The organism is Paraburkholderia rhynchosiae, from assembly GCF_002879865.1.
Taxonomy (GTDB): Bacteria; Pseudomonadota; Gammaproteobacteria; order Burkholderiales; family Burkholderiaceae; genus Paraburkholderia; species Paraburkholderia rhynchosiae.
The window spans coordinates 57359-114613 of sequence record NZ_PNXY01000002.1 but is presented as its reverse complement, the minus strand read 5'-3'; the positions used below and the strand labels follow the sequence as shown (position 1 = coordinate 114613).

General features: G+C 62.8%; 51 protein-coding genes, 1 tRNA gene and 1 riboswitch (1 of these 53 running past the window's edge). Of the genes, 23 read left to right on the top strand and 29 right to left on the bottom strand.

All coding sequences use genetic code 11. The features are described from left to right. Positions 1-87: 87 nt before the first annotated feature. Complete coding sequence (locus C0Z16_RS02865; protein ID WP_102630727.1) at positions 88-2385, bottom strand: putative bifunctional diguanylate cyclase/phosphodiesterase; 2298 nt, start codon at positions 2383-2385, stop codon at positions 88-90. Between the two features lie 251 nt (positions 2386-2636). Between C0Z16_RS02865 and C0Z16_RS02860 the strand changes: the two genes are divergently transcribed. Further along, positions 2637-3239: a lysozyme inhibitor LprI family protein gene (locus C0Z16_RS02860; protein WP_102630726.1), complete on the top strand. Its 603-nt coding sequence runs from the start codon at positions 2637-2639 to the stop codon at positions 3237-3239. Between the two features lie 15 nt (positions 3240-3254). On the opposite strand, the gene C0Z16_RS02855 is transcribed toward C0Z16_RS02860, so the two are convergent. Together C0Z16_RS02855 and C0Z16_RS02850 are read right to left on the bottom strand one after the other, a co-directional pair. Continuing rightward, positions 3255-3809, bottom strand: a complete 555-nt coding sequence (locus C0Z16_RS02855) for a nucleoside deaminase (RefSeq protein ID WP_102630725.1) — start codon at positions 3807-3809, stop codon at positions 3255-3257. A gap of 62 nt (positions 3810-3871) precedes the next feature. Continuing rightward, positions 3872-5014 carry a BMP family ABC transporter substrate-binding protein gene (locus C0Z16_RS02850; protein WP_102630724.1) on the bottom strand — a complete coding sequence of 381 codons (1143 nt, stop codon included), beginning with the start codon at positions 5012-5014 and terminating at the stop codon, positions 3872-3874. A 265-nt stretch (positions 5015-5279) separates the two neighbouring features. On the opposite strand from C0Z16_RS02850, the gene C0Z16_RS02845 reads away from it, so the two are divergent. After that, entirely contained in the window at positions 5280-6029 is a 750-nt protein-coding gene (locus C0Z16_RS02845) for an SDR family oxidoreductase (RefSeq protein WP_102630723.1), read from the top strand. Positions 6030-6241: 212 nt separating this feature from the next. On the opposite strand, the gene C0Z16_RS02840 is transcribed toward C0Z16_RS02845, so the two are convergent. Both C0Z16_RS02840 and C0Z16_RS02835 read right to left on the bottom strand, forming a co-directional pair. Then, positions 6242-6559 carry a winged helix-turn-helix domain-containing protein gene (locus tag C0Z16_RS02840; RefSeq protein WP_102630722.1) on the bottom strand — a complete coding sequence of 106 codons (318 nt, stop codon included), beginning with the start codon at positions 6557-6559 and terminating at the stop codon, positions 6242-6244. Positions 6560-6598: 39 nt separating this feature from the next. Then, on the bottom strand, positions 6599-8032 hold the full coding sequence (locus C0Z16_RS02835; RefSeq protein WP_102630721.1) for an aminotransferase-like domain-containing protein: 1434 nt from the start codon (positions 8030-8032) through the stop codon (positions 6599-6601). Positions 8033-8199: 167 nt separating this feature from the next. On the opposite strand from C0Z16_RS02835, the gene C0Z16_RS02830 reads away from it, so the two are divergent. Next, complete coding sequence (locus C0Z16_RS02830; RefSeq protein ID WP_102630720.1) at positions 8200-10548, top strand: FdhF/YdeP family oxidoreductase; 2349 nt, start codon at positions 8200-8202, stop codon at positions 10546-10548. Between the two features lie 36 nt (positions 10549-10584). Here the strand turns inward: C0Z16_RS02830 and C0Z16_RS02825 are convergent, their stop codons facing one another. From C0Z16_RS02825 to C0Z16_RS02800, 6 genes are all read right to left on the bottom strand, one after another. Then, complete coding sequence (locus C0Z16_RS02825) at positions 10585-11088, bottom strand: YgjP-like metallopeptidase domain-containing protein (protein WP_102630986.1); 504 nt, start codon at positions 11086-11088, stop codon at positions 10585-10587. Positions 11089-11170: 82 nt separating this feature from the next. After that, positions 11171-12469 carry an L-fuconate dehydratase gene (locus tag C0Z16_RS02820; RefSeq protein WP_102630985.1) on the bottom strand — a complete coding sequence of 433 codons (1299 nt, stop codon included), beginning with the start codon at positions 12467-12469 and terminating at the stop codon, positions 11171-11173. Positions 12470-12527: 58 nt separating this feature from the next. Next, on the bottom strand, positions 12528-13469 hold the full coding sequence (locus tag C0Z16_RS02815) for an ABC transporter substrate-binding protein (protein WP_102630719.1): 942 nt from the start codon (positions 13467-13469) through the stop codon (positions 12528-12530). A gap of 102 nt (positions 13470-13571) precedes the next feature. Beyond that, on the bottom strand, positions 13572-14597 hold the full coding sequence (locus C0Z16_RS02810) for an ABC transporter permease (protein ID WP_102630718.1): 1026 nt from the start codon (positions 14595-14597) through the stop codon (positions 13572-13574). 15 nt (positions 14598-14612) lie between these two features. Next, positions 14613-16124 (bottom strand): sugar ABC transporter ATP-binding protein, encoded by a 1512-nt coding sequence (locus C0Z16_RS02805; RefSeq protein ID WP_102630717.1) that lies wholly within the window; start codon positions 16122-16124, stop codon positions 14613-14615. Positions 16125-16386: 262 nt separating this feature from the next. Beyond that, positions 16387-16471: transfer RNA gene (locus C0Z16_RS02800), tRNA-Leu, on the bottom strand. 231 nt (positions 16472-16702) lie between these two features. On the opposite strand from C0Z16_RS02800, the gene C0Z16_RS02790 reads away from it, so the two are divergent. From C0Z16_RS02790 to C0Z16_RS02765, 6 genes are read left to right on the top strand one after another with little or no spacing between them, the layout of a single operon-like run. After that, positions 16703-17770: a substrate-binding domain-containing protein gene (locus C0Z16_RS02790; protein WP_102630715.1), complete on the top strand. Its 1068-nt coding sequence runs from the start codon at positions 16703-16705 to the stop codon at positions 17768-17770. Between the two features lie 47 nt (positions 17771-17817). Continuing rightward, positions 17818-18897 carry an ABC transporter substrate-binding protein gene (locus C0Z16_RS02785; RefSeq protein ID WP_102630714.1) on the top strand — a complete coding sequence of 360 codons (1080 nt, stop codon included), beginning with the start codon at positions 17818-17820 and terminating at the stop codon, positions 18895-18897. Continuing rightward, positions 18894-19718 carry an ABC transporter permease gene (locus C0Z16_RS02780; protein WP_102630713.1) on the top strand — a complete coding sequence of 275 codons (825 nt, stop codon included), beginning with the start codon at positions 18894-18896 and terminating at the stop codon, positions 19716-19718. The genes C0Z16_RS02785 and C0Z16_RS02780 overlap by 4 nt, the downstream gene beginning before the upstream one ends. Positions 19719-19768: 50 nt before the next feature. Further along, positions 19769-20674, top strand: a complete 906-nt coding sequence (locus C0Z16_RS02775; protein ID WP_102630984.1) for an ABC transporter permease — start codon at positions 19769-19771, stop codon at positions 20672-20674. Further along, positions 20671-21768: an ABC transporter ATP-binding protein gene (locus C0Z16_RS02770; protein ID WP_102630712.1), complete on the top strand. Its 1098-nt coding sequence runs from the start codon at positions 20671-20673 to the stop codon at positions 21766-21768. The genes C0Z16_RS02775 and C0Z16_RS02770 overlap by 4 nt, the downstream gene beginning before the upstream one ends. A 48-nt stretch (positions 21769-21816) precedes the next feature. Beyond that, positions 21817-22644, top strand: coding sequence for a phosphodiesterase (locus C0Z16_RS02765; protein WP_102630711.1), 828 nt, complete (start codon positions 21817-21819; stop codon positions 22642-22644). Between the two features lie 21 nt (positions 22645-22665). Here C0Z16_RS02765 and C0Z16_RS02760 read toward each other — a convergent pair whose 3' ends face one another. Beyond that, positions 22666-23163, bottom strand: a complete 498-nt coding sequence (locus C0Z16_RS02760; RefSeq protein ID WP_102630710.1) for a DUF2569 domain-containing protein — start codon at positions 23161-23163, stop codon at positions 22666-22668. 186 nt (positions 23164-23349) lie between these two features. Here C0Z16_RS02760 and C0Z16_RS02755 point away from each other — a divergent pair, with 186 nt between their 5' ends. Next, positions 23350-24549, top strand: a complete 1200-nt coding sequence (locus C0Z16_RS02755) for an MFS transporter (protein WP_102630709.1) — start codon at positions 23350-23352, stop codon at positions 24547-24549. 36 nt (positions 24550-24585) lie between these two features. On the opposite strand, the gene C0Z16_RS02750 is transcribed toward C0Z16_RS02755, so the two are convergent. The 5 genes from C0Z16_RS02750 to C0Z16_RS02730 all read right to left on the bottom strand — a co-directional run bounded on the left by C0Z16_RS02750 (position 24586) and on the right by C0Z16_RS02730 (position 26899). Next, a complete protein-coding gene (locus C0Z16_RS02750) occupies positions 24586-25014 on the bottom strand; it encodes a response regulator (RefSeq protein ID WP_102630708.1) in 429 nt (142 codons plus the stop codon). A 20-nt stretch (positions 25015-25034) separates the two neighbouring features. Beyond that, complete coding sequence (locus C0Z16_RS02745; RefSeq protein WP_102630707.1) at positions 25035-25667, bottom strand: response regulator; 633 nt, start codon at positions 25665-25667, stop codon at positions 25035-25037. Between the two features lie 124 nt (positions 25668-25791). Next, positions 25792-26364, bottom strand: coding sequence for a ferritin-like domain-containing protein (locus C0Z16_RS02740; RefSeq protein WP_102630706.1), 573 nt, complete (start codon positions 26362-26364; stop codon positions 25792-25794). 82 nt (positions 26365-26446) lie between these two features. Beyond that, a complete protein-coding gene (locus C0Z16_RS02735; protein WP_102630705.1) occupies positions 26447-26608 on the bottom strand; it encodes a DUF1328 domain-containing protein in 162 nt (53 codons plus the stop codon). A 114-nt stretch (positions 26609-26722) separates the two neighbouring features. Then, the gene (locus C0Z16_RS02730; RefSeq protein WP_012433645.1) at positions 26723-26899 is read right to left on the bottom strand and encodes a DUF1328 domain-containing protein; all 177 of its coding nucleotides are present in this window, start codon (positions 26897-26899) and stop codon (positions 26723-26725) included. Between the two features lie 238 nt (positions 26900-27137). Between C0Z16_RS02730 and C0Z16_RS02725 the strand changes: the two genes are divergently transcribed. Together C0Z16_RS02725 and C0Z16_RS02720 are read left to right on the top strand one after the other, a co-directional pair. After that, positions 27138-28679, top strand: coding sequence for a sensor histidine kinase (locus C0Z16_RS02725; RefSeq protein ID WP_102630704.1), 1542 nt, complete (start codon positions 27138-27140; stop codon positions 28677-28679). Between the two features lie 219 nt (positions 28680-28898). Further along, positions 28899-29033 (top strand): entericidin A/B family lipoprotein, encoded by a 135-nt coding sequence (locus C0Z16_RS02720; RefSeq protein WP_091792786.1) that lies wholly within the window; start codon positions 28899-28901, stop codon positions 29031-29033. A 205-nt stretch (positions 29034-29238) separates the two neighbouring features. Here the strand turns inward: C0Z16_RS02720 and C0Z16_RS02715 are convergent, their stop codons facing one another. Beyond that, positions 29239-30033 (bottom strand): DUF4397 domain-containing protein, encoded by a 795-nt coding sequence (locus C0Z16_RS02715; protein WP_102630703.1) that lies wholly within the window; start codon positions 30031-30033, stop codon positions 29239-29241. Between the two features lie 361 nt (positions 30034-30394). On the opposite strand from C0Z16_RS02715, the gene C0Z16_RS02710 reads away from it, so the two are divergent. Then, on the top strand, positions 30395-32443 hold the full coding sequence (locus C0Z16_RS02710) for an NADPH-dependent 2,4-dienoyl-CoA reductase (RefSeq protein ID WP_102630702.1): 2049 nt from the start codon (positions 30395-30397) through the stop codon (positions 32441-32443). A 62-nt stretch (positions 32444-32505) separates the two neighbouring features. Here the strand turns inward: C0Z16_RS02710 and C0Z16_RS02705 are convergent, their stop codons facing one another. The 5 genes from C0Z16_RS02705 to C0Z16_RS02685 form a co-directional block, all read right to left on the bottom strand. After that, a complete protein-coding gene (locus tag C0Z16_RS02705) occupies positions 32506-33435 on the bottom strand; it encodes an EamA family transporter (protein WP_102630701.1) in 930 nt (309 codons plus the stop codon). 417 nt (positions 33436-33852) lie between these two features. Continuing rightward, positions 33853-34098 (bottom strand): pentapeptide MXKDX repeat protein, encoded by a 246-nt coding sequence (locus C0Z16_RS02700; protein ID WP_102630700.1) that lies wholly within the window; start codon positions 34096-34098, stop codon positions 33853-33855. Between the two features lie 113 nt (positions 34099-34211). Beyond that, on the bottom strand, positions 34212-35003 hold the full coding sequence (locus C0Z16_RS02695) for a molybdopterin-dependent oxidoreductase (protein WP_102630699.1): 792 nt from the start codon (positions 35001-35003) through the stop codon (positions 34212-34214). 32 nt (positions 35004-35035) lie between these two features. Next, positions 35036-35674, bottom strand: coding sequence for a cytochrome b/b6 domain-containing protein (locus tag C0Z16_RS02690; RefSeq protein WP_102630698.1), 639 nt, complete (start codon positions 35672-35674; stop codon positions 35036-35038). Between the two features lie 29 nt (positions 35675-35703). Then, positions 35704-36561, bottom strand: coding sequence for a DUF1223 domain-containing protein (locus tag C0Z16_RS02685; RefSeq protein ID WP_244201140.1), 858 nt, complete (start codon positions 36559-36561; stop codon positions 35704-35706). Between the two features lie 520 nt (positions 36562-37081). On the opposite strand from C0Z16_RS02685, the gene C0Z16_RS02680 reads away from it, so the two are divergent. From C0Z16_RS02680 to C0Z16_RS02655, 6 genes are all read left to right on the top strand, one after another. Next, positions 37082-37501, top strand: coding sequence for a GreA/GreB family elongation factor (locus C0Z16_RS02680; protein WP_175130667.1), 420 nt, complete (start codon positions 37082-37084; stop codon positions 37499-37501). 209 nt (positions 37502-37710) lie between these two features. Next, positions 37711-37829, top strand: a riboswitch (TPP riboswitch). 160 nt (positions 37830-37989) lie between these two features. Then, positions 37990-39921, top strand: a complete 1932-nt coding sequence (gene thiC / locus C0Z16_RS02675) for a phosphomethylpyrimidine synthase ThiC (RefSeq protein WP_102630696.1) — start codon at positions 37990-37992, stop codon at positions 39919-39921. A gap of 264 nt (positions 39922-40185) precedes the next feature. Beyond that, positions 40186-40398: a glycine zipper 2TM domain-containing protein gene (locus tag C0Z16_RS02670; protein WP_102630695.1), complete on the top strand. Its 213-nt coding sequence runs from the start codon at positions 40186-40188 to the stop codon at positions 40396-40398. Positions 40399-40633: 235 nt separating this feature from the next. Then, positions 40634-41068 carry a hypothetical protein gene (locus C0Z16_RS02665; protein ID WP_102630694.1) on the top strand — a complete coding sequence of 145 codons (435 nt, stop codon included), beginning with the start codon at positions 40634-40636 and terminating at the stop codon, positions 41066-41068. 237 nt (positions 41069-41305) lie between these two features. Then, on the top strand, positions 41306-42904 hold the full coding sequence (locus C0Z16_RS02660; protein ID WP_102630693.1) for an L-lactate permease: 1599 nt from the start codon (positions 41306-41308) through the stop codon (positions 42902-42904). A 349-nt stretch (positions 42905-43253) separates the two neighbouring features. Beyond that, entirely contained in the window at positions 43254-44180 is a 927-nt protein-coding gene (locus C0Z16_RS02655; RefSeq protein ID WP_102630692.1) for a DMT family transporter, read from the top strand. Between the two features lie 642 nt (positions 44181-44822). Here C0Z16_RS02655 and bamC read toward each other — a convergent pair. Further along, positions 44823-46052 carry an outer membrane protein assembly factor BamC gene (gene bamC, locus C0Z16_RS02650; protein WP_102630691.1) on the bottom strand — a complete coding sequence of 410 codons (1230 nt, stop codon included), beginning with the start codon at positions 46050-46052 and terminating at the stop codon, positions 44823-44825. Between the two features lie 345 nt (positions 46053-46397). Here bamC and C0Z16_RS02645 point away from each other — a divergent pair, with 345 nt between their 5' ends. From C0Z16_RS02645 to C0Z16_RS02635, 3 genes are all read left to right on the top strand, one after another. Beyond that, a complete protein-coding gene (locus C0Z16_RS02645; protein ID WP_102630690.1) occupies positions 46398-46859 on the top strand; it encodes a DUF2844 domain-containing protein in 462 nt (153 codons plus the stop codon). 229 nt (positions 46860-47088) lie between these two features. Beyond that, a complete protein-coding gene (locus C0Z16_RS02640) occupies positions 47089-48354 on the top strand; it encodes a DUF3443 domain-containing protein (protein ID WP_102630689.1) in 1266 nt (421 codons plus the stop codon). A 142-nt stretch (positions 48355-48496) separates the two neighbouring features. Further along, positions 48497-50386 (top strand): glycosyl transferase family 1, encoded by a 1890-nt coding sequence (locus tag C0Z16_RS02635; RefSeq protein WP_102630688.1) that lies wholly within the window; start codon positions 48497-48499, stop codon positions 50384-50386. A gap of 94 nt (positions 50387-50480) precedes the next feature. Here C0Z16_RS02635 and C0Z16_RS02630 read toward each other — a convergent pair whose 3' ends face one another. Further along, entirely contained in the window at positions 50481-51131 is a 651-nt protein-coding gene (locus C0Z16_RS02630; RefSeq protein ID WP_102630687.1) for a hypothetical protein, read from the bottom strand. A gap of 493 nt (positions 51132-51624) precedes the next feature. Here C0Z16_RS02630 and leuA point away from each other — a divergent pair, with 493 nt between their 5' ends. Beyond that, complete coding sequence (leuA, locus tag C0Z16_RS02625; RefSeq protein WP_102630982.1) at positions 51625-53343, top strand: 2-isopropylmalate synthase; 1719 nt, start codon at positions 51625-51627, stop codon at positions 53341-53343. A 126-nt stretch (positions 53344-53469) separates the two neighbouring features. Here the strand turns inward: leuA and C0Z16_RS02620 are convergent, their stop codons facing one another. From C0Z16_RS02620 to hydA, 4 genes are all read right to left on the bottom strand, one after another. Beyond that, the gene (locus tag C0Z16_RS02620) at positions 53470-54237 is read right to left on the bottom strand and encodes an amino acid ABC transporter ATP-binding protein (protein WP_102630686.1); all 768 of its coding nucleotides are present in this window, start codon (positions 54235-54237) and stop codon (positions 53470-53472) included. Next, a complete protein-coding gene (locus tag C0Z16_RS02615) occupies positions 54237-54914 on the bottom strand; it encodes an amino acid ABC transporter permease (RefSeq protein WP_102630685.1) in 678 nt (225 codons plus the stop codon). Before C0Z16_RS02615 ends, C0Z16_RS02620 begins: the two co-directional genes overlap by 1 nt. A 21-nt stretch (positions 54915-54935) precedes the next feature. After that, the gene (locus C0Z16_RS02610) at positions 54936-55718 is read right to left on the bottom strand and encodes an amino acid ABC transporter substrate-binding protein (protein WP_102630684.1); all 783 of its coding nucleotides are present in this window, start codon (positions 55716-55718) and stop codon (positions 54936-54938) included. Positions 55719-56069: 351 nt separating this feature from the next. Further along, positions 56070-57255, bottom strand: partial view of a dihydropyrimidinase gene (gene hydA, locus C0Z16_RS02605; protein ID WP_102630683.1) — the 3' portion only. The gene runs 266 nt beyond the window's last position; the window shows 1186 of its 1452 coding nt (coding positions 267-1452); its start codon lies beyond the right edge, outside the window; the stop codon is at positions 56070-56072.

Sequence of the window (57255 nt, the reverse complement as noted above, 5' to 3'; positions counted from 1 at the left end):
TTGTGCCCCGCTGCCAGTGGGCGGCGAATTGCTGCGGATTTCTGGCGGCATCGCGGCCTCGCGGCACGCAGCAATGCGCGGCGCAGATCAGGTCGCCGCATACGCGTGCGCGAGCGCACGGGCATATGCGCTTGCCCCGACTGGCCGGCTGTACAGGTAGCCCTGCTGCTTGTCGCAATCGATCGAGCGGAGAAACGCCGCCTGCTCGGGCGTCTCCACGCCTTCCGCGGTGACGTTCATGCCGAGGGAATGGGCCATTGCCACCACGGCCTGCGTGATTGCGATCGAATCGCGATGATCCGGTAGACCCGCCACAAAAGACCGGTCGATCTTCAGGTTATGCAGCGGAAAGCGCTTCAGATACGACAGCGACGAATAGCCGGTGCCGAAGTCATCGACGGAAATGCGCACGCCCGTCGCGCTCAGCGCGAGCAACATGGGCAGCACGGTGTCGCTATCGCTCATCAACAGACGCTCGGTAATTTCGAGTTCGAGCGCCGCCGGCTCGAGCCCGGACTGTTCGAGACAGCGCTTGATCCGCTCGACCAGACCGTCGTTGAATTGGCGCGGCGACAGGTTCACCGCCACGATCAGATCTGGCGCGAGCGTGCGCCGCCATTGCGCGGCCTGCTCGCAGGCACGCGCGAGCACCCAGTCGCCCATTTCGACGATCAGGCCCGCGTCTTCCGCGACCGGAATGAACTCGGCCGGCGACACATTGCCGAGTTCGCTGTTGTACCAGCGCAGCAGCGCCTCTGCGCCGATGGTCCGCCCAGCGTGACTATCCACAATCGGCTGATATACGAGACTCAGTTCCTCCGCGGCCAGCGCGCGACGCAGCGACTGCTCGATCACGAAGCGCCGCTGCAACTGCTGATTGAGCTCGGCGGTGAAGAACTGGAAGTTGTTGCGGCCGCGCTGCTTCGCGTGATACATCGCGGAGTCGGCGTTGCGCATCAGCGTCGGCGCGTCCTGGCCGTCTTCGGGAAAGCGGCTGATGCCGATCGACGCGCCCAGGTAATACTCGTTATCCGCCACGGCGAACGGCACCGCGATCTCATCGAGAATATGGCGCGCCAACTCGATCAGCTGCTCGTTGTTCTCGCAGGCGCTGACCACGATCACGAACTCGTCGCCGCCTACTCGCGCGAGCGTGTCGTCCGGCCCGACAGATCCCGCGAGCCGTTCGGCGACGCTGCGCAGCAATGCGTCGCCGGCCTCGTGACCGGCCGTGTCGTTGACCTTCTTGAATCCATCGAGATCGACGAACAGCAGCGCGACGCTCGCGAGGTCGCCAGTGCCGTTCGGACCACCCGGCGCGAAAAGGCTGTTCATCCGCTCGGTCAGATAGGCGCGGTTGTAGAGCCCGGTGAGCGAATCGCGAGTGGCCAGGAATTTGAGCTGGCGCTGCGCCTCGCGCACGGGCCCGATGTCGGTGAACGAAATCAGCACCGCATCAGGCCTGGTTTCGCCCGGTTTGATGATCGGCACCACGTTCTCGGTAATCCAGATGATCTCGCCGTTCACCAGCTCGAGCGCGAGCGTGACGTCGAGCATCGGCTTGCCGGTATCCAGCACCTGAGCGGTGGGCCGCTCATCTTCGGAGAAGGGGGAGCCGTCCTCGTGAAACCCGCGCACCATCACCGTGCGGATGCTGCGTCCGATGATCTGCGGCCCCGTGCCGAGCATGCGCTGCGCGCTCGGATTGCAGGCCAGCACGATGCCCGCGCGCGACTGCACGACAATGCCCTCGATCAGATGATCGACCACGATCCGGTGATGCTCCTCGCTGTGCGCGAGGCGCTGCGCCATGGCGTTCTGATGCACGGCGAGCCCGACGCTGCGGCCGATGTCGCGCAGCATCGTCTCTTCCTGCGCGGTTGGCCGGCGCGGCTCGCGGTGATAGACGGCGAACGCGCCCAGCACGAGGCCGGCGTCGTTCTGGAACGGTACCGACCAGCACGCGCGCAAGCCGAGCGGCAACGCAAGCTCGCGGAACTCCGCCCACAGCGGGTCCGTCTCGATGTCCTCGACGACGACAAGCCGCCGCTCGTGCATCGCGGTGCCGCAAGAGCCCGCGCACGGACCGATCGGCACACCGTCGATCGCCGCGCTGAAATGCGCCGGCAGCGACGGCGCACCGCCCATTTTCAGGTGCACGCCGTCTTCGTCGAGCAACAGGATCGAGCAGCACGCACCCGCACCCAGCAGCGCTTCCGCACGGCGGCAGACTTCATCCAGTAATTCCGGCAGCGGTGTGTTGCAGGTAATCAACCGCAGCACGCTGCGCTCCGACGCCAGCACCTCTTCGGCCAGATCCGGCCGGTAACGGCTACCTTCGGGCGTCGCTCCCACCTTCATGCGTGATGTCGCTTCGCGAGTCATATGTGCGCCCCCCAACCCAACATCGGCAAGATTGTGCAAGCAGCGCATCAGGGTATACCCGCGAAATGCCAGGAAAATCCGCAATCAGCGCTTTGAGTTGCCGTGCCTTGAACTATTGCGGCGTCGCTTGGACCGCTCAAGGCAATATCTTGTAACCACTTACCTGAAGTGCCGCGTTTTTCCGGCGTCCGCGTGACGAGCGATCGGATGATCATCCGTTGCATGAGAAACCATGCATCGCGTGAGCCGCAATGAAAAACCTTCGCCCCGTTCTGATCGCCGCGCTGCTGATCGCGCATTCGCCCGCTCATGCCACGAGCTTTAACTGCAACAAGGGACGCTCGCTGACCGAAAAGATGATCTGCAACGACCCAGCGCTGTCGCGGCTCGACGACACGTTGGGACAACTCTACTGGAAAGCGCGCCGAAGAGTGACCGACCGGCGCGGCTTCATCACCGACAGCGACAGCAAGTGGGCGTGGCGCGAAGCCAATTGCCGGGACACGGTCTGCCTCGGAACGTGGTACGCGACGCGTATCGAAGAGCTGCAGCGGTTGACCGTGAGCGTGCAGGCCGGGGCGTCGGGGGCGCCCGTCGATGAGGTCAAGCCCGCGGATACGGTGACGCCCGCGCAGCAGGATAGCCCGCGCAAGCCTTTGCCGGCACCTGCATCGGCGCCGGCACCGGCGCCTTCGCGCATTGAAACCGCGAGGCTTCAATGCACGGCCGCGCGTCCCGGCATCGTGATAGGCGAGCAATGCTCGACCGTGATCAGGCAGAACGGCAGTCAGTGGAAATATCGGCCCCATGGCGGCGACTGGTTCTGCGGCGTCGCGATGCTTGGGCACACCTAGCCGAACCTGGCGACGCTAGCGGCTATTCCAGAACCTGCGCTGAACCGCCATCACCTCGGCCTCGATTTCGGTCACCGGGCCGATCACTTCGACGCGCTTCTGGCAATGATCGAAGACATAGCGGCAATCCACGCTCATCGTCGGATTCTCGGCGTGATCGCCGGTCGCTTCCAGCAAGCGCTTCTCTGTCATGCCGAACACGACCCGGCCGATGTTCGCCCAGTACATCGTGCCCGCGCACATGCAGCACGGCTCGACCGATGTGTACAGCGTGCAACTCCACAAATACGCCGGCGTGAAATTCAGCGCCGCCACGCGAGCGAGCACCGACTCCGCGTGATTGACCGTGTCGACGTTGCCCTGCTCCATCAACACGGTTTCCTGATCCGGGCCGACCAGCACCGCGCCGAACGGATGATGTCCCAGCAAGGTCGCCCGCTCGGCTATCCGGCTCGAATGCCGCAGATGCCGCACAATCTGCTCATGCGTGGGCGTCAAGCCCTGCGGCGGAAACCCGTCGGCATCGGCGGCGGCGCCGGCTGAGGTTTCGTTCGAAACGGTCAGACTCACGGGCGATCTCCTTTCGCTGTAGTGGGGTTGTAGTGGGGTTCTAGTGGCTCTGCAGTCGCGCGTTACTTCGGCAGCGAACCGTCGACGCCTTGCACGAACCAGTTCAGACGCAGCAATTCCGGGTCGCTCAGCGACTTGCCCGCCGCCACCTTCACCGCGCCCGACTGATCCATGATCGGTCCGGCAAACGGGTTGAACTTGCCGGAGACAATCTCGTCGCGCTTCTGGCTCAACGCTTTTTGCGCCGCCGGCGACACCGCTTCGGTGTTGATGTCCGCGAGGTCGATCGCCTTCTCTTTCAAGCCCCACCAGACGGGCGTGTTGTTCCACGTGCCCGACACCACCTGCTGCACCAGATACGAGTAATACACGCCCCAGTTGCTCACGCACGCGCCGAGTTGCGCATTCGGCCCGAACTTTTTCATGTTCGAATCCCAGCCGAACGCATGCACCTTCTTCTGTTCGGCGGTCTGCATCGTGGCCGTCGAATCCGTGTTCTGGATGAGGACGTCCGCGCCCTGGCCGATCAGCGTTTCGGCGGCCTGTTTTTCGAGGCCCGGATCGAACCAGCTATTGATCCACACTACCTTGACGCGCGCCTTCGGGTTCACCGAGCGCGCGCCCATCGTGAACGCGTTGATGTTGCGCACCACTTCGGGCACCGGCACGGAGCCGACGAAGCCGAGCGTATTCGACTTCGTCGTATAGCCCGCGACGAGTCCGGCGAGATAGGCGCTCTGATAAGTGCGCACGTCGTAAGTCGCGAAATTGGATGCTTTCTTGTAGCCGGTCGCGTGTTCGAACACAGTGTCGGGGAAGTCCTTGGCGACCTTCAACTCGAAGTCCTGAAAGCCGAAGCTCGAGCCCACCACGATCTTGTTGCCCTTCGAGGCCAGATCGCGAAACACGCGTTCCGAGTCCGCCGACTCGGGCACGTTCTCGACGCGCGTCACTTTGATTTTGTCGCCGAATTTGGCCTCGACCTCTTTCACGCCCTGTTCGTGCGCATAGGTCCAGCCGGCGTCGCCGGGATTGCCGAGGTAGACGAAGGCGATGCCGACCGGCTGCACGGTGGCCGCCGACGCCAATGCAGCCCCGAAGCCCAAACTCAGGCCGAGCGTTGCGGCACATGCCGCAACAAGCGCGGTTCGAAAAGACCTGATGCGCAGTGATTGGTGCAGCGCTCGCGTCAGCTTTGTTTTCATCAATTCTCCGAAGAAGGTTGAAGGATCCGCCCGGCGCCCGATTGTCTCCGGGCAAGCCTCCAGCATAGGGGGCCATATTCCGGGGTCAATTTCAGAGGAAAAATTATTCGTTGTTATTCCACCCATAACAGGAGCCGTATCAAGGCGGCCGGTTGGAAACGTTCGATCGTTTCGAACGAGTGCATCGGGAAAATGGCACGGCAAGCGCGCTTTGGAAGCGCAAGATGCATCACATCAACCCGTAAAACCTTTTCGGAGAAACAGAATGACTCGCTTCCAGGATAAATCGATTCTCGTCACCGGCGGCAGCAGCGGCATCGGCTTCGCCACGGCCAAAGCCTTCGCCGACGAAGGCGCCCGCGTCGTCATTACCGGGCGCGATGCCGATGCGCTCGAATCCGCGCGTGCGGCGCTCGGCGGACAAACCGTCGCCGTGCGCAACGATGCCGGCTCAGTAGCGTCGGCGCGCGAACTGGCTGCCGCGATCGGTGCAGCGGGCATCCGGCTCGACGCGGTGTTTGTGAACGCGGGCATGGCGAAGTTCGCCCCGTTCCCAGACGTCGACGAAGCGTTCTGGGACGCGATGTTCAACACCAACGTCAAGGGCGCCTATTTCCAGATCCAGGCGCTGCTGCCGCTGCTCAACCGCGGCGCGTCGATCATCATCAACGGTTCGATCAATGCGCATATCGGCATGCCGGCGTCGTCGGTGTATGCGGCGAGCAAGGCCGCGGTGATTTCGCTCGCGAAGACCTTGTCGGCGGAATTGCTGCCGCAGGGCGTGCGGGTGAATGTCGTGAGTCCAGGCCCGGTGCAGACGCCGCTGTACGGCAAACTCGGCCTCGACGCCAGCGCGCTCGAAGCCACGGCCGCGCAGATTCTCGCCCAGGTGCCGGTCGGGCGCTTCGGCACGCCGGAGGAAATCGCCTCGACGGTGCTGCATCTGGCCGCGCCAGAATCCGCGTTTATCGTCGGCACAGAAATCATCGCGGATGGCGGAATGAGTCAGCTTTGAGCCGGTTGCGAGGCGAGCGGTCGGTGGCTTGCGGTTAGTGGTTTGATGCGAGCACAAGCGAAGCGGTTATCGCCGATTGCACTATGGGCTACATCGCTGTCACTGAATGAAGCCTTGGCGGCGGGTTCACGTCGCACCGCACGTCTATCCGCCGCCCGCCTCTCCGCCGGGTCCCCTATTGCGCAGGTCAAACCCTGCCGCGTCGCCGTGGCTTAATGCAGCCTCGGCGGCGGCTCTTCATCTGGCGCGCCGTCCTCATCCGCCGCTCCGCCGTCGGCGAACAACTCCGAGCATAGACCCTGGCCGGTCTCGCTCAGACGCGCGGTGCCGGTGCCTTCCTCGTTGAACGTCGTGTCCACGAGACCGCCGTCGACCAGCGCCGTCAAGTGCCGCCGCAGCGCGCTCATTGGCACATTTGCCTGCTTCGACAGCTTCGCGAGCGACCACGCGCCGCCGGACTTTTCCCGTTGCGCGCGCCAAAGCTGCGCCAGTATGGCGAGCAGCACCGGATCGATGTCCTCATCATCCATTCGTGTCTCCTGTCTCCTGCCCCAACCCATCCGAGCGCCTCAACCCATCTGCGTCACCAGTTCACCAAGCGTCTTCAACGCCGCCTCGCTTTCCGCCGTCCACGGATAACTGTAATTGAGCCGGATGAAGTGGCGGAAATCGTTGCGCGTCGAAAACATCATGCCGGGCCCGACCGTGATGCTGCGCGCGAGCGCCGCCTGATAAAGCCGCATTGAATCGACGCGCTCCGGCAACTCGACCCACAGCACGTAACCGCCCCGCGGCGTCGAAATGCGCGTGTCGGCGGGAAAGAAACGCCGCACCATCGCCGTCATGATGCTCGCCTGCTGCCGGTAGACCTTGCGCACGTGCCGCAGATGCCGGTCGTAACCGTCCTGCCGCAGATAATCCGCGACCGCGACCTGCGGCACCGAAGGCGTCGTCAACGTGTTCAGAAACTTAAGCTTCTCGACTTGCGCGCGATAACGCCCAGGCAACGCCCAGCCGATCCGGTACGACGCAGTCAGGCTCTTCGAAAACGACGCGCAATGCAGCACGAGCCCCTGCGTGTCGAAGCTTTTCAAAGTGGACGGCCGCGTCTCGCCGAAATACAGCTCCTGGTACACGTCGTTTTCGATGACCGGAATCCGATGGGCGGCAAGCAATTCGACGAGTTGCCGCTTGCGCGCGTCCGGCATCTGGAAACCGAGCGGATTCTGGAAGTTCGGCATGACCATGCAAGCGGCAATCTGTTGCCTCGCGATCACCTCGGCCAACGCGTCGATGTCGATACCGTCGACAGGATGCGTCGCAACCTCTATCGCCCGCATGCCCAGACGTTCGATCGCATGCAGCATCGCGTAATAGGTCGGCGACTCGACGGCCACCGTGTCGCCGGGTTTGGCGACCGCCTGCAAGCTGAGATTGATGGCCTCCGTGGCGCCGAGCGTGATGACGATTTCGCCGGGGTCGACCGGCATGCCGTTCTCGGCGTAGCGCCGCGCGATCTGCCGGATCAGCTCTGGATTGCCGGGCGGCAGGTCGTCGATCAGGTTCCAGCTCGCCTGCCGACGGGCAATCGCGTTCGCGTACTGGTTGATGCGTCGCCACGGGAACAGCGACGGATCGGGATACGGCGAGCCGAACGGCACGGCGTCGTGCGCGCGGATGCTGCGCAACGTCGACAGCACCAGCCGGCTCACGTCCACTTCGGCGGCCACGGGCGGCATCGGCGGCGCGGGTTTGTGGCCCGGCCGCGGCTTCTCGGACGTGAATGCGCTAAGCGCCGCTTCACGCACGAAATAACCGGACTGCGGACGCGTTTCGACGATGCCGCGGCTCTCCAGCAACGCGTACGCATGCAGCACGGTCTTGATGCTGACGCCATGCTGCTGGCTCGCCTGCCGCACAGACGGAATCCGCTCGCCAGCCGCGAACACGCCGCGGCGTATGGCTTCGGTGACTTCATCGGCAAGCTTTTCGTACAGTTTCAAAAACGTGGCTCAAGTAAACGGGGCGTCTGGGCCGCCAGTCTATGACAGAACGCACGCAACTGTATCCCTTCCCTTTTTCATTTTCTGTATGCTGCACTGCGATTGGAACACAGTAGTCTTGCCGGTATCGGCTGAAAAGCCATGTCAAGACGACTCGCGGCAACATCATGAAGAAACCCGACACTCGTAGCGAATCCGGCGGCGAACCGCGTATCGAACCTTACAAACATCCCGCCGCCGGCTGGGGCGCGCTCAAATACGTCGCCATTAACCTGCTCAAGGAAAAGGTGACGGGCGGCAATTACCGCACACTGCTCAAACAGAATCAGCCCGACGGCTTTGACTGCCCCGGCTGCGCGTGGCCGGATCGCGAGCATGCATCCACGTTCGAGTTCTGCGAGAACGGCGTCAAAGCGGTGGCCGCCGAAGCGACCAGCAAGCGCGTGACGCCCGCGTTCTTCGCGGAGCACACCGTCGCACAATTGATGACCCAGTCCGACTTCGAACTGGAGCAACATGGCCGCCTGACCGATCCGCTTGTCTACGATGCGATGCGCGACCGCTACCTGCCGATCGGCTGGGACGAAGCGTTCGACCTGATCGCGAGCCATCTGAAGCGCCTCGACAGTCCAGACCGCGCCGCGTTCTACACGTCGGGCCGCGCAAGCAACGAAGCCGCGTTTCTATACCAGTTGTTCGTGCGCATGTACGGCACCAACAATTTCCCCGATTGCTCGAACATGTGCCACGAAGCGACGAGCCGCGGTTTGCCGCACACGGTCGGCATCGGCAAGGGCACGGTCACACTGGACGACTTCGAACACGCCGACACGCTGCTGATCTTCGGCCAGAATCCCGCGACCAACCATCCGCGGATGCTCGGCGAACTGCGCGAATGCGCGAAGCGTGGCGCGACCATCGTGTCGATCAATCCGTTGAAAGAACGCGGCCTTGAACGCTTCGCGAGCCCGCAGCATCCGGTGGAAATGCTGACCATGGGCAGCACCAGAATCAGCTCTGTGTTCATCCGGCCAAAAGTCGGAGGCGATTTCGCGTTGATCAAGGGCGTCGCCAAGCGCGTGATCGAACTCGACGACGAAGCTCAGGCTTGCGGGCTCGAACGCGTGCTCGACGTCGCGTTCATCGCGGAACACACAGTGGGCTTCGACGCCTTCGCCGACGATCTGCGCGCCGAAAGCTGGGACATCATCGTCGCCGAAGCGGGCGTGCCGTTCGAGGACGTGCTGAAACTGGCCGACATCTACGTGAAGGGCCGCGCGGTAATTTCGACGTGGGGCATGGGCCTCACGCAGCACAAGAATTCGGTGCCGACCGTGCAGCTACTGTCGAACCTGATGATGATGCGCGGCAATATCGGCCGGCGCGGCGCGGGCTTGTGCCCGGTGCGCGGACATTCGAATGTGCAGGGCGACCGCACGGTCGGCATCGAGGAAAAACCGACGCAAGCGTTTCTCGACAGGCTCGGCGAGGTCTACCGTTTCGAGCCGCCGCGCGAGCACGGGCTCGACGTCGTCAACACGATTCAGGCGATGCTCGACGGCAAGGTCAAGGTGTTCATCGGTCTTGGCGGCAACTTCTCGATTGCGACGCCGGACACGCCGCGCACGTGGGAAGCCATGCGTTCGTGCGATCTGACCGTGCATATCACGACGAAACTGAACCGCAGCCATCTCGTGCACGGCCGCGACGCGCTGATCCTGCCGACGCTCGGCCGTACCGAGATCGACTTGCAGAACGGTGTGGCGCAAGGCGTGAGCGTCGAGGATTCGATGAGCATGGTGCACATTTCGTACGGCATGAACAAACCGGCGTCGGAGAATTTGCTGTCGGAGATTGCGATCGTCGCGCGCATGGCGCATGCGACGCTCGGCAGCCACAAGGTGGATTGGCTCGCGCATGCCGCGGACTACGCGCTGATTCGCGACGGCATCGCGAAAGTGATCGACGGTTTCGACGATTACAACGAGCGGCTCAAGCATCCGGGCGGCTTCCATCTTGGCGTGGCATCGCGCGAGCGGATCTGGAAAACGCCGAGCGGCAAGGCACAGTTCCTCGTGCATGCAATCGCGCTCGACACGCCGATTCATCGCGCGCGCCAGCAACACGGCGAGCGCCTGATGACGTTGATGACGACGCGTTCGCACGACCAGTACAACACGACGATTTACGGCCTCGACGACCGTTATCGCGGCGTGTATGGGCAACGGCGCGTGCTGTTCGCCAACAAGGACGACATCGCGATGCTCGGTTTCGCCGCCGGACAGCGCGTGGACATCACGAGCGTGTGGGCGGACGGCATCGAGCGTCACGCGGAAGGCTTTCTGCTCGTGGAGTACGACATTCCGCGCGGTTGTTTAGGCGCTTACTATCCGGAGACGAATCCGCTTGTGCCGTTGTCGTCGGTGGCGGATGGCGCGGGAACGCCGACTTCAAAGTCGATTCCGGTGTTGCTGAAAGCGTCGGCGGTTGAAGTGGCTGAAGCGGTCGCCGCTTGAAGAGATGATGTGCCGCGTGCAATACGGCGGCACACGTCAAGCCTGGCTCTTCACCAACTCGCGATGCGTGAGATGAAGCCGGAGATCGAACTCTATCTGGTGGTAGCCCGGCTGCATGAACTCGCAGAGGCGGTAAAACGCCTTGTTGTGGTCGCTCTCTTTCAGATGCGCGAGTTCGTGCACCACGATCATCTTCAGAAATTCCGGCGCCGCCGTTTTGAACAGCGACGCGATGCGGATCTCCTTCTTCGCCTTCAGCTTGCCGCCCTGCACACGCGAGATGCTGGTGTGCAGGCCCAACGCGTGGCGCACCACGTCGAGCTTGCTGTCGTAAGTGACTTTGTCGATCTGCTCCGCGCTGCGCAGATGCTCGCGCTTCAATTCCGCGCAGTACGTGTACAGCGCGCGGTCGGTCTGCACGTCGTGCGTGTTCGGATAGCGCGCGGCGAGGTACGGGCCGAGTTGTTCGTCGGCGATCAGCTTTTTGACTTTCTCTTGCAGCGCTGGTGGATAACCGCTCAGGTATTTCAGATGGTGCATGGTCGTGGCTTTGCGTTGGCGGCCGCCTGAAAGATGCGGAACGCTAAACGACAAGTTTACACGGCCTCGTGAGCACCCCGCTTCAAGGGCGCCAAATCGGTCCACCAGGAAAGTCATGCTGATCGAGGGCGGCCGCATGCATTTCGATGCTGTAGCCGGGCCGTTGCGGCGGCATATAGCGGCCATTGCGGATAACGACAGGATCGACGAAATGCTCATGCAAGTGGTCCACGTATTCGAGCACCCGGTTGTCCAGCGACGCCGACACGCAGATATAGTCGAACAGCGAAATATGCTGAACGTACTCGCATAAACCCACGCCGCCCGCGTGCGGGCAGACGGGCACGCCGAACTTCGCCGCCATCAGCAGCACGACGATCACTTCGTTCAGACCGCCCAGGCGGCAGCTATCCACCTGGCAGAAGTCGATGGCATGCGCCTGCAGCAACTGCTTGAACATTACGCGGTTATGACAATGCTCGCCCGTCGCCACGCCGATCGGCGCGAGCCGCCGGCGGATCTCGGCGTGGCCGAGAATATCGTCGGGACTCGTGGGCTCCTCGATCCACCACGGATCGAACTGCGCGAGACGCCGCATGTTCGCTATCGCTTCATCGACGTCCCATACCTGGTTCGCGTCCATCATCAGCTTGCGGTTTTCGCCGATCTCTTCGCGCAGGATGCGAGCGCGGCGCAGATCTTCTTCAAGATTGCCGCCGACCTTCTGCTTGAAATGCATCCAGCCTTGCGCAACGCCTTCACGCGCAAGCCGGCGGATCTTGTCGTCGTCGTAGCCGAGCCAACCCGCCGACGTCGTGTAAGCCGGATAACCGTGCGCGAGCATTTCCTTTTCACGCTCCGCTTTGGTACTCGCATGACGATGCAGCATCGCGATCGCTTCTTGCGGCGTGATCGCGTCCGTCACATAGCGGAAGTCCAGACACCGCACGAGTTCCTCCGGGCTCATGTCGACGAGCAGTTTCCACACCGGCTTGCCTTCCGCTTTCGCCCACAGGTCCCATGCCGCGTTGACCACCGCCGCGGTGGCCAGATGAATCGCGCCTTTGTCGGGACCGATCCAGCGCAACTGGCTGTCCGAAGTCAGCGTGCGCCAGAAAGCGCCCATGTCCGCGGCAATGTCTTCCAGTGTTTTACCGACGACCAACGGCGCCAGCGCCTCGACCGCCCTCACGCAGATCTCGTTGCCGCGCCCGATCGTAAACGTCAGGCCATGGCCGGTGAGCGCGTGCGGCGCATCCGTTTCGAGCGTGACGTAGGTGGCCGAATAATCCGGCGCGGCGTTCATCGCATCGGAGCCGTCGAGCGAACGCGAAGTCGGAAACCGGATGTCCCGCACGGACAGCCCGGTAATCGTGGTGATCGTGGTCATGTACACGCTCCTCGACGGCGGCCAGTCAAGCGACGACACTGAGCGACGATCAATCGTAGAGCACGGCGGCGATCTTCGGATCGTTCATGTTGCTCTTGTCGTACCAGTAGAAGCCCGTGTCGACTTTCTTCGGCAGCTTCTCGCCCTTGAGCGCCTTCACCGCCGAATCGACGACGCATTTGCCGATGCCGATCGGATTCTGCGTAATGGCGCCCGCCATCAGCCCTGAATTGATGTCCTCTTTTTGTTCCTTGCCCGAGTCGTAGCCAATGAGGACGAGTTTCTTGCCCGACTCCTTGACGCCGATCGCCGCGCCTTCCGCCGAACCTTCATTGGCACCGAAAATGCCCTTCAGTTTCGGATTCGCCTGGATCATCGCCTTGGCGATTTCCGCCGACTTCAGATGGTCGCCGCCTCCGTACTGCACGGAGACGATCTTGACGTTCGGATGCTTCGCTTTCATCTCGTTGAGAAAGCCGTCGCGGCGGTCGATGCCGGTGCGGCTCGTCTGATCGTGCACGATTACGCCGACGTCGCCCGAATTACCGATCGCCTCGGCCATCTTGTCGGCGGCGAGCGCCGCAGCCGCGAGATTGTCGGTCGCGCACGTGGTCAGCGGAATGTCGCTGTCTACGCCGGAGTCGAACGCAATCACCGGAATCTTCGCGGCCTGCGCTCTTTTCAGTAGCGGAATGGCCGCCTTGCTGTCGAGCGCGGCAATGCCGAGCGCCTGCGGCTTCTTCGCGAGCGCGGCCGACAGCATGTCGATCTGTTTGTCGACCATCGCCTCGGTTTCCGGCCCTTCGAAGGTAATCCTGACGTTGTGCTCTTTCGCGCCCTGCTCAGCGCCCGCTTTGACGGCCTGCCAGAACTGATGCTGGAAGCCCTTCGAGATGAGCGGAATATAAACGTCGTCCGCGTGTGCAAGGTTTGCGCCCCCGATGAGCGCGCTGACGCCCACCACGACACCGAATACTCTTCGATTCAACATGGAATATCTCCTCCTAAGGTGTGGACTCTTCTTCTTCAGCTTTCTTCAGCCTTCAGGGAAGCGTTGTAGCGCCTCCCGTTGTTGATATTGTCCGGCGGAGCGTCAGCTCTTTCTGCGTCGCAAGATGTCGGCGTAGACCGCGAGAATGATGATGAGGCCGGTCACCACGATCTGCCATTCCTGAGCGACGGACATGATGCGCAAGCCATTGGTCAGCACGCTCATGATGAAGGCGCCGATGATGGTTCCGAGTATCGTGCCCGAGCCGCCCGAGAGCGACGTGCCGCCGATCACCACCGCGGCGATCGCTTCGAGCTCATAGCCCTGGCCAAGCGCTGGCTGCGCCGAATTCAGGCGCGAGGCGATGAGCAGCCCCGCAACGCCGCAAATCGCGCCGCCGAGGCCATAAATCGCGATCTTCCATCTATCGACGTTCACACCTGAAAGCCGCACCGCTTCTTCATTGCTGCCGAGTGCGAACGTGTAGCGGCCAAGCGCCGTGCGATTGAGCGTGATCGAACTCACGATCGCGAGAAAAAACAGGATCAGCACCGCGTTCGGAATCGGCAAGCTCGGCACCAGATACCCGATCAACGAGTCCTGCGAGATCATGTAGAAGTTTTCGGTGTCGGTGAAGTAGATCGGCTTGTCCGCCGACACAACCAGCGACAGCCCTTTGAGCAGCAGCATCATGCCGAGCGTCGCGATGAACGGCGGTATCTTCATTTTCGCAGTGAGCGTGCCCGAAATGGTCCCGCACAGCGCGCCTGTACCGATCGCCGCAAGCACGCCGACCCACATCGGCAAATGCCAGTAAGTGAGAAACACGCCGCAAATGACAGCGGTGAAGGTCATCAACGTGCCCACGGACAGATCGATGCCGCCGGTAATGATGACGAACGTGGAGGCAATCGCCAGCACGCCGTTGACCGCCGTCGCCTGCAAGATGCCGAGGATGTTGTCCATCTGCATGAAAGCGGGCGACGCGAAGCTGAAAAACACCAGCAGCAGAATCAGGCTCGCGAAGGCAAGCAGCTTCTGCAAAGCAGTCGGCGAAAAGATGCGGGCTTTGAGGCCGGTCAGGCGCCGTTGGCCCGTCAGCGCCGGAGAATCGGATTGCAGTGTCATAGCGTCCTCTCGGGCTTACGCCGCTTTCAGGGTTGGCCGCAGCGTCGCCAGGTGCATGATGCGCTCCTGGGTCGCCTCCCCGGCAGACAGTTCGCCGGTAATGCGGCCCTCGCACATCACGACGATGCGGTCGCTCATGCGCAAAATCTCCGGCAGTTCCGACGAAATCATCACGATCGCCTTGCCTTCATCGGCAAGCGCGCGCAGCAGCTTGTAGATTTCGCTCTTCGCGCCGATGTCGATGCCGCGCGTCGGTTCGTCGAAGAAGAGTACGTCGCAATCGCGTTCGAGCCACTTCGCGATCACGATCTTCTGCTGGTTGCCGCCCGACAGCAGCCGCACCTCTTGCGCGGCGGACGGCGTGCGAATCGCCAGCAGATTGATGAAATGGGTAGCCCGGCGGCGCATCCGCGCGCGGCGCAGAAAGAAGTTGAGCGACAGGAAATTGCGCAAGTTCGACATGACGATGTTCGATTCGACGTCCATGCCGGTGGCGAGGCCGAAGCGCTTTCGATCCTCCGACAGATAGCCGATGCCATGCGCGACCGCGTGGCTCGGTGTGCGGATCGCCGCCTTCGCGCCTTTCACGAAGATTTCGCCGGACTCGACCGGATCGGCCCCGAACACGGCCCGCGCGACTTCCGTGCGGCCGGCGCCCATCAAACCGGCAAAACCCAGAATCTCGCCTTTACGCAGCGTGAAACTCACGTCCCTCACGAGCGGGCCGGCATTCAGATTCCTGACTTCGAGCGCGATGTCGCCTTGAGCCGCCGCGCGTGAAGAAGGCGCGGCGTCGGTCAAGGTCCGCCCGACCATCATGCCGATGATCGCCTCGACGCTGGTGTCGGCGGCCGCGACGGTGGCTACATATTCGCCGTCGCGCAGCACGGTGACGCGGTCGGCGATCTGCTTCAACTCGTCCATCTTGTGCGAGATGTAGACGATGCCGACGCCCCGCCCTTTCAATTCGCGGATGATGCGAAACAGCTCGGCGATTTCGGCGTCGTTGAGCGCGGACGTGGGCTCGTCCATGATCAGCACGCGCGAATCGAACGACAAAGCCTTGGCGATTTCCACCATCTGCTGGCTGGCCACCGTCAGGTCGCCGACCACGGCGCGCGGGTCCAGACTCACATGCATGCGGGCGAGAATCTCATGCGCCTGCGCGTTGAGCTTGTCTTCGTCGAGAAAGAGGCCGAGCCGCCCGCGCGGCTCGCGGCCGATGAACATGTTCTGGGCGACGCTCAGGTGATTCATCAGTTGCAGTTCCTGATGAATGATGCCGACGCCCATGGCTTGGGCGTCGCGCGGACTCAGGAACTCGACCGGCTGCCCGCCATAGAGGATTTCACCGGAATCGCGGGTGTACACGCCGGCGAGGATTTTCATCAGCGTCGATTTGCCGGCGCCGTTCTCGCCCATCAGCGCATGGACTTCGCCCGCCACCAGCTCGAACTGCACGTCGTGGAGCGCCCGCACGCCGGGAAAGCTCTTGCTGAGCTTTTTGACGGAGATTAGCGGGGTCATGGGGCAAAGCCAATGGCGACGAGGCCGCGACCGCTGGCCTCAAGCGGGGACGCGGGTCGGAAAAGCGCCGGGCGGCGCCGGATTGTTGGATTGAAATCGCAACGAGAAGCCAGGCACATTGCTGGACCCCCAAACCGATGTGCGACGATTCTACGACGCGCGACGGGAGAGGCTCAAGCTCAGGCATTCCCCAGTGTGTGCTTACGTGGGTGGGTTTTGCGCAGAGTGTGGGATTGGAAAAGGGAAGCTCGGCGAGACTTCCTGGTGCCGGGGACCGGACTCGAACCGGCAAGCCGTGAAGCGGCGGATTTTAAGTCCGCTATGTTTACCAATTTCATCACCCCGGCGAGGGTGGGCAAAACGCGTGGACGCGCATTCTACCATTGGCCGCCGGGCGGACCAAACGCCCGCCAAGGCCCCCAACGGAAACTGCAACGCCCACCCGCAGGCACCGCACCGTGTCCCCGCCTCGCCTCGCCTTCAAAACATCCGATCCATCGCTAGAACCGAAGTCATCGGCAAGTCACAAACCCTCCCGATAATCCGCTGCTGGAAACGTTTACAACCGAGCGGAAATTATGACCCGGACAATCAAGGATGTCGCTGCCCACGCGGGCTTTTCCATCGCGACGGTCTCGCGCGCCATCAACGCGCCGCACACCGTCAACCCCGTCACGCTCGCCAAAGTACGCCAGTCCATCGACGCGCTCAAGTTCCGGCCCAGCCCGCTCGGCCGTCAATTGCGCGGCGAGCGCACCCGTCTGATCGGCGTGATCGTGCCCACGCTCGCGAATCCGGTGTTCGCCGACTGCCTGCAAGGCATCGACGAACTCGCGGCGGCGCAAGGCTACCGGCTCATGCTGATGACCACCCAGTACGACGCCGACCGGGAACGCCGCGCGATCGAAACGCTGCGCGAACATCGCGTGGAAGGACTGATCCTGACGGTCGCCGACGCCGACACGCATCCGCTTCTCGACCAGCTCGACCGCGACGGCCTGCTCTATGTGCTGATGCATAACGATACGGTGCGGCGTCCGTCGGTCTCGGTCGACAACCGTCTCGCCGCCTACGAAGGCGTGCGCATGCTGATCGCGCACGGCCATCGTCGCATCCTGATGCTCGCCGGCACGCTCGCCGCGTCGGACCGCGCGCGGCAACGTCATCTCGGCTACACGCAGGCAATGCAGCAAGCCGGCCTCGCACCCGCACCCGCGCTCGAAGTCGATTTCAATGCGGACGAACTCGCGCCCTCCGTGCTCGCGCATCTGACGAGCGGTCCTAATCGTCCGAGCGCCCTCTTCTGCAGCAACGATCTGCTCGCGATGGTGGTAATGCGCGGCCTGCGCCGGGCGCGCCTGCAGATTCCGCGCGATATGTCGATTCTCGGCTTCGACGGCCTCGCGATGGGCGAACTCCTGTCGCCGCCGCTCGCAAGCGTGTGCGCGCCGAACCGCGACATCGGCTGCTCGGCCTGGCAGCGTTTGCTGGCGCGCGTCACCGGCAGTAACGAAGGACCCGGCGAGGCGCCGCTCGCGCTGACGCTGCCGCACAGCTTGCGCGAAGGCGCCACCATCGCCGCGATTTCGAGCCGCAACGACACCGCCGCAACGCATGCGTCGGCGCGGCTTCATCTTGAATCCTGAACAACCCACCCTAACCACCCGCTCTCTTCCTCTCCAGGAGAACCGCAGTGATCCGCTCTTCCGTACGCTTTGCATCATCGCTTACACCGCTGATGCGCCGCCTCGCGCAGTCCACCGTCGTCGCGCTCTGCGCCGGCGCGGTCGTCACTGCCACGCTTGGCACGCTCACGTCGCAAACGGCCCACGCCGATGAAACCGCGATCTGCTACAACTGCCCGCCCGAATGGGCCGACTGGGCAAGCCAGATCAAGGCGATCCAGCAGTCGACCGGCATCCGCGTGCCGTTCGACAACAAGAACTCCGGCCAGTCGATTGCACAGTTGATGGCGGAGCAGAAGAGCCCCGTCGCGGACGTGGTGTATCTCGGCGTATCGTCGGCATTCCAGGCGAAGGACAAGGGCGTCGTGCAACCGTATAAGCCCGCGCATTGGGACGACATTCCGACCAGCCTGAAAGACCCGCAGGGCTACTGGTTCACGATCCACTCGGGCACCCTCGGCTTCTTCGTCAACAAGGACGCGCTCGAAGGCAAGCCCGTGCCGCGTTCGTGGGCCGACCTGCTCAAGCCCGAATACAAAGGCATGATCGGCTATCTCGATCCGTCGAGCGCCTTTGTCGGCTATGCGGGCGCGGTCGCCGTGAATCAGGCACTTGGCGGCACGCTCGATAACTTCGAACCAGGCCTCGACTGGTTTCGCAAGCTCAAGGCCAACGCGCCAATCGTGCCGAAGCAGACCGCCTACGCGCGCGTCATGTCCGGTGAAATTCCGATTCTGCTCGACTACGATTTCGACGCCTATCGTGCGAAATACAAGGATCACGCGAACGTCGAATTCGTGATCCCGAAGGAAGGAACGATTTCCGTGCCGTACGTGATGAGTCTCGTGAAAGGTGCGCCGCATGAAGCAAACGGCAGGAAGGTGCTCGATTTCGTGCTCTCGGACGAAGGCCAGAAGCTGTGGGCCGATGCATATCTGCGTCCGGTGCGCGCGAATGCGATGAGCGCCGCGACCGCCGCGAAGTTCCTGCCGGCGAGCGACTATGCACGCGCGAAGCCGGTCGACTTCGGCAAGATGGCCGAGAAGCAGTCGAGCTTCGGCGAGCGTTATTTGCAGGTGATGCATTGAACGACATCACGTTCCCGCTGCGCTGGCGCATTGCATTGATCGCGCCGGCGCTGGCGGTTTTTATCGCGTTCTGGCTGTTGCCGATGGGCGCGCTCGCGCAACTGAGCGGCGACGGCCACGCGTTCGCCACCTATCGCGCGATGCTGACGAATCCGCGCTACATGTCGAGCCTCGGCGCGACGATTGTGTTGTCGGCGGCCGTCACGGCGGCGACGCTGGTGCTCTCGGTGATCGCCGGTTTGCTGCTCGCACGCCGCGAGTTTGCGTTCAAGCGCACGCTGCTCGCACTGCTGACGTTTCCGCTCGCGTTTCCGGGCGTGGTGATCGGCTTCATGGTCATCATGCTCGCGGGACGCCAGGGGCTGATCGGCGCGCTGTCGCTCAAGCTGACCGGCGACCGCTGGGTGTTCGCATACTCGATGAGCGGCCTCTTTCTCGGCTACCTGTACTTCTCGATTCCGCGCGTGATCGTCACGGTGATGGCGTCGGCGACCAAGCTCGATGCATCGCTGGAAGAAGCCGCGCGTTCGCTCGGCGCATCGCCGTGGCGCATCACGCGCGACATCGTGTTGCCCGCGCTGTCCCCAGGTCTGATCGCGGCGGGCGCAGTGTGCTTCGCGACCGCCATGGGCGCATTCGGCACCGCGTTCACGCTCGCCACCGACATCGACGTATTGCCGATGACCATCTACACCGAGTTCACGCTCAACGCGAACATGGTGACGGCGGCAGGACTTTCGATCGTGCTCGGCATCGTCACATGGGCGGTGCTTGCGTTGGCGCGCAGCGTCAGTGGCTCCGCGGTGGCGGCTAGCGCATGAGCGGCGTCATCGAACACGGCGCCAGCCAAACCCGGAAGCAGGACATCTCCATGAATTCCATTACTTCCTCTTTGCCGTCCGAGGCAAAGCCGCGCCTGCGGCTCCGTCTGCCGGCGGCACGGACGTGGCTCGCAGCGGGCCAGTGGCTCGTCACGCTACTGCTGTGCGCGTTTCTGATCGTGCCCGTTGTCATGTCGATCGTGGCGGGGGTGACCGTCAACTACTTCAAGGGCATCTCCAGCGGATTCACGCTGCGCTGGCTGGCCGAAGTATGGACGCAGTATCACGGCTCGGTGTTCCTATCGCTCGAAGTCGCGGCGGCGACCTTGCTCATCACGCTGCTGACCGGCGTGCCCGCTGGCTATGTGCTCGCGCGCAGCAAGACGCGGCTCTCGCGAGTCATCGAGGAATTTCTCGTGCTGCCGATCGCACTGCCCGGTCTCGCGTCCGCGCTTGCGCTGCTGGTGGTCTACGGCGGCTTCACGATGTTTCGCATGAGCGTGGCGTTTATCGTCGTCGGGCATGTGGTGTTCACGCTGCCGTTCATGGTGCGCGCGGTCGCCGCCGTGTGCGCGAGCAGCGATCTGCGCACGCTGGAAGAAGGCGCGGCGAGTCTCGGCGCGAGCTTCATGCAGCGCTTCGTGACGATCGTGCTGCCGAACGCGAGGCCGGGCATCGTGGCCGGGGCGCTCGCGGTGCTGACGCTTTCCATCGGCGAATTCAACCTCACGTGGATGCTGCACACGCCCGATACGAAGACGCTGCCGGTCGGTCTCGCCGACACGTACGCGTCGTTGCGCATCGAAATCGGCAGCGCATACACGATTCTCTTTTTCATCATGACGATGCCGCTACTCGTCGCGATGCAATGGCTCGGCGTCGATGCGACCGGCCAGCGCAGCGTGGCGAAAAAGCGCGTCGCCGCTTCTGCTTCGAAGTCCCTCACGACGCCATGAAACTCGCCTCCGTTGTTGTTCCCCCTTCCGCGTCCGCTCCCGCTGCTTCGGTCCCGATCACGCTGACGCAATGCGCGAAAACGTTTCGCGGCACACGTGTGCTCGAACCGCTCGATCTGCATATCGAACCCGGTGAGACGCTCGTGCTGCTCGGCCCCTCCGGTTGCGGCAAGACCACCACGCTGCGCATGATCGCGGGGCTCGAAACGCCCGACGCCGGTGGCCGCATCGCATTCGGCGACGACGACGTCACCGCGCTGCCCATCGAAAAACGCCAGGTCGGCATGGTGTTCCAGAACTATGCGCTGTTTCCCAATCTGAACGTGCGCGGCAACATCGGTTATGGACTGAAGATCAAACGTGTGCCGGTCGGGACCGCGCGGCAACGCATCGACGAATTGCTCGACATGATGCGTCTGACCGCGCACGCCGACAAACCGATCGATCAGCTTTCCGGCGGTCAGCGTCAACGCGTGGCGCTCGCTCGGGCTCTTGCCGTGCAGCCGCGTGTGCTCCTGCTCGACGAACCGCTCACGGCCCTCGATGCGCGTTTGCGCGACGCGTTGCGCAGCGAGATGAACACGCTGCTGCGCGAACTCGGCATTACGACCGTCTACGTGACGCATGATCAGGCGGAAGCAATGGAACTGGGCGACCGCATTGTCGTGATGAGCGAGGGACGCATCGAGCAAATCGGCTCGCCGCGCGACATCTACTATCGGCCCGCGAATCGCACAGTTGCGCAGTTCGTCGGCACGATCAACCGCCTGGCTGGCGAGCGACGCGGCGGCATGCTGAATACAACGGGCGGCGCCGTGCCTTTGCCTTCAAGTCATGTTCATTCTTCGGCCGAAGCTGTTTCGGCGCATGAAATTTTCTTCCGCCCCGAAGACGCGTTCCTCGCCGATCTGGCTCGTGCGCAATTGCGCGGGTACATCGAAACGAGCGCATTTCTCGGTGAGCGCACGCGTCTGACGATCCGCGGCGCCGCACCCGATGCGCTGCTGATCGACGTCGCGGGCCGCGTCGAACTGGCGCGCGGCACAGTGGTCGGCATCTCGATCGGGCAAGACGCGCTGATTGCGCTATCGTAATGACGCCGCGCTGTTTTTTGAACGCGCTAAAAAACAAGGACCACCCCCATGCTGCTGGCTCAAATTAGCGACCTGCATATCAAGCGGCCCGGCGCGCTCGCTTACCGCCGCGTCGACACAGCCGCGTATCTGGCGCGCTGCGTCGCCGCGCTGAACGCGCTCGATCCTCGTCCTGACGCTGTGATCATGACGGGCGACCTCGTCGATCAGGGCGACCCGCAGCAGTACGAACACCTGAAGACGCTGCTCGCGCCGCTTGAGCTCCCGTACTTCCTGCTGGTCGGTAATCACGACGACCGCGCTGCCTTGCGCGCCGCGTTTCCCGATCGCGCGGAGTTGCAAACCGGCGGCGAGTTCGTGCACTACGCGGTCGATGTAGGCGCGCTGCGCATAATCGCGCTCGATTCGCTGGTGCCGGGGCAAAGCGCCGGCACGCTGTGCGACGCGCGGCTCGCGTGGCTCGCGGCGCAACTCGATGCGGCGAGCGGCAAGCCGACAGTCGTCGCGCTGCATCACCCGCCGTTTGCTTGCGGCATCGGGCATATGGACGCGCTGCGGCTCGATCCGGTTGCGGCGGACAAACTGGCTGCGTTGATCGCCCGTTATCCGAACGTCGAGCGCGTGATATGCGGACACGTGCATCGTCCGATGTTCGTGCGCTTCGGCGGCACGATTGCATCCGCGGTGCCGGCGCCCGCGCATCAGGTTGCGCTCGATCTTCGCGACGATGCGCCGTCCGCGTTCGTGATGGAGCCACCCGCGTATGCGCTGCATCGTTACGATCCGGCAACCGGCATCGTCACGCATCACGCGTATGTCGATGCCGCCGATGGTCCGTATCCGTTTTATGAGCCGGAAGGCGCGCTGATCGATTGATCACGTCTTCGTCTTGTACGGTCAGCGGTTGGTAAACGTTTGACGCACGCGCCGGGACACGCTGAAGTACGGTATCCCGAGCACCGCCGCAACGACAGCCTGTACCAGGCTGTCGAATGGAATCGCAATGTCGATACCGATTGCGTGCGTCATGTAATCGCCGAGCAGATAGGCACCGGTGCGCATCACGAGAATCGCGCCGAGCCACGCTTGCACCTGCACCGGAAAGCGCGCCGATCTGCGCCACGCGAGCAGGGCAAACCATCCCATGCCGGCCACGATAAACACGCCGATGATCACGTCGAAGCCGACCATCGCGATTACCGTGCGATACCAGCCGTGCGTTTCATTGCGCGCGAATACGGAGAGCAGTTCCCATTCGAGCATCATTTGCAGCGGATCGCGCAATGCAATCGCCGTAACAAGCGCCCAGGCGGCGAGGCAGATGAGCGCGATAAGCAGGCACCCGCCGATGCGCCGGGGCTGGCTCGTCATGGAGCACGTCGTGAGGTCTTTCATGGAATTGTGCGGTGTGGACAGTGATAGCGCGCCGATTCTACGAACCCGAACCCGCCAAACCTCGCATTTTTGTCACAAAGCCCCGTTGCCCGTGCATGGCAGCGAGTCAGCAGGATCCATTTCGCTCCGGTATGATCGGCACGCTTGAGGACCGTGCATGGGCCGGTCCGCCGACCGCCCTCTCTCATGTCCACTTCGAACGCGTCCACACCCGTTTCCGCCGACCGGTCGCTGCGCGGCCTGCTCCTTCTGCTCGCGACCATTGCGGGCGTCGCGGTCGCGAACATCTATTACAACCAGCCGCTGCTTGACAACTTCCGGCAGTCGTTTCCCGCGAGCGCGTCGTGGGTCGGCGTGGTGCCCGCGGTCACGCAGCTCGGCTACGCGGCCGGCATGCTGTTGCTTGCGCCGCTCGGTGACCGCTTCGACCGCCGGGCGCTGATCCTGTTGCAGACAGCAGGCATGTGCGTCGCACTGGTCGTGGCTGCCGTCGCGCCCACGCTGCCGGTGTTGATCGTCGCGAGTCTTGCCATCGGCGTGCTCGCCACGATCGCGCAACAGGCGGTGCCGTTCGCGGCCGAACTCGCGCCGCCGTCGGAGCGCGGCCATGCGGTCGGCACGGTGATGAGCGGTTTGCTGCTGGGCATTCTGCTCGCGCGAACCGCTGCCGGCTTCGTCGCCGAATATCTCGGCTGGCGCGCGGTATTCGCCGCGTCCGTGCTCGCATTGCTCGCGCTCGCCGTGGTCATCGTTCTACGTTTGCCGAAGAGCAAGCCGACATCCACGCTCTCCTACGGCAAGCTGCTCGTGTCGATGTGGCATCTGGTCGTCGAACATCGCGCGTTGCGTGAAGCGTCGCTGACGGGCGCGGCACTCTTCGCCGCCTTCAGCATCTTCTGGTCGGTGCTCGCGTTGTTGCTGGCGGGCGCGCCGTTTCATCTCGGGCCGCAGGCGGCGGGATTATTCGGCATCGTCGGCGCGGCGGGCGCGCTCGCTGCGCCGCTCGCGGGAAAGTTCGCCGACCAGCGCGGACCACGCGCGATCATCACGCTGTCGATCGTGCTGGTGGCAATTTCGTTCGTCGTATTCGGCGTGTCCGCCAAGAGCATCGCGGGACTGGTGATCGGCGTGATCGTGCTCGACGTCGGCGTGCAGGCCGCGCAGATTTCGAATCAATCGCGCATCTATGCACTCAAGCCCGACGCGCGCAGCCGCGTAAATACCGTCTACATGGTCGCGTATTTTATCGGCGGAGCGGTGGGTTCGGGTGTCGGCGCGGCCGTGTGGCCGGTGTTCGGATGGCTGGGCGTGAGCGTCGCGGGGCTGTTGTTCGCGGGTTTTGCCGCATGGAATCATCTGGCGCTGCAGGCTCGCACGAAGGAATAACGGTGTAACGGCAACGGCGCGGGTCGGCTGACGCGCTCAGCCGTTGCTTCGCGCGAACGCATACTCATGCAACGCGTCGATCACGCGGTCGAATTCAAACGACTTGTCGTAGAAGTGGCGCACGCCATACTGTTCGCAGCGCTCGCGATACGCGGGCAACGCATGATTCGTCAGCACCGCTGCGAACACGGAGTCGATCAGTCCCTCGCGTTGCAAATAGGCCAATACCGGCACGCCGGAGCCGTGCTTCAATTGCAGATCGACGATCACCGCATCGAACGCCTCGTCGCTCAGAAGCGAGATGGCTTCGTCGGCGGAATCGGCATAGGCCGCCACGCGCAGCGAACCCGACGCGTCGATCGCTTCCACCAGACTGCGGCGGATCAGCGGCGAATCCTCGATAAGCAGCACGCGCAACGGCGCGCGGCTGGCAGGCTCGGCTACGGTGTTCGATTCGCTGTTCATCGGGGTCTCTCGATCGTCCATTATTCGATCAAACCGTTCTTGATCGCGTAATAAGTCAGATCGGCATTGTTCGCCAACCGCATCTTCTCGAGCACGCGAGCCCGGTACGTGCTCACCGTCTTCACGGATAAATGCAACTCCTCGGCAATCTGCGTGGGAATCCGCCCCGCTGCCAGCTTGCAGAAAATCTGGAACTCGCGCTCGGACAGCGCTTCGTGCGGCCGCCCCGCCGCCGGCTTGTCGAGATTATCGGCAAGCGTGTCGGCCACGGCCTCGGACAAATAACGATGCCCCCGCGCGACCGCGCGAATCGCGCGCACGATCTCGTCGGGCTCGCAGTCCTTGTTCAGATAACCGTTTGCGCCCGCGCGCAGCAGGTTGATCGCGTACTGACTCTCCGGATAGCCGGACAGAATCAGCACGCCCTGCTCGGGGCGCACCTGCTTGATGATGCGCAGCGTGTCGATGCCGTTCTTGTCCGGCATCGCGATGTCGAGCAGCACGACGTCGAACGCCTGCTCGCGCACGAGGCTGATGGTTTCATCGCCCGTGGCCGCTTCCGCCGCGACGCACATATCCGGCTCGTCGGCGACGAACTGTCTGAAACCCCCTCGGACGATCGCATGGTCGTCAGCTATCAGCACTCGAATCATCGGCTTGGTGTCCGTGCGATGGAATCGCTCCAAAGCAGACATTGTAATGACGTCCGGCCGTCTTCCGCCCGTCTTACGACCGGAACTTCCGTAAGCTCACGCTGCTACTCGCACTCACTTGCAGCTATTCGCGTCCCTGGAGTAGATCGGCCATATCGTCCGCATGCTCTTCTTCGACCGCGAGAATCTCTTCGAATAGACGCCGTGTGGTGACATCTTTCTCGCCGAGATAGCGGACGATCTCACGATATGTGTCGATCGCAATGCGCTCCGCGATCAGGTTCTCGCGGATCATGTCCGTGAGGTCCTGGCCTTCCTTGTATTCGGAATGCGCGCGCGTCTTCAGACCGTCCGGCGCGAAGTCCGGCTCGCCGCCAAGCTGCACGATGCGCTCGGCGATACGGTCGGCGTGCTCCTGCTCTTCGGTAGCGTGTTCCGCGAATTCCGCGGCCACCGCTTCCGAATTGATGCCCTTTGCCATGAAGTGATGCCGCTTGTAACGCAGCGTGCAGACAATTTCCGTAGCCAACGCGTCGTTGAGCAGCTTCACCACCGTCTCGCGATCCGCACCGTAGCTTTGCGTCACGGGACCGTCCGACATGTGCTTACGCGCGTCGTCGCGGATCTTTTGAACGTCCATCACGAACGGGTCGCGCGATTGCGACCCCGAGCCTTGGGCGCCAGGTGTGTTCGCCATTGAATTTCTCCTTTATCCGTATTGGGGGATGGGCGCATCGCGCGCGATCTCCACGCGATGCGCCGCAGAGTCATGATCAGCGCTATGTTCGGAAGACGCCGAGCAGCAGCGTGACCACGAACACGACGAGGAAAATATAGAACAGAATCTTCGCGATTTCGGCCGCGCCTGCCGCGATTCCAGTGAAACCGAACACCGCTGCAATGACGGCGATGATGAAAAACACGATGGCATAGTGAAGCATGGCGACTCTCCTTCTTGTTGGTATCCGCGTGGACACTCGTGCGCTTGCTTTGGGGTTTGGGTGCCGCTTTGCGTAAGCACCCTGTTCAGGCGCTTTCGACAAGGCAAAGCGGCGCTAATCGACGATTTTTTTCGTCACCACAAAGCCGAGCACGAGGAACACCACGCACAGAATCACAAACACGACAAACAGGAACTTTGCAATCGCCGCCGCGCCCGCAGCCACGCCGGTAAAGCCAAGAAGGCCGGCGATCACCGCGATGACGGCGAAGAACAACGCCCACTTCAGCATGATGGCTTCCTCCTTAAACATGAATGAACGATCAGGTCCATCGTAGCCACCGGCAACGGCGCGCGCATTCCGACGCGCTCCGGTTTTCGTGTGAGAATCCGCTTACATTGGATTACGGCAGCTTTACGCCACGCGACTGGTAACGCAAATTCGCAGCGCGGATTCCACGCGAGCGCGCGTGCCCATGCCCTCAGCGAAAGCGGCGGACGCTACACTGATGCCATCCGAGGAGTCGAATGTGTCAAACGTGCACAACGCGCCGAATGTGCCTGATCAAACGCAAAACCAGACGCAAAACCAGACGCAAAACCACGCGCAAAGCGAAGCTCAAAACCGGGCGCAAAAACCTGGCGCCGGGGCTCGCCTGAGCGCCTGGATGCGCAGCCGCAGTTGGGCAATCGCGATGACCGTGGCGATCGTCATCACCGTGGGTGGCCTCGTCATTCTCGAAACTGCGCGCGAGCGTATCGCCGCGGAGTACGAGACGGCGCTCGAAGCGCGTGATGTCACCGTGCAACTCAGCGCGCTTGCGAGCCAGTTATCGAGGTTAAGCGCGCAGCAAAACGATTTTCTTCTGACGAAGCGCGACGCCGCCGCTCACGATTTCTGCGCGAGCGCCATGCGCATCCGTGACAGCGAACAGCCGCTCGAGCGCTTTTACCGCAGCCCGAAGGCAGATAGCGCCGAGCTCGCGAGCTTCACGCAAATCCGCGCACTGATCGAAGCGCGGATCGGCGCGGGCGCTGCCGCATTGCAACGCGCCGCGCCGCATCCGCTCGATCTCAGCGCATGCGGGAGCGCGAGCGGTGCCGATGCGGTGGACGCGTCGCTGGTCGACAGCACGTTGAGCCTGCTGCGCGATAACGAAGAGCGGCGCGCGCAGCATGCGCTCGCCGCGAGCCGCGCCGATCAGCGCATCTCGACACTGGCCGCAGCGGGCCTGTCGGCGCTGAACATCGTGTTGTTTATCCTGCTGTTTCGCAATCTCGGCATTCAGATCAACAGGCAGGCGCGCGTGCAACGTCAATTGATCACACAACAGGAAGAGCTCGATCAACTCGTCAACGAACGCACCCGTCAACTGGAGGCGCTCGGCTGGCATTTGCAGGCCGTCAGCGAAAACGAAAAGACGCAGCTTGCGCGCGAGTTGCACGACGAGCTCGGCGCGATCCTGACCGCAAGCAAGATGGATGTGGCGTGGGCCAACCGCAAGCTGAAGGATAGCGAGCCCGACATCTCCGAAAAGTTGAAGCGCGCGCTCGCCAATCTGGATCAGGGCATTGCGCTAAAGCGCCGCATTATCGAAGACATGCGGCCTACGGTGCTCGCGAATTTCGGCCTCGTGACCGCGCTGCGCACGCTCGCCGACGAAGCCGCGCAGCGCAACAACTGGACGCTGCACCTGCAGCTTCCGGCTGACGACATCCAACTCGACGAGCAAACGGAAATCGCACTCTTTCGCGTCGCGCAGGAATCGCTGACGAACGCCGCGAAATATGCGCGCGCGTCGCAGGTGTCGATCGGTGTGCAGATCGGCGACGGCGAGGTGACGCTCGATATTACGGACAACGGCGTCGGCATCATGCCGGCCGATCTCAAACGCACACACACGCATGGACTGCTCGGCATGCGTCAACGCGTAGCGGCCCATGGCGGGCGTTTCGACATCCGTCGCGGCGTGCCGAAGGGCACCGACATTCATGTGGTGATGCCGAGCCTCAGCACGGCGGCGCCGTCGGGCGGCAAGACGTCGCCCGCTCCCGCGCGAACCGCGCTGTAGCCATACCATGCGGTCGCGGAACGCGCCGTTGTAGGAGTGCGCCGACGCAAACACCAGAGCACGCCTACAGCAAAATCGCAGTGCAACCGACAGCGCGGCATGCGCCCTTTTTTTACCATGCAATCAGACCGGATCGACTGGCGCGAGCCACGGTCGGCAGCTAGCGCAGTCGCTAGCGCGTACCCGTCAACCGATACATTCTCGACAGGGAGAACTTCCATGAATCGACTGATCGCTTTGCTTCTCATTGCTGGGACGGCTGCGCTCGCCGGCTGCAATACGATGGCAGGTGCCGGCCAGGACATCTCGAAGGGCGGCGACGCCATCACCAATTCGGCTGAAAAAGCGAAGTAAATCGCTGCTGGCCGTGCTGCTACATCGAAGCCCGCCGTGGGAGACCGCGGCGGGCTTTTCGTTAGACCCTGCCGTCCGCGCGCGCATAGATTGAATGCGCACGCATAAACAAAGCGGCGACCCACTTGGGTGGATCGCCGCCCCGTCCTCCCCAGGACTTGCCACTATGGCATGCGCTGCCATGCGCGCATGCTTGTTAGCGGGCTTATTGGCCCGTCAGCGTGTTCGACAGTTCAACGCTCGGCGTGCTCGTGTTGCCGTTCTGCACAATCAGCAGATGGATCTGACCCACCGCGAGCTGGCTTAGCACACCGCCGATCGGCACCGACGTGATGAGCCAGTCGGCGTTGTTGGACAGCGTGAACGACTGCGACTGGTAGATCGGCGTCTTGTTGCCCGCCGCCGTCGCGATCAGCACATACTGGCCGCCCGACACGTAGATCGAATCCTGGCCGCTGGCCGGCACCGCGTTCTTGAACGACACGCCCGCCATAGTCGGGGACACGCTGTTGATGTTGGTGTTGCTGGCCTGTACCAGATAGAGGTCGAGGTTCGGCGCGTTGCCCGACGCGTTGAAGCCGCGCACGCGTGCGCTATTGGACAGTAGGCCCTTGTCGAACGGATCGTCGATCAGGCCGATGTCCGAGACCGCCGAGCCAGGCAATGCGAGCACCGTATATTCGTGGCCCTTCGCGACGTTCGGAAAATTGCCGCTGGCGAGCGGTGTCGTCGTGCCGGTCGCCGCATAAGCGACGTTCGTCGAACCCGTGTTGATGTTCGTGAAGTTGGTCACGCCTTTATACGAGACATTCGTCTGTCCCGACGGCGCGCTGCCGTTCACGAGAAAATCCACGGCCGGCCCGCCCGGGATGGCATGCACGAAATGGATCTGCGGATTGGTCAGCCCGAGTTCTTTGCCTACGTCGTCGGAGCCGCCGCCGCACGCGCTCAGAACAGATGCGACGGCAATCATGGCCGCCATGGTTCGGATCAGTTTCATTCTGTTCACCTATATCGATGTCGGGCTCTCCGCCCATTCATATGCGGGCGCCGGCCCCGGACATCGCGCCATCTGAAACCTTGCTCGTTGATCGTTGGAACGGTCTCAATCCGGCTGTCCGAAGCGAAGCACTCCCTCCTATCCCTGCGCGCCGCGCATCCTGTTTAGCGCGGCACGATCCATGTCGATGGACGCTCGCAATGAGCAATGGGTGTGCCGCGATCATCGAATTGGCTTATCGCGGCAAGAGAATGTCTTGCGGGACAACATCTTTAGCGCGTTAGAAGCATTCTTCGGATGGTGGACATGAACGAGCGGTGTATCGTTCGTGCGCACCCCAATACTTACAACGGCCGCCTGTATGTCTTACCACCGCTTACTCGCTGAACTCGACCTCGGCTTCACACGCTTGCGCAACCGCGTCGTGATGGGGTCCATGCACACGGGCATGGAGGACCGCTTCTGGAATTATCCGAAGCTCGCTGCGTATTTCCGGGAGCGCGCAAGCGGCGGCGTTGGCTTGATCATCACGGGCGGTATCTCGCCGAATCGCGAAGGATGGCTGCTGCCGTTCGGCGGCACGCTCAGCTCCGTATTCGATCTGCGCAACCATCGGTTGCTTACCCAGGCGGTTCACGAGGAAGGCGGCAAGATCGCGCTGCAGATTCTGCATGCGGGACGTTACGGGTATCAGCCGTTCGTGGTGTCGGCGTCCGCGTTGAAATCGCCGATCTCGAAGTTCAAGCCGCGCGCGCTCAGCATCGCGGGAATCGCGAAGACGGTACGCGACTACGCGCGCTGCGCGAAGCTCGCCCAACGCGCGGGCTATGACGGCATCGAGATCATGGGCAGCGAGGGTTATCTGCTCAACCAGTTTCTCTGCCCGCGCACCAACCGGCGCAGGGACCGCTACGGCGGCAGCATCGAAAACCGTATGCGGATTGCGCGGGAAATCGTGGAGCGGGTGCGTGAGGTTTGCGGCGAGCGTTTCATCGTGGTGTACCGGCTTTCGCTGATCGATCTGGTGGAAGGCGGCAATACATGGGATGAAACCGTGCAGGTTGCGCGAGAGCTGGAAGCGGCCGGCGTGACGATGTTCAACACCGGCATCGGTTGGCACGAGGCGCGCGTGCCGACGATCGTCACCTCGGTGCCTCGCGCCGCCTTCGCTGCGCTCAGCGCGCGCCTGAAGACCGCCGTGAACGTGCCGGTGATCGTCTCGAACCGCATCAATACGCCTGAGCTCGCCGAGGCCTTGCTCGCCGATGGCGCCGGCGATCTGGTTTCAATGGCGAGGCCGCTGCTCGCCGACCCCGAGTTCGTGCTGAAGACCGCCGAGGGACGCACGCACGAAATCAACACATGTATCGCATGCAATCAGGCGTGCCTCGATCATACGTTCAGGAATCAGCGCGCGACCTGCCTCGTCAATCCGCGCGCGGGACGGGAAACGGAGCTGGTGTACCGGCCGCTTTCCGGTGCGCATGCGGTGCGTTCCATCGCGGTGGTCGGCGCGGGCCCGGCGGGGTTGTCGGCGGCGACCGTGGCGGCATCGCGCGGACATCGCGTGACGTTGTTCGATGCAGGCGCAACAATCGGCGGCCAGTTCAATCTGGCCATGCGCGTGCCAGGCAAGGAAGAGTTCAGCGAGACGATCCGCTATTTTCAGAGCCAGTTGGAGCGGCATGGCGTCGACGTGCGGCTCAACACGCGCGTGGACCCCGCGATGCTCGCCGCCGGTAAGTACGACGACATCGTCATCGCGACCGGCATAATGCCGCGGCGGCCGGCGATTGCGGGCATCGACGCAGCCAATGTTCTGTCTTATGTGGATGTGCTGCGCGGTGCGCCGGTCGGACGCCGCGTGGCGGTGATCGGCGCGGGCGGCATCGGCTTTGACGTCAGCGAGTTCCTGTTGCATCGCGCTGGCGAGCCGCTGCCGATACCGCGCGACGCGTGGCTCGACGAATGGGGCGTCGATCTTTCGGTGCGCGAACGCGGCGGTCTCAAGCCACCTGCTCTCGTCCAGCCACCGCGGCAAATCTGGCTGTTGCAGCGCAAGGCCGGCAGGCTCGGCGCGGCGCTCGGCAAGACGTCGGGCTGGGTGCATCGCGCGACGCTCGCGAGAAACGGCGTGAAGATGCTGGCCGGCGTGTCGTACCTGGAAATCGGCGCGCGCGGTCTGAAGATTGCGCGTGACGGCGTCGAGCAATGGCTGGACGTGGAGAACATCGTGGTGTGCGCGGGGCAGGAATCGTTGCGCGATCTGTATCCACGGGAATCAGCGCAGGGAAAGCCGGCGGATACGGGGGGCCCGCGTTATCACGTGATTGGAGGCGCGTCGCTCGCTACGGAACTGGATGCCAAGCGCGCGATCCGCGAGGGCGCCGAACTGGCTGCGGGGCTTTGAGGCTGTGTACGGCCCGTTTCACGCGCGCTCATTGCGCGTTTGAAGCCGGACGCACCTCCCCGTCATGCAAGCCCCTTCTTCCGATAATCGAGCCAGAAAGACAAGCCAACACTGGCCAGAATCACGACGGTCGCGATCACCGTCGAATGTGTGACCGGCTCGCCGAGCAGCAACGCGCCGAGCGCCACGGCCACCACCGGATTCACGTACATGCAACTGCTCGCGATGATCGGGCTCGTGTGCCGGATCAGGAACCCGTAGGCCACGTAAGCGGCCATCGTGCCGATCAGCATCAGATAGATGAACGCCAGCACTGGCAGGAAATGCACTTCGAGCATCCGTTCGCCGGAGACCCACGCGACCATCGTCGACATCGCGCCGCCCAGGCCGATCTGAAGCGACGTCGATAGAAAAAGGTCCGACGGCAGTTTCAGACGCCCCGCGAGATGCGCACCGCCCGCCCAGAAAAGCGCGCCGCACAGGATCGCGAGACTGCCGCCCGCCGATCCGGGCGCGCTGTCGCCGTGGCTGAGAATCGCAATGCCGACGAGCCCGAGGCCGACGGCGAACCACTCCCCTTTACCGATCTTGCGCCCCGCCACCGCCGCGATTACCGTCGCAAAGAGCGGCACGGTTGCGACCATCACGGCAGCCGTGCCAGTGCCGACCGTGCGCATGCCGTAAGCGAGCATGCCGCTCGACAGGCCAACCAGCATTGTGCCGACGAGTCCTGCATTGCGAATCTCCGCCGCGCTCGGCCAGACCGGATTGCGGCGCGCCGCGAACACGAAGAGCCCGACGCCTGCGAACAGATTGCGCAAGCCCGACATCAGCAACGGTGGGAACGAGCCGAGCGCGAGGTGCACCGCGAGATAGGTCGAGCCCCACACGAGATAGACGACGCCGAGCGCAAGCGCGATCTGGCCGTTGCGCGATTGCGGCAGACGGATCGGGAAAGCACGCGAAAAACGGCTTGGGAATTCCAGCGACATGCGTTCAACCCGCCAATGCCATTCGGGGCGCCCGCTGTGGGGACGGCGGACACCGCATCGGCGATGCGGTCTGAAGGGCGAGGCTGGCGGACATGTTGGTGGAGCGAAGGACGGTAGTTGGCTAACAGAGAAAGCCACAACGAGAACTGCGAACGCCGCGACGGTCGAATGGAATCGATCCGCGGCTGACACGCGGCTGACACGCGCCGGACGCGTGGCGCGCATCGCATTATGCAGTAAGCGCCCACCGCGTCATGCGAAAGAATCGTAACTTTTGGTGCACATGCAACAAAAAACCGGGGCGAAACCGCACCCCGGCTTTTTGTCTCTGCTTGCCCAATGCACCGCATCCTATGCAGCGAGCATCAGGCAAAGCGGGCCGACGCCCGTTTATCCGCGGCGACCCGCGGCGCGCGTTCAGTTGCTCATCGCGCCCGACGCTTCGTGCTTCATGCCCATTGCGTCGCCCTTTTTCATCTTGTCGTGCTTCATCGTGCCCTTCTTCATCTGGTCTTTCGACATGCCGTCCTTGGACATGGAGTCTTTCGACATCGCGTCGTGCGACATTGAATCGTTGGACATTGCGCCGCTTGCCTGGGCGAACGCCGCGCCGCCGCTGGTCAGAAGGGCGACGGCCACCGCTGCGATTGCAAATTTCTTCATGGGATAACTCCGTTTGTTGTGGATGCATCGAACCGGCTGGAGCCGGCGTATTTCCGAAGCTTCTGCCGCCCGGGGTCGCGCACGCTTACAGCGCATGCGGCGACCCGCGCGCGTCAGGAGCCTCCGAACCAGTTGTAGCCCTGGTCGACCCAATAGCCGCCAGGATACGTGTTGGTGACGAACATCTCGACGATGTGCTTCGGGTTCTTGTAGCCAAGCTTGGTCGGCATGCGCAGCTTCATCGGGAAGCCGTATTTGGCGGGCAGGCGCTCGCCGTCGTACGAAAACGTGAGGAGCGTTTGCGGATGCAGCGCGGTGGGCATGTCGATGCTTTCGTAGTAGTCGTCCGCGCATTTGAAGCCGACATACTTCGCGCTCGTGTCCGCGCCGATGCGCCGCAAAAAATCGCTGAATGGCGTGCCGCCCCAGCGGCCTATCGCGCTCCACCCTTCCACGCAGATATGCCGCGTGATCTGCTCCGCGTGCGGCAGCGCGTACAACTCGGGCAAGGTCCAGACACGCTGGCCGGTGACGAGGCCGCTGATCTTCAGCTTGTAGCCGGACGCGTCGACCGCGGGGACTTCGTCGATGCCGTAGTACGCGTTGAAGGGAAACGGCCGCGTGATCTGCGCCTCGGTGTAAGTCGGCGCGAGCCGCTTTGGATCGAACAGCGCGGCTTGCGCGCGGTCGTTCAGACGCGAGACCGCGGTGAGAAACTTGTTGACCGACTCGTCGTCGGTCAGCGAGCAGCCGGTGAGCATCGACAGGCCGCCGAGCGTCAGCAGCTGCTTGCCAAACAGGCGCCGCGAGGGCATGGAAAGCTCGCGTCTGACGTCGATCAGTATCGACTCACGGTCGAGCTTGCCGCCATCGTTCAGCGCGGATTTTCTAATGGGCTTGTTCATGATTCGGTATCCGTAACATTTGCACGACCGGCTTAGCGTCCGCGCAACATCGCCAGCAGTGAGCGCGGCACGAGGGCGACCATCGCCAGATGCACGACGATGAACGCGGCCATCAGCGCCATCGCGCAGAAGTGGACGATGCGCGCGTTGTCGTAGCCGCCCATCAGTTCGCGCAACAGCGGAAACTGCACCGACTTCCAGATCGCGAGACCGGACAGCACCAGCACGATCAGATCGAAAACGACGAACAGGTAGGCGAATTTCTGCACCGCGTTGTAGACGCGCAGGTCGGCATGCGAGAGCTTGCCGGTCAACGCGGCAATGAAATCGCGCAGCACCGCGCGCGGCGACACCGGCAGAAACTTGCGCATGAAGCGTCCGCTCAGAAGATTGAGCGTGAGATACAACGCGCCGTTGAAGACCAGCAGCCACATCGCCGCAAAATGCCATTGCAGCGCGCCGCCGAGCCACCCGCCGAGCGTGATCTCGGCCGGAAAGCGGAACCCGGGAAAAACCGGCGACGCGTCGTAAATGCGCCAGCCGGAGAGCATCATCACGATCGCGGCGAGCGCGTTGAGCCAATGCGTGACGCGCACCCATACCGGATGAATCACGCCGCTCGATGGCGTGGCAGGCGGTGCGCTGTCGCGAACAACATGAGGCGTTGCCATCAGAATCTCCCGTGAATGAGGACGTGCGCTCAATGGCAAGCGGCCAGTTCGGCCACTTGCAGCACGTCGCCGGTTGCAGCGTTTTCGACAAAGGCGACTACGCCGAATCGGTCGGCGCCCGGATCGGCGTTGGGGTTGGAGTGGGTCTCGCCATCGTCGAGATGGATGTCGCGGCGAATCTGCGCATTGCCGCCGATTAACGGCACCGGTCCGATCCACTGCCGCACGACTCTTTCATGACGCAACGTCGCGCCGCGGTTTTCGCCGGCGCCGACCTGCGAACTCAGCGAGTTTTCATACACCGCGACGTAGGCATCGAGTCGGCCCGCGGTATCCGCCGCCGTGCTGTTGAAGCGGGCCGCGAGGTTGAAGGCGCCGCCTGTCTGCGGTTTGAGTTCGAGAGCGACGCTCGCCTGCGCCGGTTCGGCGACCAGCTTGCCGATACGGCCCTGGAAGCTGTCCTGCTGCGACCAGCTTCGCAACTCGCGTCCCGACACGAAAACTTCAGGCGTGTAAATGGTGTGCCCGCCGGCAAGATCGGTGAGCGTCTGCTGACGTTCGGTGAAACGATGCTGCGAAAAACGGTCAGTCCAGCCGAGGCTGTTCCAGTAATCGACGTGCAACGCCAATGGCACGATGCTTTGCGCCGAGCCGCTGTTTTTCCATTGGCCGAGCCACTTGTCGGCGGGCGGGCAGCTGTTACAGCCTTCGCTGCTGTAAAGCTCGACCAGCGCGACGCGATGCGCGGGACTGTGTGCGCTGCACACGGCGCCGGCCGCGCTCGCCGCGCTTGCCAGGCCGCTCGCCGAGAGCATCGTTAGCGCGATGGCCAGGGCGATGGCTCGATTCAACGGCCGATGCGCCTCGCGCATGAAGACAGATTGCATGACGTGCTCCTCTCAGGATCTGCACGTTTGTCGAACCGCATGAGCGGTTATGACAGCTCGCCATCGATTTTTTTGCCTGACGTTTCAGGTGCGGCTTTCGCTCGCAAAACTTACGGCGCCGAAATGTCGGCGTACAAGTCGCCGAAAGACGCCGTGCTAAGATTCCTCTATCAGTCGCGCCGCCTCGTTCAATGCCAGCGGCGCTTCCTCACTCTGCTTCGATACCCGCCGGCCGTCCCATGCGCTTCCCGACTTCCCGTGCCCTCGTCCGCTTGCGCCCTCGCCGCGCAACCGGTTGCGCGCGCGTGCGGTCCGCGCCGCAACGCTCCGGCGAGCCGTCGCGAACGCTGCCGCCACGAACGCTTCCGCTTCACGCCGCCCGGCGCCCCACCTGACGCAGCCCGCTCCCTCGCCTGAAGCCGCGTCGTCCCCTAAGGGGATTTTCTCGGGGCGCCGGGCCGATCACATCCGCATGTTGTTTCCTTGCAGAGAGATTGCAGATCGAACTGGAGTATCCGCCGTGAAGCCGACCAGAAGGACCAAGCAGTGTTACCTCACCGAACTCGACGTCGCCCGTCTTGAGAAGCACGCCGCCGCGCCCGGCGCGGATGCCCGATTCCAGGACATGCTCGACGATGTACTGGAGCGCGCCGTGATCGTCGAGTCGCGCGAAATTCCGGCCAACGTGGTCACGATGAACTCGCAGGCCACGCTCGTCGACGAAAGCAGCGGCGAACATATGACGTGGACCGTCGTGTATCCACCCGACGCGGACTTCGCGCACGGCCGCCTGAACGTGTTCTCGCCCGTCGGCCTCGCGCTGCTCGGCGCAAAACGCGGTGAGCATATTCGCTTCATGCCGCCAAGCGGCGACGAAAAAGTGCTGAAGCTCGAAAAGATCCTGTATCAACCCGAAGCCGCCGACGATTTCACGCGGTAAGCAAGCGGCGCCGCGCGGCGAAACTGCTGCGGCGCGTCATGCGTGGCAGCCCCGTCAATACAAGCATAGTGCGTGAATAGCGCATATGCGGCCGCGGCGACGTTGGCGATTCACGCCCCGACTCGCACTGGCGATGCAAGTCTCCGATAGCGCCCCCGGCGCATCGCGAACGGGTTGCCAAGCAGCGCCTGCCCGGTGTATCGTGTGCGCTGCTAACGCGGGGGTCCTGCGTTGCACGGAAGTTGGAGGTCCGTGCCGCGTGGGTGAGAAATACCCTTTGAACCTGATCTGGATAATGCCAGCGCAGGGAAGCGTACGGATTTCGCACTGCAGCTCTTTAGCCTCACCTCTCGCGAATTCCGACTACTTCCATCTCGTCTCCTGCTTAGCGGCCCCACATTGCTTTGCATGGGACCGGAGTGACGCGCTACAGCGCGAATTCTGGTCGACAGCTAAAGCGTCAATTCTGGTCGACACAGGAGATACGCATGAACGCCAATCCGAAGTTTCTTTCCGCCGACGCCCACGTCGATGAAGCCGCCGTCGCGCCGCTGCCGAATTCCCGCAAGGTCTACGTGACCGGCTCGCGCCCCGACATTCGCGTGCCAATGCGCGAAATCAGCCAGGCCGACACGCCTGACAGCTTCGGCGGCGAAAAGAATCCGCCGGTCTATGTCTACGATACGTCGGGCCCCTACTCCGATCCCGAAGCGAAGATCGACATCCGCGCCGGCTTGCCCGCGTTGCGTCAGCGCTGGATCGAAGAGCGCGGCGACACGGAAGCGCTGACCGGCCTCACGAGCGACTTCAGCCGCGAACGCGCCGCCGATTCCGCCACCGCCGAGCTGCGCTTCCAGGGCCTGCACCGCACGCCACGCCGCGCGATCGCCGGCAAGAACGTCTCGCAGATGCACTACGCACGCAAAGGCATCATTACGCCGGAAATGGAATACATCGCGATTCGCGAGAACCAGCGCCGCGCCGAGTATCTGGAGAGCCTGAAAACGAGCGGCCCGAACGGCGAAAAGCTCGCTGCGATGATGGGCCGCCAGCATCCGGGCCAGGCGTTCGGCGCGAGCGCGTTCGGTCCGAACGGCCTCACGGCGATCACGCCGGAATTCGTGCGCGAGGAAGTAGCGCGCGGCCGCGCGATCATTCCGAACAACATCAATCACCCGGAAAGCGAGCCGATGATTATCGGCCGCAACTTCCTCGTGAAGGTGAACGCGAACATCGGCAACTCGGCGGTGACGTCGTCGATCGGCGAGGAAGTCGACAAGATGACGTGGGCGATCCGCTGGGGCGGCGACACGGTGATGGATCTGTCCACCGGCAAGCACATCCACGAAACGCGCGAGTGGATCATCCGCAATTCCCCGGTGCCGATCGGCACGGTGCCGATCTATCAGGCGCTCGAAAAGGTCAACGGTAAGGCCGAAGACCTGACGTGGGAAATCTTCCGCGACACGCTGATCGAACAGGCCGAGCAAGGCGTCGACTACTTCACGATCCACGCGGGCGTGCGTCTGCAATATGTGCCGCTCACCGCCAAGCGCATGACCGGCATCGTGTCGCGCGGCGGCTCGATCATGGCGAAGTGGTGCCTCGCGCATCACAAGGAAAGCTTCCTGTACGAGCATTTCGAAGACATCTGCGAAATCATGAAGGCGTATGACGTGGCCTTCTCGCTCGGCGACGGCCTGCGTCCCGGCTCGATCTACGACGCGAACGACGAAGCGCAGCTGGGCGAACTGAAGACGCTCGGCGAACTCACGCAGATCGCGTGGAAGCACGACGTGCAGACGATGATCGAAGGCCCCGGGCACGTGCCGATGCAGTTGATCAAGGAGAACATGGACCTGCAACTGGAATGGTGTGACGAAGCGCCGTTCTACACGCTCGGGCCGCTCACCACCGACATCGCTCCGGGTTACGACCACATTACGTCGGGCATCGGCGCTGCGATGATCGGCTGGTTCGGCACCGCCATGCTCTGCTACGTGACACCGAAGGAACACCTCGGGCTGCCGAACAAGGACGACGTCAAGACCGGCATCATCACGTACAAGCTCGCCGCGCATGCCGCCGATCTGGCGAAGGGCCATCCGGGCGCGCAGGTGCGTGACAATGCATTGAGCAAGGCGCGCTTCGAGTTTCGTTGGGAAGACCAGTTCAACCTCGGCCTCGATCCGGACAAGGCGCGCGAATTCCACGACGAAACGCTGCCCAAGGATTCGGCGAAGGTCGCGCATTTCTGCTCGATGTGCGGCCCGCACTTCTGCTCGATGAAGATCACGCAGGACGTGCGCGAATTCGCGGCGCAACAAGGCGTCACCGACGACGAAGCGCTGAAGAAAGGCATGGAAGTGAAGTCGATCGAGTTCATGAAGAAAGGCGCTGAAATCTATCAGCGGCAGTAAGGCGCGGATCGCGGATCGGGCGTCGCCATCGCGCCGTTCGATTCGCTCATACGCCGTCTCGTAGCATGAAAAGCCCGCTCCGGCGGGCTTTTGCGTTCCCGCGTGGCAGGCACGCAGCATGCTGGACGAAGTGAAACATTTGATTACGAAACCGTCAATCTGCTGACAACCGCATACATCTGGAAACCGGCTGCGGCGATAAGATCAACTCAAACAACGTGAAACGACAGGCGGTTTCGAATCACAACAAAGGGAGCGAGCATCATGAAATCGATTCGTCAAATGGGTACGCTTGCGGCGATCGTGACGGTCGTCGCAAGCCTTTCTGCGTGCAACGGCATGACCACGCGGCAACGCGATACTGCAATCGGCGCGGGCGTCGGTGGCGTGGCAGGTGCTGCGATCGGCGGTAATGCGCTGTCGACGCTCGGCGGCGCAGCGGTGGGCGGCGTGATCGGTAATCAGGTCGGCAAGTAGCCGCTGATTCATAGCGGCGGATTGCGGCCCGGGCGATGGACCCGGGCTCGCGTTGCGCTGCAACGATGCGCTCGCCGAAAGCGGGAACGCGCCGCCGTAAAGTGGCGAAAGCAACGAGCCGAAAGCAACGAGGTGAAATACGCCGTTACGGTTTTGCAATCCTGTTTGCGCCGCGTGAGCGTAAGCTCATGCGATAACGTCCCGACGGCGGCGTCGGTGCGAACAGGAGCGCGTCATGAAGTCCGGCGTCATCGACTCTTTTCATGGTATCGGCAGGCGGCTCGCGCTGAGCAGCGCGGCGAGCGTATTGCTCCTGTCAGGCTGCTATTACCCTTACGGCTACTATCCGGGCTACTACCCGTACTATGCGACCGTGCCCGCCAGCGCCACACAACGCGAAGTGCCGCTCGGCACCACAGGCGACGCGAGCGTTCAACAGCAGTCGCCACAACAGATCCAGCCAGCGCAGTCCGACTCCGCCTCTTCGCCTCCTGCTTACGTCGTGGCGCAGCCGCCCGTCTACGTCGCGCCCGCCTATCCCGCCTACTATCCGCCGCCGGTGTATCCGGCCTGGTATGGCTACGGCTATCCCGCCTGGTACGGCCCGGCGGTGTCGATCGGCTTCGGCTGGTCGTGGGGCGGGCATGGTGGCCATGGCCGCCATCATTGAACGCAGTCGCGCGATGCCGGCACCGTCGCGGCATACGCTCGCGGTTCATCCCGTAGTTTCCCTTCTTGACTCGCGAGCCTCGGGCTCTATCCTTGGTTAAGCCGCACGCAGTAACCGTTTAAAAGCGAGCCGGCCCACGCTTTCGCGTACGGCTGGCATTCATCCGTCCTGCACCGAGCGACGCGTCCCGTCATTCGCAGTCCCGCGTCGATTTCGAACAACAACGAAGGAGACGTGATGTTTCATCAACTACTCACCCCAGTCGGCAATTCCCTGCTTCCGTCGTTCCTCGTCGCGGCGTTGCCGATTGTCGTGGTGCTGGTGCTGCTTGGCTGGGCGCGCCGGCCTGCGTGGCAGGCGTCGCTCGCGGGGCTGATCGTCGGCTTGATCGTCGCAATTGCCGTGTGGCAGTTTCCGATACGGCTCGCGCTCGACTCGGTCGCTGCCGGCGTGGTATTCGCGTGCTGGCCGGTCATGTGGATCGTCTTCACGGCAATCCTGCTATACAACATCGCGCAACGCTCGGGCCGCTTCGCGGCTTTTCGCATGTGGATGATCGACAACCTGCCGAACGACCGGCGCGTCGTGCTGGTCGTGGTCGGTTTTTCATTTGGCGCGCTGCTCGAAGGGATTTCCGGCTTCGGCACGCCGGTCGCGATCACCAGTTCGCTGCTGATCCTGCTCGGCTTTCCGACGCTCGAGGCGCTCACCTTCACGCTGATCTTCAACACCGCGCCGGTCGCGTTCGGCGCGCTCGGCGTGCCGATCACCGTGCTGGGCGCGGTCACGCATCTGCCGGCCGATTCGCTCGCGAAAATGGTCGGCCGCCAGTTGCCGTTCTTTGCGTTGATGCTGCCTTTCTATGTGATCGCCGTGTATGCCGGCTTTCGCAACATGGCGCGGATCTGGCCGGTGCTGCTGGTGTCGGGCGCGAGCTTCGCGCTCACGCAGTTCGTCGCGTCGAACTACGTCAATTACAGTTTGACCGACGTGTTGTCGTCGATGGTGTCGCTCATCGTGACGATTGCGTTTCTGCGCGTCTGGAAGCCGGCGGCCGATCCCGCGTTCGCGATCAACATCGACCGCGTCGGCGAAGTGCGCGGCAAGATCGGCGGCGGCCAGGGCTGGTATCCGTGGATCATCGTGTCGGTGGTGGTGATTGTGTGGACGGTGGCAAAAATCTTCCTGATCGGCGACGTCAAGGTACCCTGGCCGGGGCTCGACAAGGCCGTGTTCATCACTTTGTACAACACGCCGTACAGCGCGGTATGGGACTTCCAGCCGCTCGCAACCGGCACGGCGATCCTCGTCGCAGCGATCATCACGAGTCTGGTGGTCGGACTGAGCGCACGCGAATTCGGCGCGGCGATCGCCGACACGTGGGTGCAGACGCGCATCGCGATTCTGACAGTGGCGACCATCGTCGGACTCGCGTATCTGATGAACTACTCGGGGTTGACGTACACGCTCGGCCTTGGCGTTGCTTCGGTCGGGCCGTTCTTTCCGCTCGTGTCGGCGTTCCTGGGCTGGACCGCGGTGTTCCTGTCGGGCAGCGACACGTCGGGCAATGCGCTGTTCGGCAATTTGCAAGTGGTGGCGGCCAATCAGTTGAATCTGAACCCGATTCTGATGGCCGCGACGAACTCGTCAGGCGGCGTGATGGGCAAGATGATTTCGCCGCAAAACATCTCGACGGGCGTGGCGACGACGGACCTCAAAGGCAAGGAAGGCGTGGTGTTCGCGAAAACCTTCAAGCATTCGATCCTGTTGACCGTGCTGCTCGGCATCCTCGTGTGGCTGCAGCAAAACGTGCTGCAGGGGATGATTCCGCATTGAACCCGCGGCGGCGGGCGTGCTCTGTCGACGCGCCCGCTTGTCCACGCGCATGCCCGCTGGAGATGGCTTGTGGGCTCATGCACTGCCGCAAACATCACTCGCACCCGATGATCGCAGTCACCACTCACGCCTCGCCCCGCACGTCTCCTTTTTGCGTTTGATCGCAATATTTCTCACATCAGCGTGAGAATTGCTCGCTTTGCGGGGCTTGTCGGCTGCGCTTACGATCATGTGTATCAGACGCCCCTCTCCCGGAACTTGCCGTTTCATTCGAGCCTGAAACGTTTCCCTCTATCGCGCTGTTACGATGCGCAGGTGTCTCGACTCAACTGTGCGCGGCGCCACCATAATGAATGCCAAAAACCTTTTCCAGTTGCTTATCCTGGCGGCCCTATGGGGTGCGTCGTTCCTGTTTATTCGCGTCGGCGTGACCGACTTCGGCGTCGCTCCGTTGATGGCGCTGCGTGTCGGCATCGGCGCGGCCTTCCTCGTTGTCGTGCTGCTCGCACGACGCCCGCTGCGGCAATCGGCAACAATTCTGCGCACGCGGGCTTTTCCGCTGCTGGTAGTCGGCATTCTGAATTCGGCGGCGCCCTTTTGCCTGTTTGCGTATGCCGAGTTGACGCTGTCGGCGGGCGTGACGTCGGTGATCAATGCGACGACGCCGCTTTGGGGCGGCCTTGTGGCGTTTCTCTGGCTGCGCGATCGCCTGAGCGCGTTGCGCACGCTCGGCCTCGTGATCGGCTTCCTCGGTGTACTGATGCTGGTCTGGGATCAGATCGCCACGCCGAGCGGCACGGCTGGCACGCCGCTGACCACTGCGCTCGCGGCCGGCGCGGCGCTTGGCGCGACGCTGCTGTACGGGATCGCCGCCAACTACACGAAACGCTACCTGACGGGCGTCGACGCGCTGACCGTCGCCACCGGCACCATGACGGGCGCGACGATCATCCTGTTGCCGCTCGCCGTGATCTACTGGCCGGCCGCGCCGGTCTCCCTGCACGCGTGGGGCGCGGTGCTCGCGCTCGGCATCGCATGCACCGGCATTGCCTACATGCTGTTCTTCCACCTGATCGCGGTGGCAGGACCGGCGCGGGCCATCACGGTGACGTTCGTGATTCCGATTTTCGGCATTCTGTGGGGCGCGCTGTTTCTCGGCGAAGGCGTGTCGCCCGGCATGCTCGAAGGCTGCGGCGTAATTCTGGTGGGGACTGCGCTGGCAACTGGCGTTGTGAAGCGCTTGCCGTGGGTGGGGGCGCGGCGCGCGGATACCTGAGGGTTTTTGACGCATTGAGATGCCGCCAGCCTGTCGCAAGGTTCGGTACGGCTAGTGCGATAAGGAATCCTTGAGAAAATAACCCGCACTCCACTGGAGTGCGGGCAAAAACCGTCGCCCTACGAGGATAGGCGACGGGGCCACCGGGGCTGCGCGTCGAATACGCGGCCGTGATCGGGATAAGCATCGGTTATTTGGCCGAGGCTCGAATAGCTGAGAAACTGCGGCTGAAAAAGACTCGCAGCAACCCTCACATCGGCCGTGCCGGTCCTGCCGCATGAGCTTAAAAGCACCTTGTATGCCAGTGATGGCGATACGCAAGATATTGCCGCAACGCGTTGATTAAGCGGGGCATTTTGAGCGAACGACGGCGTTTAACGAACACGGTGGCGAAGGCCTGGAGAGTTACGTCACCGGGGTAACGTCACGTTACACGCGGGCCAAGGGCCGGGCGTAGACCACCACCTCCTCCCGTTGAACACCGGTCCGCGCCGGCGTCCCGTGGCAGGCAAGACATGCGTACGCCGCCGCGCAACCCAACGCCGGCCCCAACGCATTCACGCACACGCAAAAAAACCCGCCCGGGACAAACGCCCCGGGCGGGTTCTGAGAATCGCTTGCCGCCTGCTGCCGCGGCTTCGTTCAGTGCAACTGATCGGCCATCAGACTCATGATCTGCTTGGCCTGCGGGCTTTCGTCGACACCGCCTTTGTCGTCTACCACGGCCACGCGGGTCTGGTCAGGCGTCAGCGCGCGCACGTTCACGCGATACTGCCTGGCCACTTTTTCCTTCTTGCCGTGGAACACCTGGCTCCAGAAGCCCTGTTCGGCCGACGTCATATCCTTCGGATCGACGTAGCGCACGAAGTACAGCCCGCGGCTCAGATCGCGGTCGTCGACGGTGAAGTTGCTGCGATCTAGCGCAAGACCCACGCGCAGCCAGGCGCGGTCATACGGTTCGCCAAGCGTCAGTTCGTTCGACGACAACTGCGCCGACGCATTCGCCGCATCCGGATCGCGCACCGGCTGCTGGGCCGACAGCGCGACGTTCTGTGCCGCCGTGGCCGCAGCCGCCGATTTGGCACCCGAGGTGGCCGCATTAGGCGCCGTCTGTGCGCCGGCCGGCGATAGGTCCGCGCTCTGCGTGCCGCCCTTCGCGCGCGAATCGGCGAGCGCGAGCGCCGCCATCAAGCGCTTGAGGTATTCCTGTTCGAGGCCGGGATCGTTCGCCTTCGGTTCCCACGTGCTCGAGTCGTTATTGGTGCCGGTCAGCGCCTCACGCATGCCCTTCTGGCTGACGAACACATAAGTGCCGCCGTTCGGCGCGGCTTCGAGGCGCGTGCGGTACTTGTTGCGCTCGGAAGTCACGTAGCTGTTGCCCATCGCCTTCGACAGCGTGCTGCGGATCAGACCGTCGTTGATCTGCGCGTGGGTTTCGTTCCAGTCGGTTTCCATCACGCCCTTGTCGCGCTGATCGACCACCAGCAGAAAACCCTGCTCCTGCCAGAACCGGCGGATCTGCGGCCACGCCTCGTCGGGCGCCTTGCGGTCGATCACGAGCCAGCTTTCCGTGCCGTCGCGCTGGATATGCATGCCGGTGACGGGCGGCACCACAGCGAGCGTATTCGCCGCCGGCGCCTGCGCCTGAACCTGGCGGAGCGCGGACAACGAGGTTTCCCCGCCTTGCGGGGGCAATGAACGCTGATCGGGCGTCTCGTCGATCATGTTCGGCGGGACGGCGAGTGACACCTGCTTCGATTTCGAGTCGCTCTTGTAGTCGACTTTGGTCGGCGACGACGTGCCGCAGCCGGCGACCAGCCCGCCCGCCATCAGCATTACTGCAAACCGCTTGGTAAGACGAAGATCAGTCATGTTCGGGGAATCCTTCCGCTACGCCACGGCAAGTTTTCCGTGGATCAACCCAACATTTTACCGATCCCGGCGCGCCCTGTGCAAAAACTGGGGTTTGCCCGTCCTGCAGGCTCTCTCGCACGCGCCATATTTAACAATCGACAACGATTCCCAATCGTCTGTCAGAGGCATGCGAATGTTCTGTCAGAACATTGTTTTAAAAGACACTTTCGGAACCAGGCCGGCTCCGATTTTGGGATGGCGCGGGGCGGCGAAACGCGCGCCAGGCCTAGTCAGCAAACGCGGGTGCTATCTTGGATTCGACATCCCAATAAAGCCTGAACGCCCTATGCGGGAGAGACTGATATGCCAAAAATTCACTGCACCCAGGTTATTGCGGCGTCGGCGATGGCCCTCGCGACGTTGTGCGGCAGCGCCGACGCTTGCGCCGAACTGGGCGGCGTGATGCCGCTGACTTCGAATGCACACGCCCCAGCGCCCTCGAGCCTCATGAACGGCGCGTTGCGCGTTCGCACATCGACCGATGCGGGCAACACGATCATCAACGAATACGCAGCCAGCACCGGCGAGATCGTCGCGTACACGTGGCAGGGGCCGACCATGCCGGATCTCGTGGCGCTGCTGGGCAAATACGCAGGCTCCTACCGGGCAGGCGCGGCGGCGCAGGCGGACAGCAATCTGCACGCGTCGCGTGTGGTGCGGCCGGACGTCGTCGTCGAATCGGGCGGCCCGATGCGCAGCTACGCGGGCCGTGCCTGGCTGCCCGGCGCGTTGCCGCCCGGTGTCACGCCCGACGATTTTCGCTGACGCCTTTTCAGGCGCTGCCGGACGTCTCTGGCGCGATCATCTCCGACGCATTTCCAGCGTATCCCGAACGTCCGGAAGCGCTGTGGAATGGGCCGGCACAAGTCGACGAAAGCAGCCGCAACACCGCCTGCCGACGACAAACGAGGCGTCAAACGAGGCGACAAACGAGGCGACAAAAGAATGCGTCACACAACAACAATCCGAACAATCGTCGATCAGGCATGACGCCATGAAGCCAATCTTTTTCCTGCCCAGCCTGCTCCTTGTTTGCACCGCGCTTGCCGCTTGCGGCGGCGGTGGTGGCGGCAGCACGCCGGCCACCACCACCGGCGCGAGCACTCCCAGCGCGGCGAACGCCCCTCCAGCCTCGGCTTCGTCGGCGGCGTCCAGCCCGAGCAGCACGACCGTGCCGCAATCGAACACGCCGAACGTCCAGCCGATCGTCGTGACGGCCGCGCCGCGCCTCACGCGCAACATGCTGACGACCAGCGTCACCGTCTGCCAGCCCGGCACGGACAACTGCACGACCATCGACCATATTCAGGTCGACACCGGCTCGCACGGCCTGCGCATTCTCGCGTCCGCCATGCCGGCCAGCCTGGTGCTGGCGGCGGTCGCATCGGGCCCAGGTGTATCGGGCGAATGCGCGGTCTTCGGCGGCGGTTATGCATGGGGCGCCGTGCGCAGCGCGGACGTGCGCATGGCCGGACAACTGGCCGCGTCGATCCCGATTCAACTGATCGCCGATCCTTCCGTGCCCACGGTGCCGGCAGACTGCGCCGGTTCGGGCCCGTCGATGCTCACGCTCGACACGCTGCGCGCGAACGGCATTCTCGGCGTGGGCGTGTTCGCGGCCGACTGCGGCGGCGCCTGCGTCAACACGGCGCTGCCCCGCTGGTACTACCGCTGCGACGCGGGCGGCGCCTGCTCGCCGGCCACCCAGGCGCTCGCACAGCAGGTGGTCAATCCGGTCAGCCGGTTCCCACTCGACAACAACGGTGTCGTGATCGATCTTCCCGCGATTCCCGACAGCGGCGCGCTCACCGTTTCGGGTTCGATGATTTTCGGCATCGACACTCAGGCGAACAACACGCTCGGCAGCGCGGGCGTGCTGAAGGGAAATCAGCAGACCGGCTACGTGACGACGACAAGCGGCGGCCAGACCTCCACGCAAAGCTATCTCGACACGGGCTCCAACGGCCTGTTCTACCGCGACACGCAACTGCCGCAGTGCGGCTACTGGTACTGCCCCAGCTCGACCCAGGCGGCGAGCGCGACGATCACGGGAACAAACGGCGCATCCAACGCGGTCACCTTTTCGATCGGCAATTCGCGGGTGCTCTTTGCGTCATCGAACAACGCCTTCGACAGTCTCGCGGGTATGGCCAGCAGCGGCTTCGGCTGGGGCTTGCCGTTCTTTTTCGGCCGGCGCGTATATACCGCAATCGCATCGCGCGCGACGTCGGCCGGGCCCGGGCCTTACTACGCTTTCTGAATCGGAGGCCGTATTTGACGTACTGAAAATTCTGAAACTCGGTGATGGCGCAAATTCGATATCGGGTGGCTGCGATAATCGCCGTTCGCGGCTAACGCATCTGGAAGATAGTTAGTCATGCCTAACTAAAACCCGCTACCCGATGGAAGACGCCACCTTTTCGCTCGACGATTTCGAACAGCTCGTTTATGCACGGCAGCATGTCCGGGCGTCGATCCAGTTACTGTCCGCGATCGCGCTGCTTCAGCACAAGCGCGGCGTGCTGGACGGGAGCTTTCTTGCGTCGGGCATGACGGGCTTGACGCCCGCCGAACAACGCAAGCGCTTCTGCACGCGTCTCGCGAGCGCGGCTTCCACGTTGTTCGCCGATCCGGAATTCAGGCTGCCCGCCGAATGCTTCAGGCTGTTCCTGACGCTGCATGAATGGGTCGGGCTGCTGTTCTCCGTCACGCCGTTCCGCAATGCAGACCACGTCGCTCGCCATCTGAATCCCCGTGGCGCGCAAGACACGCAGTTTTTGCCCGGCGACAGCTTCGTCGAAAAGCTCTGCGTGCTTTACTCAACCGAGTCGGAACTGGAACTCGACTTCGCCGCGCTGTGGGCATACGACAAAGTCCTCGCGGCTTGCCTTGCGCTCGTCCTGCTCGCGCCGGTCTTCAAGGGCTCACAGAGCGCGCACGTCAAACGTGAAGCGCTGATCGGATGGCTGCCCGGCAAACTGCGGGACATCGACGACCTGGACGATCTGCCCACGGCCTTGCTGCATAACGCCTATATGTTTTGCAGTTACGCCGAGACGCCTCGGCGTCATGAGATCAAGCGCGACATCAATGTGCTGGTGCGCCGCAAGCTCGCGCAACTGGGGTTAACCGACCTCCCAGCGGCGCCGCGTGCGGTGGCCGCCGCCAAGAACGCGAAGCACACTAGGCGGCGCAAGAAACCGTTGATGATGGTCGTGCTCGAGTGGTTCGGCGGCGCTCATTCGATCTACCGCACACACTCGCGCACGCTCGAGGCCGCGCGCGAGCATTTCGAGGTGGTGGGCTTCGGCTTCGGTTATGCAATCGACGACGTCGGGCGAGCGGTCTTCCACCGCTTTATCGAACTGGAAGATCCCGATTACATCGGCGAGTGTCTGCGAACCATCCGCGATTTTGCGGAGCGCGAAAAACCTGACGTGCTGTATATGCCGAGCGTCGGCATGTTCGTGATGACGGTATTCATGTCGAATCTGCGCGTCGCGCCGCTGCAGATTGCGGGGCTTGGACATCCGGCCACCACGCACTCCGACAAGATCGATTACGTGAGCGTCGAGGAAGACTATGTCGGCGATCCCACGTGCTTCAGCGAACGCCTGATGAAGCTGCCGAAAGACGGGCAGCCGTACCGGCCTTCAGTCGCGCTGCCGGACATCGTCGCGTGCAATCCGCCGTCGCGCGAAACACTCGAAGTGGTCATTACCGCGAGCGCGATGAAGCTCAACCCTGCGTTTCTCGACGCGTGCTGCGAGATCGGCGCGCGCGCGAGAACACCTGTCGAATTTCATTTCATGAGCGGCATGCCGGCCGGTCTCGTGCTCGATCAGATGCGCGACGTCATCGGTCACGCGCTGCCTGGCGCCGTCGTGCATGGCTTTCATCAGTATGGGAGCTACCTCGAGCGCGTGAATCGCTCGGATCTTTTCCTGAGCCCGTTTCCGTTCGGCAATACGAATGGCATTGTCGACGCGCTCACGCTCGGTTTGCCGGGTGTGTGCAAACGCGGCTCCGAAGTGTTCGAGCGGATCGACGGCGCGTTGTTCGAACGCGTGGGCATGCCGTCGTGGACAACGGCGAACAGCGTCGGGAGTTACATCGCGGCGGCCGTGCGAATGATCGATGGGCACGACGAACGCAGCGCATTGCGGCAGCGTTTGATCGATACGCGAGCGGTGGAAATCTGCTTTGAGGGCCGGCCGCAGGCGTTTGCGGAAAGCGTTTTAGCGTTGATGAAGAACGCGCGCAGCCGGCGTGATGCCGAGGTGGTTAGTTGACGGTCATGCAGGAGTGAACCGCTGAAACGGTGAGCGCCCGCGCCGGGCGCCATTTAGACTCTCAATCACGCCATCAATCGCCGCAGCAAAGGCCCTATTCGTCGGCTTCGCTTGCGGCCTGCGTGGCCGGCGCGGCCAGCTTCGCCGGCGCGAGCCAGCTAAAGACATCCAGCGTCGGACCGTGGAACGTGCATTCAGCGGCCGCTGCCTGAACGATCTTTTTCGGTTTTGCCGGCTTCAGCGCAAGCGCCCGCGGTTCGGACGCCATCAACGACGCAGCCGCATCTGAAGCGCCCAATCCGCCCACGTTGGACGACGACCCCGACCCAGCCGACGCCCCCGCCAACCTCTCGACCGCAAGCGCGTTCGAAGCCCCCGAAGCCGTAACACCGATAGCCGCCGACCCAGCGGAAACCCCGGAAGCGGACAAAGCCGAAGCCGCCAGTACGCCCGACGCAGCCGTCCCAACTGAAGCCTTGGAACCCGAACCAGCACGCGGCGCAGCGGCGGCTGCGGCAACCTCCGACGCCGTCATCACATGTTCAATGGAGCCTTCCACCACCACACGCGAACCGTCGATACCGGCGCCCGTATGGCCGATCTTCAGCGTATCCGATGAAGTTTCCGCCAGCTTGCTTCGCATCATCTGCTCGCACGCGTCCGAGTTCTTATAGACAGCCGTGCAGGCCGCGAGGAGTGCCGCAGCGGTCGTGGCGCAAGCGATAGTGAGAATCCGAATCTTCATTGACGTTCCGTTTTTCAAGCCGTCGGGAATTGTAGCTTAGGAGCCGTTGCAATCGTCACGTACACCCGCTCGCTGTCTCGCGCTTGAGGCGATGACCAGCATCGCCACGCTTCCCGGATTCAGCCATGTCACAACGTGACCGGACGACAAGTCAGCAAGGCATACCGCATCACGCCTCGGGGCACACACAAAACCCGCATACCGCCCGAAGACCCGGCTCGCTCCGTTGCCGCCCTCGCATTGCCGCCCCGCCCTTGACGCCGTCCCAATAATATGTTCCTATTGCGCACTATGTACCGCGCCCAGACCACCCTATCTCTACTACTAGCCCGCTCTACCGGGCTAGGTCTGCTGCTGCGCGCTTCCATCTGAAACACCGAAGCACCGCATGATTTCCCAGTAACTGACCAGCCCCGGTTTCCGACCGGCGGCGCTGCTTTGCGTTTTTGTCGTCCGGTCGACTACCCGCTTGTCGAACCCACGGATGATGAAAATGTTGAAGAACCCTGCTACCAAGTACCGCTCGTTCAAGCCCATCGATTTGAAGGACCGCCAGTGGCCGTCGCGCACCATCACGCGGGCGCCGATCTGGATGAGCACCGACCTGCGCGATGGCAACCAGGCGCTGTTCGAGCCGATGAACGCAGAGCGCAAAATGCGCATGTTCAAGACGCTGGTGCGGATCGGCTTCAAGGAAATCGAAGTGGCGTTTCCGTCGGCATCGCAGACGGATTTCAACTTCGTGCGCGAGTTGATCGAAGGCGGCCACATTCCCGACGACGTCACGATCGAAGTGTTGACGCAGGCCCGCGACGATCTGATCGAACGCACCTTCGAATCTTTGCGTGGCGCGCCGCGCGCGATCGTCCATCTGTACAACGCAACCGCGCCGGAATTCCGCAAGATCGTGTTCGGGCTCGACCAGAACGGCGTCAAGGAACTCGCGCAAAAAGCCGCTCGCACGATGAAGCGTCTCGCCGATGCCGCGCCGGAAACGCATTTCACGCTGCAATACAGCCCCGAAGTGTTCAGCGGCACCGAACTCGAATTCGCGAAGGAAGTCTGCGACGCCGTGTTCGACATCTGGCAACCGACGCCAGAGCACAAGGCCATCGTCAATCTGCCGGCCACCGTCGAAATGGCCACGCCGAACGTCTACGCGGACCAGATCGAATGGATGCACCGCAATCTCACGCGCCGCGATTCGTTGATCGTGTCCGTGCATCCGCATAACGATCGCGGCACCGCCGTGGCCGCAGCGGAACTCGCGGTGATGGCGGGCGCCGATCGCGTCGAAGGATGCCTGTTCGGCAACGGTGAACGCACCGGCAACGTGGACCTCGTGACGCTCGCGCTGAATCTGTACACGCAAGGCGTCGATCCCGAGCTCGACTTCTCGAACATCAACGAAGTCGCGCGCACGGCCGAGGAATGCACGCAGTTGCCGGTGCATCCGCGTCATCCGTATGTCGGCGATCTGGTGTTCACCGCGTTCTCCGGCTCGCATCAGGACGCGATCAAGAAGGGCTTCGCGGTGCAGAAGCCCGACGCTGTCTGGGAGGTGCCGTATATGCCAATCGATCCGAACGACCTCGGCCGCACTTACGATTCCGTGATTCGCGTGAACAGCCAGTCGGGCAAAGGCGGCATCGCTTATCTGCTCGAACAGAGCTACGGCGTCGTGTTGCCGCGCCGCTTGCAAGTGGATTTCAGCTCGGCCGTGCAGCGCTTTACCGACGACAGCGGCCAGGAAGTCACGCCGTCGCAAATCTGGGGACTGTTCCAGCAGGAGTACGTGCAGAACACGACGCCGGTTCATTACGTCGGCCACAGCCTGTCCGAGCAGGACGGACGCGAGCACATCAAGCTCACGGTCGATATCAATGGCACGCGGCGTGTGCTGAACGGCGAAGGTAATGGTCCGCTCGACGCATTGATGCACGCGATGGGTGTGCCCGTGAGCATTCAACACTATGAGGAGCGCGCGTTGACGCAAGGCGCCGATGCGCGCGCGGTCGCCGTCGCCGAAATGGCCGGCGCGGACGTGACCGGCAGCGCGTTCGGCGTGGGCATCGACGCCAATCTGGTGACTGCGTCGATTCGCGCGGTGATCAGCGGCGTGAACCGCGCCTATGCTCGCGCAAATGCGGAGTCCAAAGAACGGTTCTTCGAAACGGCGCTCAACGACGAAGCCGAGCGCGCCGAGGCGTGACACATCGGTGACGAGGCTGTGATGGCCTGACATGCAAGAAGGGGCGCCTCGAAGCCGGGACGCCCCTTCATTTTTGCCGCATACGTCAGCGGCTATTCTTATCAGACGTACTCTCTCAGCCCCGCTTCACTCGGTCCATTCATCAGGCAAGCTGTGTGTCAGCGTCGACACGAAGCGCGCGGTTTCCTCCTGCTGCGGCCGCATGAAAACATCGCGCGACGGGCCGGACTCCACCACCACGCCGTTGTTAAGAAACACCACATCGCGCGCGATGGTGGCGGCGAGCCGCAAATCGTGGGTCGCCATCAGCATGGTCATGCCTTCGCTGGCGAGTTGCTTGAGCACTTCCACCACTTCCGCGGCGAGGCCGGGATCGAGCGCCGACGTCGGTTCATCGCACAACAACACTTCCGGCGACGGCGCCAGCGCACGCGCAATCGCCACGCGCTGCTGCTGTCCGCCGGACAAAGTGATGGGCCACGCATCGCCCTTGTGCGCGATGCCAACCTTCTCCAGCAATTCGTCCGCGCGAGCCCGCGCCTTTTGCCTGTCCCACTTCAGCACGGTCAGCAAGCCTTCCATCACGTTCTGACGCACCGTGAGATGCGGAAACAACTGGAAGTTCTGAAACACCATGCCCGTGCGGCGGCGAATCGTCAGCACCGTTTCGCGCGAGGGCCGCTCGTCGGGACTGAACGCGAGTTGCTGATCGCCGATTTCGAGCGAACCCGCCTCGGGAATTTCCAGCAGATTCACGCAGCGCAAGAGCGTACTTTTGCCGCTGCCAGAAGGTCCGATCAACGCGGTGACGTTGCCTTGTGCGAGGTGCAGATCGACCGAATTGAGCACACGGTGCCCGGAAAAATACTTATCGATTTTTTCAAGCCGGATCATCAGCTGCCCGCCTGAAAAAGTGCATGACGACCGAACTTGCGTTCGAGCCTCACTTGCGCCGACGACAGCACTGAACTGAACAGCAGATACACCAGCGCCGCCTCGGTATAGAGAATCAAAGGTTCATAGGTGACCGAAGCAATTCGCTGTGCTGCCTGGAACACTTCGGGCACCGTCAGCACGGCTGCGAGCGACGTGTCCTTCACGAGCGCGATAAATGAGTTCGACAGCGGCGGCAATGCGACGCGCGCCGCTTGTGGCAGGATCGCGCGGCGCAGCGCCTGCTCGCGCGTCATACCCATCGAATACGCGGCTTCCCACTGCCCTTTCGGGATCGACTCGATCACGCCGCGGATCACTTCCGAGTTGTAGGCACCCACATTCAGCGAGAAGCCGATGATCGCCGCCGTCAACGGATCGAGCACGATACCCACGTTCGGCAATCCGTAGAAGATCACGAATAGTTGCACGAGCAACGGGGAGCCGCGAAAGAGCCACACGTAGAAGCGCACGCCCGCCACCGCCCACTTCGGCCCGAATAGCCGCACGAGCGCGACGATAAACGCGAGAGCGAGCCCGATCGCGAACGACGCCAACGTGAGCGGCACCGTGAACACGAGCCCCGCATATAGCAGTGGCCACAGCGACTGCGCCATCAGATGCAACCATGCCGGCATATTCAGACTCGCGAAAGGCGTTTATTTGGAGACGTCTTTGCCGAAATACTTCTGCGAGATCTTCGCGTAGGTGCCGTCTTTCTTGATGTCCGCGAGCGCCTTGTTGATCGCCGCGACGAGTTCAGGGCTGCCCTTGCGGATCAGCACCGCGGACTTGTCGCTGCTTTCCGGCGACGTATCCAGCGTGGCGATCTTTACCTTGGCATCCGGCTTGTGCTTCTTGAAGTCGAGGAACGACAGCGAGTCGTTAACGGTGGCATCCACGCGGCCCGCGGTCAGCAGATCGATTGATTCATTGAAGCCCTGCACGGGAATCACTTCCGCGCCGTGCGCCGCCGCAATCTTGCCGAAATTGCTGGTCAGGGTGTTGGCCGACTTCTTGCCCTTCAGATCGTCGAAGGTCTTGATCGCGCTGTTGTCCGAGCGCACGATCAGCGCCGCGTGCGATGTGATGTACGGGTCCGAAAAATCGTATTTGGCCTTGCGCGCGTCTGTCACGGCGACTTCGTTGATCACCGCGTCGTAGCGGTTCACGTCGAGACCGGCGATCAGCCCGTCCCACTTGCCTTCGACGAATTGCGGCTTGACGCCGAGATGCTGCGCAATCTGCGTGCCGATCTCCACGTCGAAGCCGGTCAGCTTGCCCGATTCATCGTGATACGTGAATGGCGCATAGGTGCCTTCCGTACCGATCCTGAATACGCCGGAGGACTTGATCTGCGCGAGTTCATCGGCCGCGAATACGGGGCTCACGGTGACCGCATGAAACAGCGCAATCAGCAGAATGGAACGAATCGACTTCATGAGTGGCTCCCTAAAGTGGCCAGGCCGTTTGCCTGGACTCGTGTTGGCAGTCCCGCCGGCGCTTGCGCCCGGCGGAGTGGGCGGACTGTAGCAAACGGCCTGCGTTTTTACAAAGGATCAGCTTTCCAATCCATATGCGCATCCGTGCTAAGCCGCAGCCATAGTCTCCACTATCACATGACTTTGAACTTTACAGCAGATGCGACGACGCGGCATGCATCGCAACATGGAAGTAGGCGGGGCGCCATCGGGGAAAACGCGAGACGCGTCATGCTGCAGCGAACGCGCAGCAACGAAAGGAAATGCGGCGCGGGCTTGCACGCCGCGCCGCATAGGTGGATAGCCGAGGCTTTATCGCTCGACCGGATGCGGCTCTTTCAACTTGTTGGACACACGGATCGCGTCGAAATAAGCCGCATTCGGCGGACGCTTCTGATATCGACCCGCGCCTCGCACGGCTCGCAAGTCGCCATTGGTCCAGGCAAGCGCGCCGCGCGTGAGCGTATGCATCGCCATGCCTTGTACCGTCATGCCTTCGAACACGTTGAAGTCGACCTTCTGATGATGCGTCTTTACGGAAATCGTCTTGCTCGCATTCGGGTCCCACACGACGAGGTCGGCATCCGCGCCCACCCGTACCGCGCCTTTACGTGGGTACAGGTTGAAAATCTGCGCGGCATTCGACGACGTAATGCGCACGAACTCGTTCGGCGTGAGACGTCCGGAGTTCACACCGTGATGCCACAGCACCGCCATGCGATCTTCGACGCCGCCGCAGCCGTTCGGTATTTTCGTGAAGTCTTCGCGGCCCATGGCCTTTTGCGACGCGCAGAACACACAGTGATCGGTTGCCGTGGTATGCAGTTGGCCTGCCTGCAAACCGCGCCACAGTGCCTCGCGATGTTCGGCCGAGCGAAACGGCGGGCTCATCACATGCGCCGCCGCGCGCGTCCAGTCGGGATCGCGATACACCGCTTCGTCAATCACCAGATGGCCCGGCAGCACTTCGCCGAACACACGCAGCCCTTCGCTGCGTGCACGCGAGATTGCATCCACCGCGTCTTTCGCAGACACGTGCACGATATACACCGGCACGCCCAGCACTTGCGCGATACGAATGGCGCGATTGGCCGCCTCGCCTTCCACTTCGGGTGGCCGTGACAGTGGATGCGCCTCGGGACCCGTGAAGCCCTTTGCGAGCAACTGACGCTGTAACTGGAACACCAACTCACCGTTTTCCGCATGCACGGTAGGCAGCGCGCCGAGTTCGAGCGACCGCGAGAAGCTGTTCACCAGCACTTCGTCGTCGGCCATGATCGCGTTCTTGTAGGCCATGAAGTGCTTGAAGCTCGACACGCCGTGCTCATGCACAAGCGTGCCCATGTCGCGATACACCGAATCGTCCCACCATGTCACGGCAACATGAAAGCCATAATCCGCCGATGCCTTCTCCGCCCAGCCGCGCCACTGTTTGAACGCTTCCATCAGGCTTTGCTTCGGACTCGGAATCACGAAGTCGATGATGCTCGTCGTGCCG

Excerpts from the sequence above, each read along its gene's own strand:
- C0Z16_RS02865 (WP_102630727.1), bottom strand. The coding sequence starts at position 2,385 with ATGACTCGCGAAGCGACATCACGCATGAAGGTGGGAGCGACGCCCGAA.
- C0Z16_RS02860 (WP_102630726.1), top strand. The coding sequence starts at position 2,637 with ATGAAAAACCTTCGCCCCGTTCTGATCGCCGCGCTGCTGATCGCGCAT.
- C0Z16_RS02850 (WP_102630724.1), bottom strand. The coding sequence starts at position 5,014 with ATGAAAACAAAGCTGACGCGAGCGCTGCACCAATCACTGCGCATCAGG.
- C0Z16_RS02845 (WP_102630723.1), top strand. The coding sequence starts at position 5,280 with ATGACTCGCTTCCAGGATAAATCGATTCTCGTCACCGGCGGCAGCAGC.
- C0Z16_RS02840 (WP_102630722.1), bottom strand. The coding sequence starts at position 6,559 with ATGGATGATGAGGACATCGATCCGGTGCTGCTCGCCATACTGGCGCAG.
- C0Z16_RS02830 (WP_102630720.1), top strand. The coding sequence starts at position 8,200 with ATGAAGAAACCCGACACTCGTAGCGAATCCGGCGGCGAACCGCGTATC.
- C0Z16_RS02825 (WP_102630986.1), bottom strand. The coding sequence starts at position 11,088 with ATGCACCATCTGAAATACCTGAGCGGTTATCCACCAGCGCTGCAAGAG.
- C0Z16_RS02815 (WP_102630719.1), bottom strand. The coding sequence starts at position 13,469 with ATGTTGAATCGAAGAGTATTCGGTGTCGTGGTGGGCGTCAGCGCGCTC.
- C0Z16_RS02810 (WP_102630718.1), bottom strand. The coding sequence starts at position 14,597 with ATGACACTGCAATCCGATTCTCCGGCGCTGACGGGCCAACGGCGCCTG.
- C0Z16_RS02805 (WP_102630717.1), bottom strand. The coding sequence starts at position 16,124 with ATGACCCCGCTAATCTCCGTCAAAAAGCTCAGCAAGAGCTTTCCCGGC.
- C0Z16_RS02790 (WP_102630715.1), top strand. The coding sequence starts at position 16,703 with ATGACCCGGACAATCAAGGATGTCGCTGCCCACGCGGGCTTTTCCATC.
- C0Z16_RS02775 (WP_102630984.1), top strand. The coding sequence starts at position 19,769 with ATGAATTCCATTACTTCCTCTTTGCCGTCCGAGGCAAAGCCGCGCCTG.
- C0Z16_RS02770 (WP_102630712.1), top strand. The coding sequence starts at position 20,671 with ATGAAACTCGCCTCCGTTGTTGTTCCCCCTTCCGCGTCCGCTCCCGCT.
- C0Z16_RS02765 (WP_102630711.1), top strand. The coding sequence starts at position 21,817 with ATGCTGCTGGCTCAAATTAGCGACCTGCATATCAAGCGGCCCGGCGCG.
- C0Z16_RS02760 (WP_102630710.1), bottom strand. The coding sequence starts at position 23,163 with ATGAAAGACCTCACGACGTGCTCCATGACGAGCCAGCCCCGGCGCATC.
- C0Z16_RS02755 (WP_102630709.1), top strand. The coding sequence starts at position 23,350 with ATGTCCACTTCGAACGCGTCCACACCCGTTTCCGCCGACCGGTCGCTG.
- C0Z16_RS02750 (WP_102630708.1), bottom strand. The coding sequence starts at position 25,014 with ATGAACAGCGAATCGAACACCGTAGCCGAGCCTGCCAGCCGCGCGCCG.
- C0Z16_RS02745 (WP_102630707.1), bottom strand. The coding sequence starts at position 25,667 with ATGATTCGAGTGCTGATAGCTGACGACCATGCGATCGTCCGAGGGGGT.
- C0Z16_RS02740 (WP_102630706.1), bottom strand. The coding sequence starts at position 26,364 with ATGGCGAACACACCTGGCGCCCAAGGCTCGGGGTCGCAATCGCGCGAC.
- C0Z16_RS02735 (WP_102630705.1), bottom strand. The coding sequence starts at position 26,608 with ATGCTTCACTATGCCATCGTGTTTTTCATCATCGCCGTCATTGCAGCG.
- C0Z16_RS02730 (WP_012433645.1), bottom strand. The coding sequence starts at position 26,899 with ATGCTGAAGTGGGCGTTGTTCTTCGCCGTCATCGCGGTGATCGCCGGC.
- C0Z16_RS02720 (WP_091792786.1), top strand. The coding sequence starts at position 28,899 with ATGAATCGACTGATCGCTTTGCTTCTCATTGCTGGGACGGCTGCGCTC.
- C0Z16_RS02715 (WP_102630703.1), bottom strand. The coding sequence starts at position 30,033 with ATGAAACTGATCCGAACCATGGCGGCCATGATTGCCGTCGCATCTGTT.
- C0Z16_RS02710 (WP_102630702.1), top strand. The coding sequence starts at position 30,395 with ATGTCTTACCACCGCTTACTCGCTGAACTCGACCTCGGCTTCACACGC.
- C0Z16_RS02705 (WP_102630701.1), bottom strand. The coding sequence starts at position 33,435 with ATGTCGCTGGAATTCCCAAGCCGTTTTTCGCGTGCTTTCCCGATCCGT.
- C0Z16_RS02700 (WP_102630700.1), bottom strand. The coding sequence starts at position 34,098 with ATGAAGAAATTTGCAATCGCAGCGGTGGCCGTCGCCCTTCTGACCAGC.
- C0Z16_RS02695 (WP_102630699.1), bottom strand. The coding sequence starts at position 35,003 with ATGAACAAGCCCATTAGAAAATCCGCGCTGAACGATGGCGGCAAGCTC.
- C0Z16_RS02690 (WP_102630698.1), bottom strand. The coding sequence starts at position 35,674 with ATGGCAACGCCTCATGTTGTTCGCGACAGCGCACCGCCTGCCACGCCA.
- C0Z16_RS02685 (WP_244201140.1), bottom strand. The coding sequence starts at position 36,561 with ATGCAATCTGTCTTCATGCGCGAGGCGCATCGGCCGTTGAATCGAGCC.
- thiC (WP_102630696.1), top strand. The coding sequence starts at position 37,990 with ATGAACGCCAATCCGAAGTTTCTTTCCGCCGACGCCCACGTCGATGAA.
- C0Z16_RS02670 (WP_102630695.1), top strand. The coding sequence starts at position 40,186 with ATGAAATCGATTCGTCAAATGGGTACGCTTGCGGCGATCGTGACGGTC.
- C0Z16_RS02665 (WP_102630694.1), top strand. The coding sequence starts at position 40,634 with ATGAAGTCCGGCGTCATCGACTCTTTTCATGGTATCGGCAGGCGGCTC.
- C0Z16_RS02660 (WP_102630693.1), top strand. The coding sequence starts at position 41,306 with ATGTTTCATCAACTACTCACCCCAGTCGGCAATTCCCTGCTTCCGTCG.
- C0Z16_RS02655 (WP_102630692.1), top strand. The coding sequence starts at position 43,254 with ATGAATGCCAAAAACCTTTTCCAGTTGCTTATCCTGGCGGCCCTATGG.
- bamC (WP_102630691.1), bottom strand. The coding sequence starts at position 46,052 with ATGACTGATCTTCGTCTTACCAAGCGGTTTGCAGTAATGCTGATGGCG.
- C0Z16_RS02645 (WP_102630690.1), top strand. The coding sequence starts at position 46,398 with ATGCCAAAAATTCACTGCACCCAGGTTATTGCGGCGTCGGCGATGGCC.
- C0Z16_RS02640 (WP_102630689.1), top strand. The coding sequence starts at position 47,089 with ATGAAGCCAATCTTTTTCCTGCCCAGCCTGCTCCTTGTTTGCACCGCG.
- C0Z16_RS02635 (WP_102630688.1), top strand. The coding sequence starts at position 48,497 with ATGGAAGACGCCACCTTTTCGCTCGACGATTTCGAACAGCTCGTTTAT.
- C0Z16_RS02630 (WP_102630687.1), bottom strand. The coding sequence starts at position 51,131 with ATGAAGATTCGGATTCTCACTATCGCTTGCGCCACGACCGCTGCGGCA.
- leuA (WP_102630982.1), top strand. The coding sequence starts at position 51,625 with ATGTTGAAGAACCCTGCTACCAAGTACCGCTCGTTCAAGCCCATCGAT.
- C0Z16_RS02620 (WP_102630686.1), bottom strand. The coding sequence starts at position 54,237 with ATGATCCGGCTTGAAAAAATCGATAAGTATTTTTCCGGGCACCGTGTG.
- C0Z16_RS02615 (WP_102630685.1), bottom strand. The coding sequence starts at position 54,914 with ATGCCGGCATGGTTGCATCTGATGGCGCAGTCGCTGTGGCCACTGCTA.
- C0Z16_RS02610 (WP_102630684.1), bottom strand. The coding sequence starts at position 55,718 with ATGAAGTCGATTCGTTCCATTCTGCTGATTGCGCTGTTTCATGCGGTC.